At 37.3% G+C, this 57671-nt stretch carries 64 protein-coding genes and 3 pseudogenes (1 of these 67 running past the window's edge); 30 read left to right on the forward strand and 37 right to left on the reverse strand.

Annotation, left to right across the window (positions count from 1 at the left end):
- Positions 1-536: 536 nt before the first annotated feature.
- The 5 genes from A3Q33_RS20020 (at position 537) to A3Q33_RS20040 (ending at position 3442) form a co-directional block, all read left to right on the forward strand.
- Positions 537-917 (forward strand): ACT domain-containing protein, encoded by a 381-nt coding sequence (locus A3Q33_RS20020; RefSeq protein ID WP_081181900.1) that lies wholly within the window; start codon positions 537-539, stop codon positions 915-917.
- 13 nt (positions 918-930) lie between these two features.
- A complete protein-coding gene (locus tag A3Q33_RS20025; protein WP_081181902.1) occupies positions 931-1275 on the forward strand; it encodes an ArsC family reductase in 345 nt (114 codons plus the stop codon).
- A 15-nt stretch (positions 1276-1290) separates the two neighbouring features.
- Complete coding sequence (dapE, locus tag A3Q33_RS20030; RefSeq protein ID WP_081181905.1) at positions 1291-2439, forward strand: succinyl-diaminopimelate desuccinylase; 1149 nt, start codon at positions 1291-1293, stop codon at positions 2437-2439.
- A 1-nt stretch (position 2440) separates the two neighbouring features.
- A complete protein-coding gene (locus A3Q33_RS20035) occupies positions 2441-3118 on the forward strand; it encodes a M15 family metallopeptidase (protein WP_231295736.1) in 678 nt (225 codons plus the stop codon).
- A 93-nt stretch (positions 3119-3211) separates the two neighbouring features.
- Positions 3212-3442, forward strand: coding sequence for a hypothetical protein (locus A3Q33_RS20040; protein WP_081181907.1), 231 nt, complete (start codon positions 3212-3214; stop codon positions 3440-3442).
- A gap of 51 nt (positions 3443-3493) precedes the next feature.
- Here A3Q33_RS20040 and bamC read toward each other — a convergent pair whose 3' ends face one another.
- From bamC to A3Q33_RS20070, 4 genes are all read right to left on the reverse strand, one after another.
- Entirely contained in the window at positions 3494-4579 is a 1086-nt protein-coding gene (bamC, locus tag A3Q33_RS20045) for an NlpB/DapX family lipoprotein (RefSeq protein WP_081181910.1), read from the reverse strand.
- Positions 4580-5545: 966 nt separating this feature from the next.
- Positions 5546-5785, reverse strand: coding sequence for a CDGSH iron-sulfur domain-containing protein (locus A3Q33_RS20055; RefSeq protein WP_081181915.1), 240 nt, complete (start codon positions 5783-5785; stop codon positions 5546-5548).
- 875 nt (positions 5786-6660) lie between these two features.
- Positions 6661-7485, reverse strand: coding sequence for a methyltransferase domain-containing protein (locus A3Q33_RS20065; protein ID WP_081181920.1), 825 nt, complete (start codon positions 7483-7485; stop codon positions 6661-6663).
- Positions 7486-7557: 72 nt separating this feature from the next.
- Positions 7558-7965: a MerR family transcriptional regulator gene (locus A3Q33_RS20070; RefSeq protein ID WP_081181923.1), complete on the reverse strand. Its 408-nt coding sequence runs from the start codon at positions 7963-7965 to the stop codon at positions 7558-7560.
- A 242-nt stretch (positions 7966-8207) separates the two neighbouring features.
- Between A3Q33_RS20070 and A3Q33_RS20075 the strand changes: the two genes are divergently transcribed.
- Both A3Q33_RS20075 and bcp read left to right on the forward strand, forming a co-directional pair.
- Entirely contained in the window at positions 8208-8738 is a 531-nt protein-coding gene (locus A3Q33_RS20075) for a glycine cleavage system transcriptional repressor (protein WP_081181925.1), read from the forward strand.
- A gap of 167 nt (positions 8739-8905) precedes the next feature.
- Positions 8906-9376 (forward strand): thioredoxin-dependent thiol peroxidase, encoded by a 471-nt coding sequence (gene bcp / locus A3Q33_RS20080; RefSeq protein ID WP_081181929.1) that lies wholly within the window; start codon positions 8906-8908, stop codon positions 9374-9376.
- A gap of 160 nt (positions 9377-9536) precedes the next feature.
- On the opposite strand, the gene cobA is transcribed toward bcp, so the two are convergent.
- The 3 genes from cobA to A3Q33_RS20095 form a co-directional block, all read right to left on the reverse strand.
- The gene (cobA, locus tag A3Q33_RS20085; RefSeq protein ID WP_196798014.1) at positions 9537-10367 is read right to left on the reverse strand and encodes a uroporphyrinogen-III C-methyltransferase; all 831 of its coding nucleotides are present in this window, start codon (positions 10365-10367) and stop codon (positions 9537-9539) included.
- A gap of 511 nt (positions 10368-10878) precedes the next feature.
- Positions 10879-11952 carry an AI-2E family transporter gene (locus A3Q33_RS20090; RefSeq protein ID WP_081181936.1) on the reverse strand — a complete coding sequence of 358 codons (1074 nt, stop codon included), beginning with the start codon at positions 11950-11952 and terminating at the stop codon, positions 10879-10881.
- Between the two features lie 5 nt (positions 11953-11957).
- A complete protein-coding gene (locus tag A3Q33_RS20095) occupies positions 11958-12182 on the reverse strand; it encodes a sulfurtransferase TusA family protein (RefSeq protein ID WP_081181939.1) in 225 nt (74 codons plus the stop codon).
- Between the two features lie 117 nt (positions 12183-12299).
- On the opposite strand from A3Q33_RS20095, the gene A3Q33_RS20100 reads away from it, so the two are divergent.
- From A3Q33_RS20100 to A3Q33_RS20120, 5 genes are all read left to right on the forward strand, one after another.
- The gene (locus A3Q33_RS20100; RefSeq protein WP_081181942.1) at positions 12300-12890 is read left to right on the forward strand and encodes a hypothetical protein; all 591 of its coding nucleotides are present in this window, start codon (positions 12300-12302) and stop codon (positions 12888-12890) included.
- A gap of 44 nt (positions 12891-12934) precedes the next feature.
- Positions 12935-14392: a beta-barrel assembly-enhancing protease gene (bepA, locus tag A3Q33_RS20105; RefSeq protein ID WP_081181945.1), complete on the forward strand. Its 1458-nt coding sequence runs from the start codon at positions 12935-12937 to the stop codon at positions 14390-14392.
- Between the two features lie 55 nt (positions 14393-14447).
- Positions 14448-14798 carry an arsenate reductase (glutaredoxin) gene (gene arsC / locus A3Q33_RS20110; RefSeq protein ID WP_081181947.1) on the forward strand — a complete coding sequence of 117 codons (351 nt, stop codon included), beginning with the start codon at positions 14448-14450 and terminating at the stop codon, positions 14796-14798.
- A gap of 2 nt (positions 14799-14800) precedes the next feature.
- Entirely contained in the window at positions 14801-15193 is a 393-nt protein-coding gene (locus tag A3Q33_RS20115; RefSeq protein ID WP_081181950.1) for a DUF2069 domain-containing protein, read from the forward strand.
- A 462-nt stretch (positions 15194-15655) separates the two neighbouring features.
- Positions 15656-17626, forward strand: a complete 1971-nt coding sequence (locus A3Q33_RS20120; RefSeq protein ID WP_081181952.1) for a hypothetical protein — start codon at positions 15656-15658, stop codon at positions 17624-17626.
- A 196-nt stretch (positions 17627-17822) separates the two neighbouring features.
- On the opposite strand, the gene hda is transcribed toward A3Q33_RS20120, so the two are convergent.
- Together hda and A3Q33_RS20130 are read right to left on the reverse strand one after the other, a co-directional pair.
- The gene (gene hda, locus A3Q33_RS20125; protein WP_081154077.1) at positions 17823-18533 is read right to left on the reverse strand and encodes a DnaA regulatory inactivator Hda; all 711 of its coding nucleotides are present in this window, start codon (positions 18531-18533) and stop codon (positions 17823-17825) included.
- Positions 18530-19552, reverse strand: coding sequence for a DUF2066 domain-containing protein (locus tag A3Q33_RS20130; protein ID WP_196798015.1), 1023 nt, complete (start codon positions 19550-19552; stop codon positions 18530-18532). Before A3Q33_RS20130 ends, hda begins: the two co-directional genes overlap by 4 nt.
- 240 nt (positions 19553-19792) lie before the next feature.
- Between A3Q33_RS20130 and purM the strand changes: the two are divergent.
- From purM to A3Q33_RS20145, 3 genes and pseudogenes are all read left to right on the forward strand, one after another.
- Positions 19793-20838, forward strand: a pseudogene (purM, locus tag A3Q33_RS20135) (phosphoribosylformylglycinamidine cyclo-ligase).
- 6 nt (positions 20839-20844) lie between these two features.
- Positions 20845-21489 (forward strand): phosphoribosylglycinamide formyltransferase, encoded by a 645-nt coding sequence (gene purN, locus A3Q33_RS20140; RefSeq protein ID WP_081181958.1) that lies wholly within the window; start codon positions 20845-20847, stop codon positions 21487-21489.
- A 21-nt stretch (positions 21490-21510) separates the two neighbouring features.
- Positions 21511-22263: a DUF3108 domain-containing protein gene (locus A3Q33_RS20145; protein ID WP_081181961.1), complete on the forward strand. Its 753-nt coding sequence runs from the start codon at positions 21511-21513 to the stop codon at positions 22261-22263.
- Between the two features lie 187 nt (positions 22264-22450).
- Here the strand turns inward: A3Q33_RS20145 and A3Q33_RS20150 are convergent, their stop codons facing one another.
- Positions 22451-23230: a class II glutamine amidotransferase gene (locus tag A3Q33_RS20150; RefSeq protein WP_081181963.1), complete on the reverse strand. Its 780-nt coding sequence runs from the start codon at positions 23228-23230 to the stop codon at positions 22451-22453.
- A gap of 353 nt (positions 23231-23583) precedes the next feature.
- Here A3Q33_RS20150 and fadE point away from each other — a divergent pair, with 353 nt between their 5' ends.
- Positions 23584-26001 carry an acyl-CoA dehydrogenase FadE gene (gene fadE / locus A3Q33_RS20155; protein WP_081181966.1) on the forward strand — a complete coding sequence of 806 codons (2418 nt, stop codon included), beginning with the start codon at positions 23584-23586 and terminating at the stop codon, positions 25999-26001.
- Positions 26002-26455: 454 nt separating this feature from the next.
- Entirely contained in the window at positions 26456-27508 is a 1053-nt protein-coding gene (locus A3Q33_RS20160) for an aldo/keto reductase (RefSeq protein WP_081181968.1), read from the forward strand.
- A 68-nt stretch (positions 27509-27576) separates the two neighbouring features.
- Here the strand turns inward: A3Q33_RS20160 and A3Q33_RS20165 are convergent, their stop codons facing one another.
- From A3Q33_RS20165 to A3Q33_RS20200, 9 genes and pseudogenes are all read right to left on the reverse strand, one after another.
- A complete protein-coding gene (locus A3Q33_RS20165) occupies positions 27577-27975 on the reverse strand; it encodes a DUF1801 domain-containing protein (RefSeq protein WP_081181971.1) in 399 nt (132 codons plus the stop codon).
- A gap of 151 nt (positions 27976-28126) precedes the next feature.
- Positions 28127-29947 carry an acyl-CoA dehydrogenase C-terminal domain-containing protein gene (locus tag A3Q33_RS20170; protein ID WP_081181973.1) on the reverse strand — a complete coding sequence of 607 codons (1821 nt, stop codon included), beginning with the start codon at positions 29945-29947 and terminating at the stop codon, positions 28127-28129.
- 345 nt (positions 29948-30292) lie between these two features.
- Positions 30293-30574 (reverse strand): hypothetical protein, encoded by a 282-nt coding sequence (locus A3Q33_RS20175; RefSeq protein ID WP_353615512.1) that lies wholly within the window; start codon positions 30572-30574, stop codon positions 30293-30295.
- A gap of 6 nt (positions 30575-30580) precedes the next feature.
- Positions 30581-30715, reverse strand: a complete 135-nt coding sequence (locus A3Q33_RS21130; protein WP_353615513.1) for a hypothetical protein — start codon at positions 30713-30715, stop codon at positions 30581-30583.
- 74 nt (positions 30716-30789) lie between these two features.
- Positions 30790-31272, reverse strand: a complete 483-nt coding sequence (locus A3Q33_RS20180; protein WP_081181976.1) for an AraC family transcriptional regulator — start codon at positions 31270-31272, stop codon at positions 30790-30792.
- A gap of 80 nt (positions 31273-31352) precedes the next feature.
- Complete coding sequence (locus tag A3Q33_RS20185) at positions 31353-31880, reverse strand: hypothetical protein (RefSeq protein ID WP_081181978.1); 528 nt, start codon at positions 31878-31880, stop codon at positions 31353-31355.
- A gap of 355 nt (positions 31881-32235) precedes the next feature.
- Positions 32236-33506: pseudogene (locus A3Q33_RS20190) on the reverse strand (O-acetylhomoserine aminocarboxypropyltransferase/cysteine synthase family protein).
- 295 nt (positions 33507-33801) lie between these two features.
- Complete coding sequence (locus A3Q33_RS20195) at positions 33802-33999, reverse strand: CPXCG motif-containing cysteine-rich protein (protein ID WP_081182830.1); 198 nt, start codon at positions 33997-33999, stop codon at positions 33802-33804.
- A 317-nt stretch (positions 34000-34316) separates the two neighbouring features.
- On the reverse strand, positions 34317-35291 hold the full coding sequence (locus A3Q33_RS20200; protein ID WP_081181981.1) for a transposase: 975 nt from the start codon (positions 35289-35291) through the stop codon (positions 34317-34319).
- 203 nt (positions 35292-35494) lie between these two features.
- Here A3Q33_RS20200 and A3Q33_RS20205 point away from each other — a divergent pair, with 203 nt between their 5' ends.
- Together A3Q33_RS20205 and msrA are read left to right on the forward strand one after the other, a co-directional pair.
- Positions 35495-36883, forward strand: a complete 1389-nt coding sequence (locus A3Q33_RS20205) for an L-cystine transporter (RefSeq protein ID WP_081181983.1) — start codon at positions 35495-35497, stop codon at positions 36881-36883.
- 301 nt (positions 36884-37184) lie between these two features.
- On the forward strand, positions 37185-37784 hold the full coding sequence (gene msrA / locus A3Q33_RS20210) for a peptide-methionine (S)-S-oxide reductase MsrA (protein ID WP_081181986.1): 600 nt from the start codon (positions 37185-37187) through the stop codon (positions 37782-37784).
- An 86-nt stretch (positions 37785-37870) separates the two neighbouring features.
- On the opposite strand, the gene A3Q33_RS20215 is transcribed toward msrA, so the two are convergent.
- From A3Q33_RS20215 to A3Q33_RS20240, 5 genes are all read right to left on the reverse strand, one after another.
- Positions 37871-38173, reverse strand: a complete 303-nt coding sequence (locus A3Q33_RS20215; RefSeq protein ID WP_081181989.1) for a hypothetical protein — start codon at positions 38171-38173, stop codon at positions 37871-37873.
- A gap of 59 nt (positions 38174-38232) precedes the next feature.
- Entirely contained in the window at positions 38233-38748 is a 516-nt protein-coding gene (locus tag A3Q33_RS20220) for a CPBP family glutamic-type intramembrane protease (RefSeq protein ID WP_081181991.1), read from the reverse strand.
- A gap of 218 nt (positions 38749-38966) precedes the next feature.
- The gene (locus tag A3Q33_RS20225) at positions 38967-39260 is read right to left on the reverse strand and encodes a hypothetical protein (protein WP_081181994.1); all 294 of its coding nucleotides are present in this window, start codon (positions 39258-39260) and stop codon (positions 38967-38969) included.
- Positions 39261-39718: 458 nt separating this feature from the next.
- A complete protein-coding gene (locus A3Q33_RS20235; protein WP_081181999.1) occupies positions 39719-40039 on the reverse strand; it encodes a hypothetical protein in 321 nt (106 codons plus the stop codon).
- Between the two features lie 125 nt (positions 40040-40164).
- A complete protein-coding gene (locus A3Q33_RS20240) occupies positions 40165-40344 on the reverse strand; it encodes a hypothetical protein (RefSeq protein WP_081182001.1) in 180 nt (59 codons plus the stop codon).
- Between the two features lie 377 nt (positions 40345-40721).
- On the opposite strand from A3Q33_RS20240, the gene A3Q33_RS20245 reads away from it, so the two are divergent.
- Positions 40722-41450: a PEP-CTERM sorting domain-containing protein gene (locus A3Q33_RS20245; protein WP_081182003.1), complete on the forward strand. Its 729-nt coding sequence runs from the start codon at positions 40722-40724 to the stop codon at positions 41448-41450.
- Between the two features lie 134 nt (positions 41451-41584).
- Here A3Q33_RS20245 and A3Q33_RS20250 read toward each other — a convergent pair whose 3' ends face one another.
- The 4 genes from A3Q33_RS20250 to A3Q33_RS20265 all read right to left on the reverse strand — a co-directional run bounded on the left by A3Q33_RS20250 (position 41585) and on the right by A3Q33_RS20265 (position 44659).
- The gene (locus A3Q33_RS20250) at positions 41585-42376 is read right to left on the reverse strand and encodes a PhzF family phenazine biosynthesis protein (RefSeq protein WP_081182005.1); all 792 of its coding nucleotides are present in this window, start codon (positions 42374-42376) and stop codon (positions 41585-41587) included.
- 175 nt (positions 42377-42551) lie between these two features.
- Positions 42552-42944, reverse strand: coding sequence for a hypothetical protein (locus A3Q33_RS20255; protein ID WP_081182008.1), 393 nt, complete (start codon positions 42942-42944; stop codon positions 42552-42554).
- A 132-nt stretch (positions 42945-43076) separates the two neighbouring features.
- Entirely contained in the window at positions 43077-43478 is a 402-nt protein-coding gene (locus A3Q33_RS20260) for a DUF1801 domain-containing protein (protein WP_081182010.1), read from the reverse strand.
- Positions 43479-43651: 173 nt separating this feature from the next.
- On the reverse strand, positions 43652-44659 hold the full coding sequence (locus tag A3Q33_RS20265; protein WP_081182013.1) for an MBL fold metallo-hydrolase: 1008 nt from the start codon (positions 44657-44659) through the stop codon (positions 43652-43654).
- 91 nt (positions 44660-44750) lie between these two features.
- Between A3Q33_RS20265 and A3Q33_RS20685 the strand changes: the two are divergent.
- Both A3Q33_RS20685 and A3Q33_RS20270 read left to right on the forward strand, forming a co-directional pair.
- Positions 44751-44852: pseudogene (locus tag A3Q33_RS20685) on the forward strand (DUF6435 family protein); the annotation flags it as partial.
- A 272-nt stretch (positions 44853-45124) separates the two neighbouring features.
- Positions 45125-46293, forward strand: a protein-coding gene (locus A3Q33_RS20270; protein ID WP_155866728.1) for an IS3 family transposase whose coding sequence is annotated in 2 segments (ribosomal slippage) — positions 45125-45371 and positions 45371-46293 — 1170 coding nt in all. Because the reading frame shifts where the segments join, the coding sequence is not laid out codon by codon here.
- Between the two features lie 5 nt (positions 46294-46298).
- Here the strand turns inward: A3Q33_RS20270 and A3Q33_RS20275 are convergent.
- From A3Q33_RS20275 to A3Q33_RS20300, 6 genes are all read right to left on the reverse strand, one after another.
- Positions 46299-46622, reverse strand: a complete 324-nt coding sequence (locus A3Q33_RS20275; protein WP_081182015.1) for a hypothetical protein — start codon at positions 46620-46622, stop codon at positions 46299-46301.
- A 110-nt stretch (positions 46623-46732) separates the two neighbouring features.
- Positions 46733-47092 (reverse strand): VOC family protein, encoded by a 360-nt coding sequence (locus A3Q33_RS20280; protein WP_081182018.1) that lies wholly within the window; start codon positions 47090-47092, stop codon positions 46733-46735.
- Positions 47093-47207: 115 nt separating this feature from the next.
- Positions 47208-47639 carry a DUF5329 family protein gene (locus A3Q33_RS20285; protein WP_231295737.1) on the reverse strand — a complete coding sequence of 144 codons (432 nt, stop codon included), beginning with the start codon at positions 47637-47639 and terminating at the stop codon, positions 47208-47210.
- A gap of 43 nt (positions 47640-47682) precedes the next feature.
- Positions 47683-47931: a hypothetical protein gene (locus A3Q33_RS20290; RefSeq protein ID WP_155866819.1), complete on the reverse strand. Its 249-nt coding sequence runs from the start codon at positions 47929-47931 to the stop codon at positions 47683-47685.
- A 124-nt stretch (positions 47932-48055) separates the two neighbouring features.
- Positions 48056-48337: a hypothetical protein gene (locus A3Q33_RS20295; protein ID WP_081182025.1), complete on the reverse strand. Its 282-nt coding sequence runs from the start codon at positions 48335-48337 to the stop codon at positions 48056-48058.
- 70 nt (positions 48338-48407) lie between these two features.
- Positions 48408-48791, reverse strand: coding sequence for a hypothetical protein (locus tag A3Q33_RS20300; protein ID WP_081182028.1), 384 nt, complete (start codon positions 48789-48791; stop codon positions 48408-48410).
- 163 nt (positions 48792-48954) lie between these two features.
- On the opposite strand from A3Q33_RS20300, the gene A3Q33_RS20305 reads away from it, so the two are divergent.
- Positions 48955-49194 (forward strand): type II toxin-antitoxin system ParD family antitoxin, encoded by a 240-nt coding sequence (locus tag A3Q33_RS20305; protein WP_081182030.1) that lies wholly within the window; start codon positions 48955-48957, stop codon positions 49192-49194.
- Positions 49194-49487: a type II toxin-antitoxin system RelE/ParE family toxin gene (locus A3Q33_RS20310; RefSeq protein ID WP_081182033.1), complete on the forward strand. Its 294-nt coding sequence runs from the start codon at positions 49194-49196 to the stop codon at positions 49485-49487. The genes A3Q33_RS20305 and A3Q33_RS20310 overlap by 1 nt, the downstream gene beginning before the upstream one ends.
- Before the next feature lie 95 nt (positions 49488-49582).
- Here A3Q33_RS20310 and A3Q33_RS20315 read toward each other — a convergent pair whose 3' ends face one another.
- Positions 49583-49987: a hypothetical protein gene (locus A3Q33_RS20315; RefSeq protein ID WP_081182035.1), complete on the reverse strand. Its 405-nt coding sequence runs from the start codon at positions 49985-49987 to the stop codon at positions 49583-49585.
- Between the two features lie 167 nt (positions 49988-50154).
- Here A3Q33_RS20315 and A3Q33_RS20320 point away from each other — a divergent pair, with 167 nt between their 5' ends.
- The 4 genes from A3Q33_RS20320 to A3Q33_RS20335 all read left to right on the forward strand — a co-directional run bounded on the left by A3Q33_RS20320 (position 50155) and on the right by A3Q33_RS20335 (position 52821).
- On the forward strand, positions 50155-50403 hold the full coding sequence (locus A3Q33_RS20320; protein WP_081182038.1) for a type II toxin-antitoxin system Phd/YefM family antitoxin: 249 nt from the start codon (positions 50155-50157) through the stop codon (positions 50401-50403).
- Complete coding sequence (locus A3Q33_RS20325; protein WP_081182040.1) at positions 50393-50680, forward strand: type II toxin-antitoxin system RelE family toxin; 288 nt, start codon at positions 50393-50395, stop codon at positions 50678-50680. The genes A3Q33_RS20320 and A3Q33_RS20325 overlap by 11 nt, the downstream gene beginning before the upstream one ends.
- A gap of 198 nt (positions 50681-50878) precedes the next feature.
- Entirely contained in the window at positions 50879-51766 is an 888-nt protein-coding gene (locus A3Q33_RS20330) for a tyrosine-type recombinase/integrase (RefSeq protein ID WP_081178441.1), read from the forward strand.
- Positions 51763-52821 carry an IS91 family transposase gene (locus A3Q33_RS20335; RefSeq protein WP_081178443.1) on the forward strand — a complete coding sequence of 353 codons (1059 nt, stop codon included), beginning with the start codon at positions 51763-51765 and terminating at the stop codon, positions 52819-52821. Before A3Q33_RS20330 ends, A3Q33_RS20335 begins: the two co-directional genes overlap by 4 nt.
- Before the next feature lie 248 nt (positions 52822-53069).
- Here A3Q33_RS20335 and A3Q33_RS20340 read toward each other — a convergent pair whose 3' ends face one another.
- Together A3Q33_RS20340 and A3Q33_RS20345 are read right to left on the reverse strand one after the other, a co-directional pair.
- Complete coding sequence (locus A3Q33_RS20340) at positions 53070-53744, reverse strand: DJ-1/PfpI family protein (RefSeq protein WP_231295738.1); 675 nt, start codon at positions 53742-53744, stop codon at positions 53070-53072.
- A 453-nt stretch (positions 53745-54197) separates the two neighbouring features.
- Positions 54198-55169, reverse strand: a complete 972-nt coding sequence (locus A3Q33_RS20345; RefSeq protein WP_081182835.1) for an integron integrase — start codon at positions 55167-55169, stop codon at positions 54198-54200.
- A gap of 246 nt (positions 55170-55415) precedes the next feature.
- Between A3Q33_RS20345 and A3Q33_RS20350 the strand changes: the two genes are divergently transcribed.
- Together A3Q33_RS20350 and A3Q33_RS20355 are read left to right on the forward strand one after the other, a co-directional pair.
- Positions 55416-56408, forward strand: coding sequence for a hypothetical protein (locus A3Q33_RS20350; protein ID WP_081182045.1), 993 nt, complete (start codon positions 55416-55418; stop codon positions 56406-56408).
- Between the two features lie 750 nt (positions 56409-57158).
- Positions 57159-57671: the 5' portion of a hypothetical protein gene (locus A3Q33_RS20355; protein ID WP_081182048.1), read on the forward strand. It continues 330 nt past the right edge of the window; 513 of the gene's 843 nt are visible here — the first part of the coding sequence; its start codon is at positions 57159-57161; the stop codon falls past the right edge of the window.

The following is a 57671-nucleotide window of genomic DNA, read 5'->3' on the forward strand; positions in this document are numbered from 1 at the left end:
ATCCTACTCACTCGATTTTTATTCAGCTGTATACTGGAGCTATACATTGGGTGCAATTCGAACACATTAGTAGTCATCCAACAAAAATATCAATATATAGGCAGATATGCCCTATAAATAAGTCTGTCTTTATCTGCTTTACTCATTAGCACTACATTTTCCTAACTTATCTATTACCCTTTGTATATATTTTTATGCTGTTATTTTTTAACCACCTATTTAAATCAATAATAAACATGTAGTTACACACTTAAACAATAGTTGCACACAATGATATCCACAGGTTATGTGGATATCATTAAATGAACAATATAAAAACTAGTACAATTAATCCACGCTATAAGCCCTTATAGACATAGAAATACGCTTGCTTGATAGCAATAATCAAATTAGTGCGCATTAAACACAGGTTAACCAGTTAAAAACCATAGCCTTCAAGCTCTAGATTACCATATGGTAATAGTTTAACCGCTAGAGTTAATGGTCATAAAAAGCTATAGTAGCGACATTAACATCTAAATAAACTAAGTTGATTTATGAGTATTTTGACCCTGCGCCGTTTATCGGAAACATTTTCTATCCATAGTTTACGACGTGAAAGTTCAATACCGGATGCCGTATTTAATGCACCAATATTCTTCTTGGCAAAAACCTATGACGAAATTTCAATTGTGCTACCAGAGCACATTGAAATTGATAGTGAAGAAGCTGAACATGGCTGGCAAGCATTTGAAGTCGTTGGGCCACTCGACTTTACCTTAACCGGCATAATGTCGAACATATCAACGGTGTTAGCGAATGAAAATATCAGTATTTTTGCTATTTCGACCTTTGATACTGACTACGTTTTAGTAAAATCAGATAAATTTGAAGCTGCAAAAACTGCACTTATAAACCATAACTATCAAGTGATATAACTCAGGAAATATAATGACAATACTTTATGGCATTAAAAACTGCGATAGCGTAAAAAAAGCAAAAAAATGGTTAGAGCAAGAAAATATCCCTTATCAGTTTCACGACTTTCGAACGGATGGTTTCAGCGCTGCATTATTAGCAGAATTTACAAACTCTGTCGATTTAATCGCGTTGTTAAATAAGCGCAGCACTACTTTTCGAAATTTATCTGAAGACATTAAAAATAACCTGACCGATGAAGTGATGACAGAGGCTATTTTAGCACAACCCACATTAATAAAACGCCCGCTACTTAAGCATAACCAAGCATTTTTGGTTGGCTTTAAAGATAGTCAATATCAAGAAACTTTGCTTTAGGTACACGTTATCATTATGAAAAAACATAGTAATTGCACTATTTCATTAGCCCAAGCGTTGATTGAACGCCCTTCTGTTACCCCTGAAGACTTCGGCTGTCAGCAACTCATGTCTGAGCGTTTAGCCAAGTTAGGTTTTAATAATGAAAGTATGGTATTTGAAGATACCACCAATTTATGGTCTCGAAGAGGCAACTCAGGTCCAGTATTTTGTTTTGCTGGCCACACAGACGTTGTGCCTGCGGGAAATTTAGAAAGCTGGAAAAACCCACCTTTTGATCCCGTTATTGCTGACGGTATGCTTTATGGTCGTGGTGCTGCAGATATGAAAGGAAGTTTAGCGGCAATGATAGTAGCAACAGAGCGATTTGTTGCTGATCACCCTAACCATTCAGGCTCAATTGCATTTTTGATCACGAGTGATGAAGAAGGCCCATTTATAAATGGTACTACCCGTGTTATTGACACACTTGAAGCACGAAATGAAAAAATTGATTACTGTATCGTTGGCGAGCCTTCGAGTACAAGTAAACTCGGTGACGTTGTAAAAAATGGCCGTCGTGGTTCAATATCTGGCGAATTAACCATTCATGGCAAACAAGGTCATGTTGCGTATCCAGATCACGTCATTAATCCTATTCATAAAGCCATGCCTGCTTTAGGCGAGTTAAGTGAATTGCATTGGGATAATGGTAATGAATATTTTCCCCCAACCAGCTTTCAACTATCTAATATTCAATCAGGCACTGGCGCTACTAATGTGGTTCCAGGGCACTTAACAGCACTATTTAACTTACGTTATAGTACAGAACTAACTGCAGAAATGATCGTTGATAAAGTTGAAGCATTATTAACTCGGCATCAATTAGACTTTGATATTAACTGGGTATTTAACGGCCAACCATTCATTACTGAGCCAAGCACGTTAGTTGACTCTGTCGTTCAAGCAATTAAAACTTGCTGTAATATAACACCAGAGCTTTCTACCAGTGGTGGCACGTCAGACGGAAGGTTTATTGCACCAACAGGCGCTCAAGTTGTTGAGCTTGGTCCGTGTAATGCTACTATTCATCAAGTTAATGAATGTGTTGCTGTACAAGACTTGATTTTATTGACCGATGTGTACTATCAAACCTTGGTTAATGCTTTAATCAATGATGCGTAAAATGACTGAACTTGAACTAATATTAACAGGTAAAACTGACAGTCATATTCATTGGTTAACTGATAACGTTGGTATTCATCAAGAAATGTTGTCGGCATTTACGCAACTACAACTCGCTGCACAAAGCGCAGGTATTGCACTAACAATAGCCAGTGGCTTTCGCAGCTTCGAACGACAATTAACTATTTGGCAAAATAAGTTTTCGGGCACTACAGCCATCAAAGATGCCTCGAATCAAAGAGTAGCGATTGATCAAATCAGTGAAGAAGAAAAAATACACGCTATTATGTTATTCTCTGCGCTGCCGGGTGCCAGTCGCCATCATTGGGGCTGCGATATTGACGTTTACGCAAAAAACTTATTGCCGGCAGAACAATCTTTAGCATTAGAACCATGGGAATACCAAGCTTCAGGACACTTCTATCCGTTAACTGTTTGGCTTGCTGAACATGCAAAAGCATTTGGTTTCTTTTTGCCTTACGATAAATTTCGCGGTGGTGTTGCTCAAGAGCCTTGGCACCTTTCATACATGCCTTTATCTCAACACTATCAACAGGCATATACTGAAGCACTTTTGGCTGAAACAATACTCAACAGCGAAATTAAAGGAAAAGACTTACTTCTCGCGTTATTACCAGCGCTTTATCAACGTTATATTGCCAATATAGCCGATAATTAATCGCGTGCTAGTTAAAGGTAATTAGCCTTGCTGCAGAAAGCTTTATTGGGTGATGAGTAGAAGATTTTTATAAATTTATTCAGAGGTTAATTTATGACCAGTATATTAAATGAAGATTGGGTCGCCCCAGCTATCGTTATAGTTGCATTAGTTATTTTAATAGGTAATTTAAGTACTTTTCAAAAAAGTGCTAAAACACCATTACGTAAGAAAAGCTTGAACGACTTGAAAGAAACCATACCAAGAACCCAAAAGTCGCCTCATAAAATGCCAACAGTAACCAAAGATACTGTGCATAGCCATAAAACAAAAAACTCCGATTAACGGAGTTTTTTTATGCAACAATACCAGTTAAAGCAATGGCTATTTTAAAGATTAAAAAGCATCTTTAAATGACAAGCCGGCTTCCATTACGTCAAATATTTTCTCTAAAGTCGCTTCAGGTAAAGCACTACCTTCTTCATCATATAGAGTAACCGAAGATTTTTCGGCCACTTTCTCTACTTGAAATTGGTACTTACCATTTGGTAATTCGACTACCGGTAGGCTGTCTCCCCAAATGCTATTCCAAAAACTCGCTTGAGGTTTAACATAATCAACATAATAAATTTTAGTTGTTTCATTTAAATCTGTAATACTAAAACCATGATCTTCAAAAAATAATGGTAAGTTAGACCATAATAAATCTACATCAATTTCTACAATATAAGCAGCTTCACCAGAAACGTTCTCACTTAAACTAACAAAAGTTTGATTAGCACGTAATAAGCGATTTTCTTGCTGTTTTAAACGATATTGAAAATCAACTTGCGCTATTATTTCATTAAGCATATTCATTTCAGCGCGTTGCTGATCAATAATGTCGATACGCTTACTGCCGCCTGCCTGATCTGTTTTGAGGTAGTCAAGCAACTCAACCACTAATGAAACACTGCGGCCATGAGATTTACTTTCAAGTATATAGCGATACCGAATACTTTCAGAAATTTCTATTGATTTAAAAGGCCATGTGCCTGTTTCTACTTCTTTGTTATACCAATCTGATTCAAAAACCAAACCAGCTTCGTCTATTTGTTTTAATTCAACATTATCTGTCGCTAACTCGCTTTCTAATGCTTTGGTAATAAAACCTTTAAGGTCTTCTTTCTCGAGCACTTGATCAAACCACACTTTAGAAATCGACGTGGTGTTTTCTGTACGCGTTGACGCCGCGATCGGCAAAACAAGTGATGGTGCACGCACATCAACATCTGCACCAACGGGGCCTTCATGGTTTATTTCATCAGTTACAAAATAGGTGTTAACTTGTTTAGGCTTAGCTATACCTGCAGGTATTTTTAACGCTGTTGCTTCTTTTTGTTCCGCGTATTCAAAATCGCCTACCGCTTGCTTATTATTTACAGTACCGCAGCTAGCCACTGCGACACTTAATAATGAAAAATAAAATATCTTGCGATTCATTAACACTCCCGAGGATACAAACCTGAATCTTTCTAAATTTAATTTTGCTTGTTTAGTATTTATAAGTAACATTTTTAGTCATTACGACACACAATAATTCTGATATCGTAAAGTTCAAGCAATACATCTATAACGCCGTTTTGATTACTGAATCAGGGGTAAGTTCCCCAAACTCATCTCTTTTATTTAAAAGCCGCTAAATTAAAGGAAATAGCGCTAAATTGAGCAGCGCACCATGGTACTTGCCTGAAAATACAAACACAAGATATTGAGGCATATTTATCTTAAAAAGAGCGAAAAATGCTATATTTTCATCGTAACTTTAGCGCATAGTTACGCTTATAAGTATTTTTTAGGGGAGTTTTACTTGCGGTTAGAATTATCCCTTAAATTTCTATGTTTACTTATACCCATTTGATTCATTCAGTGATCTAGTTTTTCATGAGGATAAATCGATAGTTACAAGGCATAAATTTAGTCAGTAGTTATCTACTTATAAATTTTATAACGCCGTAATTTACTTTTTAACCATTAAAAATGAGCAGCTAATTAATCAAATTGGTATAACTCTCAACTTGGTATAACTATCAACAATAGTTAAAAGTATGACCTGTTTAAAGAGGAAAAAACCGAGTTATTTTAATTTTACTTTGATTCTAAGTGAGGTTTTTCTTGGTTACATGAGATTTTAAAAGCTTTATCGACTGCCGATAACATGGTGGTAAACATTACCGCGAAAATAATAGCTTCATTTGAAAAAAACCGAATCCCGGGATATTTATCGAATAATACCGTTATTGAAATTGAGACGACAAATCCGATCAACGAATATAAAAGCCAAACCTTTACCGATGAATTCATATTTTATTCTTCCTTGTTATAAAACCTTTATGTAAAGGTAGTTGATTAAAAAGCAGAGTGTGAATAATCAACTATCCAAGGTGCCGCTTGTTGTTAATGTTAATGTTAAGCTTTTTTATGACTGCCATCACACAATGGCTGATTATTGGTTGATTTACAGCCACAAAAATAAACTTTTGTTGACTCTTTGGCGGTATATTTCACAGGAGTAAATTCTGAACCTTTATGTGAACCATCACAAAATGGCTGGTTTTCACTTTGCCCACACGCACACCAAAAATAACTTTTTTCTGCTTCTACCTCAATGCCAAATGGAGTGTCTGAAGCTCGTACTGGTTTACCCATAAGATATTCTCTGTCGTTTAATGTCTAAATTTAACAGCATTTTGTTAGCGTCTTTAATCAGTTTAGCAATAATTCCCCAAGAGCCAAGTTTCTATTTTCGCGTTTTGGTGTTTTAGTTAAATACTTTGCCGCAGAGTAAAGTCATACAGATAAACATGGGATAGTTTTCAGCGTTTGGGTTTCGTTCAACTTAGCTATCAAAACATATTCTTGTATTGACGAAAATAAGCTTCTATAACGCTTAAGTCGTCAGTCCTATGGTAACTTTAACTACACTGGCGAAAACAAAGTACATAAGTAGGCCTATTGACCTTTTTCGCCTTCTATATAGCAATTCTTTAACAATAATTTCGTTGTTAACGCTTAAGTTAGAACTCCAAATCAAGAACCAACGTATTCTTAACGTAAATATTGTTTCATCGAACGTAAGGGTCGCATTGTGAATAGGTAAAAATAAAAGTAATTTGTTAAAAACAATGTCGCCGTTAGACTTAACGATAAACCTAGTCGATAGTCTATCGTAACTTACCAAAATAGTACTATTTGCAATTACGTGCTGAGAAGTTTGCATCCTTTCAAACATTTATTTAACACCTCATGAGACTGGAGAATTTAATACAAGGAGAACACAGTCGTTAAAATTATTGAAAATAAGTCTAGCAACAAAGTTCGTGTAAAATAATGACGCTTTATATCGCTACATATTATTCAACTCAAACTAAAGCATAAACGCTGCTACTGCATTTCGCTTTACTTAACTTTACTCAAAAACCTGCACGCTCGCTTTACATCAGATGACTTTTTCTTTGCTTTATATTTTGTATATAAAGGGCCATTTTTAATATCGATTTAAGGCACTATTTATTAAGGCACTATTATAAATTTGAGGCTTTAGCGCTGATTTTTGCACTCCAAATATTTTTTGATATAGGCGCTGCAAGCTTTGTTAACATAAAGTGTAATACGTGATTACCACAACACCTAAGCTTTTTTAGTAACGCTGGCGCTGTATCTGAAACAATAAAGGCTAGCTGGCTGGGGTCATAATAGTGTCGAGCAACAACGGTTCCACACTCTAACCCTGCATTCGCCAAACCTTCTAAATATTGCTTTTCGGATATTACTCCGCCGCCACATGCTGCTCTCAATGCGCCGCTGTGTCGAATCCACCAAGGCAGGTTTTCTGCGACTATGTCTGAAACCAACATTTTTCCATTTTTCTTTAAAACCCGCGCTATTTCGTTGAAAGCGCTTTGTTTGTCATTTGATAGATTTATAACACAATTCGATATAACCCAATCAATAGAGTCTGATTCAATTGGCAAAGCCTCAATTCTCCCCATCCTAAGGTCAATATTGTGATATTTCTGAATTCTATTTCTCGCTAACGTCAACATATCAGTATTACTATCAACACCAATCACACGACCACTTTCACCCACTTTTTCGGCGGCAAGTAGTAAATCTAAACCCGCTCCGCAGCCTAAATCTAGTACAGTTTCCCCAGGTTTTACTTCACAAAATGCCAGTGGGTCACCACAACCAAATGAGTGTTCAATGATGTTTTCAGGTAAATCAGACAGCGTTTCAACACTATAGTCGGCAAATTTACCGCCAGCAGTTTTAGAGACCAGGGTATTTAAGTCTGCATCGATTGCATTCGAATATGCTTTTGATATTTTATCGTTTTCAAATTTCATAATTTATCCCCTAGTTATGTTTACTCTTAGATATTCAGGTGCGAGTGCAATAACAATAAATAGCAGGGTAAACTATCCTCTAGGGGGAGAGTCAAAAATTTGATTTACGAGGGGCTTGGAGCAATCTGGATCTTCTGAAAGGCAATCGATAATTAACGTAGAATATTGCTTAAGCCTAAACTGTTTTTCTTTTAGGATAGTCATTTCTTTCTTGAGCTGTAATTCTTTTATACAAATTAATTTTTCTATTTGAGTCCATGACGACTGTTCACCGGATGCAAAGGCTGCTTTAAATTCTGCTAAGGAGAAACCTAATTTTTGAGCTTCTTTAATCAGCTTTATAGTAACGATATCAGATTTTTCAAAGGTTCTGTATGATCCCGATCTTGCCACCGAAGGTAATAAACCCATGTTTTCATAATGACGAATTGCTTTTACTGAGGCCCCGCTCAATTTAGATGCCTCACCAATATAAATCATATTTAGTACCTTGTGATAAATCAATTAAGTATAACCAATTTGTATAACACCCATTGAAAATTTCCTCGTTTGAACTATTTCTACTTAACTATTCATATTTAACTATTCCTATTTATCTAGACCTGCTGTCACGTCATATTTAGCTTATCACTCAATTTAATTAAACCTTTAGCACTCACGTTAGCTTTAATCCCATAAGTTAAGTTACAATAGCGTTTTTAATATCTCAGCTAGGTTTATTGATGAGCGAATATTTAGTTTTAACGGCCATGGGTCCAGATCGCAAAGGCAGTGTCAGTGACTTAACCAAACTAGCAAGCGAATGTGGCTGCAATATTTTAGACAGTAGAATGGCAATATTTGGCTTAGAGTTTACGCTAATCATGCTACTTATGGGGACGAATAAAGCTATCCATCAATTAGAAAGTAAACTGCCCGCGGTGGCGCATAAACTTGAACTAATTACCATGATGAAAAGAACTTCAGGTTATCGCGATCAAGAGTTTATCCATCATTACCAAGTTGATTATGCCGGTATAGACCAACCGGGTGTTTTGAAAGCCGTGACAGCATTCTTTGCGACACGAAATATTGATATATCGTCATTAAAATCTGAAATTAATCAGAAGAGTAATCACATGAGTGCCTCAATTTTAATTGCGCTGATGGAAGAAACCAGTATTGAACAACTTGAAAGCGACTTTTTAGAGTTGTGTGAACAATTTGACGTTCAAGGCTGTATTAAAAAAGTTCAATCAAACCAGCTAGATTAACTTATTGAACAACATTCGATGAAGATAAATATTAGCATTCAAGGTATGAAAGAAACTAATCGATAGCTACCAAGCTTACGCGAGATGAAGACATTTATTATTTAGAAAAATAGCAGTTATAACGTTAATTAATCTTATTTTTATTATATTTATTTTAGAGGGATACAATGAACACATTAGTTGTAGGCGATAACGCGCCACTTTTCACATTAAAAGATGAAAATGACCAAGACATTAAACTTGCAGATTTTATCGGAAAAAAACAAGTATTGGTCTATTTCTATCCTAAAGCAATGACGCCAGGTTGTACTGTGCAAGCACAAGGGCTACGTGACAGTAAATCAGCTTTAGATACCTTAAATACTCAAGTATTTGGTATTAGTCCAGATGAGCCTAAAAAATTAGCTAAATTCTGCGTACGCGACGAACTTAACTTTAGCCTATTGTCAGACCCTGATCATAGTGTTGCTGATGCATTTGGAGTATGGGGTTTAAAGAAATTTATGGGACGTGAATACGATGGCATTCACCGTTTGAGCTTTCTAATTGGTCTTGATGGTAAAATTAGCCATGTTTTTAACAAGTTTAAAACTAAAGATCATCACGAAGTTGTTTTAGATGTACTTAACAAGCTTTAATTACAGCACTATTACTTTTAAAAAAGTAATTAAATAATAAAAAGGCTTAACAATTAATTTGTTAAGCCTTTTTATTATCAAGATGCACATGACGCCGCTGTCACTTGCACATGAAAGAGTGGCGATTTACCAGTAACAAATACTGATAAATCAGAATATATTAACCAGCTTTTGCTGCCAGCTGAATTGGCTGCTGATAATTTTTTGCATCTAAAAATCCAGGCTTTGCTAAAGCAGTATCTGTTAACTGATTCACAACATCACCTATTACAATTAAAGTAGGCGGTGTTATTTTATGCTCTGCCACCAAGTCAGCAAGTGTAGATATTTTACCGCGAAAAATTTGTTGCTCAGGCTGTGTGCCTTTGCGAATAAGTGCGGCAGGCGTATTAGCGTCGCGACCATGTTTGATTAACTGCTCTGTAATACTTGGCAAGGTATTAATACCCATATAAAACACAACCGTTTGGCTACTAGCACTTAAACTTTGCCATGGTAAATTAAGTTGCCCGTCGTTTTGCATATGGCCAGTAATAAACGTGCACCCCTGTGCCACACCTCGGTGTGTTAAAGGAATACCGGCATAGGTGGTGCAACCTGATGCGGCCGTAATACCCGGACAAAGATGACAGCTAACACCATTTTTTAATAAATATTCAGCTTCTTCACCACCACGACCAAATATAAACGGGTCACCGCCTTTAAGTCGCAATACTCTTCTACCTTGTTGTGCATATTGTAGTAACAATTCATTAATTTTATCTTGCGGAACACAGTGCTTGGCTTGTTCTTTACCGACATACAAACGTTCACAGTCGTCAGGTAAAAGCGCCATAATTTCATCGCTAACTAAACGGTCATAAATGGCAACATCTGCCTGTTCAATAAAGCGCAAAGCTCGTATAGTCAATAATTCTGCGTCACCGGGACCTGAGCCAACTAATGCGACTTCACCAGGTTGTAGAATAGATTTTCTATTTACATTATTCAAAAGCTTTATACTCTATTGATTTTTATCAAAAAAAGGCATCGTACTATACGACATCCCCTACCACAGTTATTCTATTATAGAATAAAAAAACCTAACCTTATAAAATTTTATTCGATAACTTAGTGCTAATTAACCTAAGTTGTTTTATTTATACCCAGTTGATTAATTAAGTGTTCTACTTTTTCATGAGGAAAAAAGCATAGTTACAAGGCATTTATTTTAATAACGAGTTATTAGGACAAGATGCTCCGGCATTACCTATTAAGCGGTATCCATGCTGCGATAATTATTAAATAAATAACGCTGTAGTTGGTCGTTTTAATCAGTATAAATGATCATATATTAAAAGAGATGGATATATTAGCGGCTAGAAGCTAAAAATGTAAACTTGATAATGGCCCAAATTAATCATTCAACTTTCAAACAAGGTATTATTAAAGCAGTGAAATAAAATAAAAATATAAGCCCATAAAACCAGGCTTATATTCATTGCTAGAATGTAAAAAGCTCACTAAATTTCAGTGATGCCCTCACTTTGCGTTGTTGTTGACCAAGCATTAAGTACAGCCTTAACAAGCGTTGCTAACGGAATAGCAAAAAATACGCCCCAAAAGCCCCATAGTCCGCCAAACAATATTACCGCTATAATAATAGTTACCGGATGTAAATTTACCGCTTCAGAAAACAGTAAAGGCACTAATAAGTTACCATCTAGTGCTTGGATAATGCCGTACGCTATCATCACGTAGCCAAATTCAGCACTCGTCCCAAATTGGAACAAGGCCACAAGCAACACAGGCAAGGTGACAATCGTCGCACCAACATAAGGTACTAGTACCGATAATCCCACTAACACCCCAAGTAATACTGGGTAATTAAGCCCTAAGACAATAAATGCGATGGTTGATGCTGTACCAATAATAATAATTTCAATTAATTTACCACGAATATAATTCATAATTTGTTGGTTCATTTCAGTGCCAACTTGTTTTGCCATTCGGCGATCCTTCGGTAGAAATTTGCGTAAACTATCAAAAAGTACACTTTTATCTTTTAGAAAGAAAAACACCATTAACGGCACTAAAATTAGATATATCAGCAGTGCAACAACATTAGAGATTGAGTTAAGAGACGCTTTTAGGGCTACTTGCCCCCATTCAATAAGTTTATCGTTGACTAACGTAATAACATGACCAATTTGTTGGGCACTAACTAATTCAGGGTATTGCTCTGGCAAGGCTAATAAATAGGTATGCCCTTTTCCAACCATTTGGGGCACTTCTTGCAGTAAATTACTACTTTGTTGCCATATAACCGGCATAAGGCCTAAAATGCCGATCAAGCTTAACCCCACAAAAGCAGAGACTACGATCACGACGGACAAACCGCGAGAAAGCCCCACCTGCGAAAGCTTATTCACCGGTAAATCTAATAAAAAAGCAATCGCCACAGCAACAAATACTGGCATTAATAAACTACTAAAAAAATACACGAACAAAAAAGTACAAATTAAAATAACCATTAAGGTTACCGCACTCGGATCTGAAAAATTTCTTCTATACCAATCGCTAAACAGTGAAACCATAATATTTACTTTTCCATTCTTATCTTTAATTCAACAATATATTTATCAACATTACGCTGTTCAAAATAAAATCCTTTTTTGATTAACAACTTAGGAATATCTTTTTTAGAACCATTATCGCAAATGCGTATTAAACAACTATCAATCGGTGTTAACTTTCGGAGTAACAAGCGTAAATTTACCAAAGGTACAGGGCATTTATCTTGTGTGGCATCGTATTCGTAAATCATAAATAAACTATGCGTAGAGCTTTAGTTTGATTATCTAATTTGCGACAATTGATTACAATGACATTTGTAAATTCTTTTAATGTATTTTTAATAATTTAAAGGGGTTAAAGAGATTAAATGAGCGAGCTTTCTGATAATCCGAGTCTCAAAGAGATAAACATCTACAAAAACAAGATAAACTGGGGTGATGTACCCGCTATTTATCAATTAGCGTCAAATTCAATTAGTGAAATTGACGGTATTTTATCGCACGGTTTTAATAATGCATTTACACAGTTGCTAGACCAAAGTAATTGGAATGTAAATTTTATAACGCCAGAAAGCGATATTGTTGGCAAGGTAACAACACGTAAGCCGAAGATTTCGCTGTATCATAATATTAATGAACAACATTATGAGTTACATTGTTATCCAGTAATCAATAATGAGCCAGTGCTTGAAGCACAGTTTAATAACCCACGGTGTTCATTTATAGAATGGACACCACAAACAATGCAAATATTGTTTAGATTGAACTCATTGATACCTTTTATTGTCTACACCCTTCAAAAGGGAGATATAGCAGATTATGCCCTTATTCGTTATGCCAACCAGCGTGTTGATGAGTTGATTACATTACTAAGCCAATCCTTTGACATTACCGATATCAAAGGATTTTCAATTGCTGATTTTTGTAAAGAAGTTTATCGTAAACACTCACAATCTTAATCATCTGGTAGCGATAATACACTTGAAAATATGGAAAAATAAATTTGTTTAAATTAAAGCCGCTTATTGTTGCACTTGCCATTACCACATCAATCACAAGCAGTGTATTTGCCGCGAATACAGAAACCAACAAAAATAAATTACCCGAAATAGGCTCGGCGGGTGTCAGTGTGTTGTCTATCGAAAAAGAACGCCAAATTGGTGGCGAAATGATGCGTCAAATTCGCGCGACTCAACCGATATTAAATGACCCAGTGTTAACCGAATACATCAACGATCTGGGCAACCGCATGGTACGCAACGCCAAAGACGTTAACTATAGTTTTGAATTCTTTGTCATACGTAATCAAGAATTAAATGCTTTTGCTTTTTTTGGTGGCCACATTGCCATACACAGTGGCTTGATGACTACCGCAAGCACTGAAAGTGAATTGGCTTCGGTTGTCGCACACGAAATATCTCATGTCACCCAACGCCATTTGGCCAGAAGACTAGAATCACAAAACAGATCACAACCGTTAACTATGGCCGCTATGGTGTCTAGCGTTTTGCTGACGTTAATAAACCCGACCGTTGGCATGGCAGCCCTCAGTACAACAATGGCAGCATCACAACAAGCTAGCATAAACTACACCCGAGGAAATGAACAAGAAGCTGATAGAGTTGGTATTATGTTATTGGTTAATAGTGGTTTTAACCCACAAGGTGCGCCTGACTTTTTCAACAAAATGGCAGAGAAATACCGTTATACATCAAAACCACCCGCCATGTTATTAACGCATCCTTTACCTGAATCTAGAATTTCAGATGCCAGAATAAGAGCACATAATTTTTCACCTAGGCCACTAGCACCAAGCTTGCAATTCGAGTTAGCTAAAGCCCGCATAATGGCAAGATATGAAGGCAATGCTAAAGATAACATTATTAACTTTAAGCAAAGTTTAGAGAAACAGAACTATGCGATTGAAGAAGCGGCAAAATACGGTCTTGCGCTCTCAAATTATGAAGATAAAAACTATCAAACGGCTATCAATCAACTTGAAGCCTTATTACACGACGACAACCGGAATCTTTTTTATGTTGATGCCCTAACCGATGCCTATATTGCGGTAAAAGCCTTCGACAAAGCTATTGCTATGCTTGACGAGTTAAACTTGTTAATGCCGAATAACCAAGTGGTCACGTTAAACTACGCCAACGTATTAAATGAAGCAGAGCAATATAGTAAAGCAGAGATACTCTTACAAAATTTCTTGGTGCTCAGCCCCAAAAACTTTATTGCCAATGATTTATTAACCGAAGTATATAGAAAACAAGATAAGAAGGCCCTTATGCATGCCAGCAAAGCCGAAGTGTTTGCGTTATTTGGCGCTTACCCGAAAGCCGTTGATGAATTGCAAACCGCTTATAACTTTGTTGAAGAAAACCCTTTATTACAAAAACGCATGAAAGGCCGGATATTACAATTACAAGAACAGCAAGAAAAGCTTAAGCGTCTTTAAAAAATCAGTTAAAATAGCGCTAATTGAATTAATTAAAACAATCTAAGAGAAAAACATGTTAACTATTTATCACAATCCTCGTTGCTCTAAAAGCCGACAAACACTAGCACTTATCGAAGAACAAAAGCATGAGGTCACTATTGTTGAATATTTAAAAACACCGCTTAGCATTGCAGAAATTGAAACGTTGATGTCGTTACTGAAAGTATCGCCAAAAGAGATGATGCGAACAAAAGAAGCTGAATTTAAAGCGCAAAACTTAGCTAACGCTGATGATGCGACGTTAATAGCTGCGATGGCAGCAACACCAAAACTCATAGAACGCCCTATTGTTACTGATAACACCCGAGCGATTATTGGTCGTCCGCCTGAAAACGTACTTTCGCTCATGCAGGCTAATAAATAAAAATGACAACTAAACCACGTTTTTCAACAACTACGCTTAAGAAAATAACATTATTTGGCTACTTTTCTTTGTTGTTTTATATGCCTTTATGGCTTGTTTTTATCAGCGATGACTCTGCACTTTCAGTGCCACTAACATTAGTGTTTTTTACTTTACCTTTGTTATTTCCATTAAAAGGTCTAGTTCAGGGCAACCCTTATACTTACGCTTGGTCGAATTTTATTGTGATGATTTATTTTTTGCACAGTTTAACCACTTTATGGGTTTCAGCCGATGAAAAGCTATGGGCAGTGGGCGAATTATTTTTTGCCACTGTTATGTTTATTGCTGGCAGTTATTATGCAAAATATCGCGGCCAAGAACTTGGTTTAAGTATTCGTAAAAAGAAAGAATAGTGTCACTGACTTTATTTTCAAAAATGAATAACGAGCCAGTTTATAAAGAGTAATCTACGGCTGATTTCCCGCTGTAAAAACGTATTACGCTCTCTATTCTGCTCCGCATTACGCTCTTAAAACCTAGCACTGAAAAAGGTCATATACCTTCGTTAGTGCTAGGTTTATTTATTAACGGTCCTATTTTATTCGCAGAGAAAGCGACTAAAGGTCAAACCTTTAAATTAACAATAAATAGCTCAGGACAATATGCGCTGTCATAGTCTACTAGTCTGCATCTATCTAGCGATAATAATTAACTAAAATAAGCAGATAATAATAAATACCCTCCCCTTTACTATCAGAACAAAATTGTTTAAAAATAGGTCTGCAAATTAATGCTGTAATCTATCGGCGTTATTTTTGAAGTTAATTTACCTTTAATGGGTCTTTATTATATCCAAGTAATAAACAGAGGCACGAATGAACAGTACTCACTTGAAACGAAAAGGTTCTTTTAACGTAGTTAATATACTTACGTTAGCTGTAGTTGCTTTTATTGTGCAAGGATGCGGCGGCAGTGGCTCTGACAGTAAAAATAATCAGCCAGTTGAAAACTTTACACCGGTTGTTACACAAACAGGCATTATCACCTTTGACGAAGCGAGTAAAACCGCGCAACCGATAGAGTTATTCCTTTATTATCCCAACGACACACTGAACAATATTAGTTGGCAACAAACTGCAGGTAACAACCTTGTTTTTCATGCGGGTAACACGAAGGGAATTGCTTTTACGCCTTCAATGGCAGGTGATTATAGTTTTCAAGTAAACTTTACCAGAAATGGCCAAAACGAGACCTTGTCACATACCTTTACGGTGTCAAATGATAATAGCCAAATAGCGGCAAGGTTAGGTCATGCGGTGTTAGAAGGAAATGACGTTTCATTAAGAGTCAGTATTGAAAATTCAGCGCTAAACAAAGACAGCATTATTTGGCAACAACTCTCTGGGCCAAGTGTTACATTTAGTGAAAGCACTGAGGGGGAAAACGCCTTTTATTTTAAGGCACCCGCAGTAAGTATCGATAGTTTACTTACCTTTAGCGTTAGTGCTTCAGATGGCGTAACACAACACCAAGATACCGTTGCCATTTTAGTAGAAAATGCTCCAACAATTAGTACCAATGAAAATATTGCTTATGACACGAGATTAGCCACTGTATTTCCTTTCAATGCTAACTCTCCCTATGCCGATGTTTTAGTCGATTGTGTATACAGTAACGCCATTGATTTTCGAACCAGTTGCCGCTTAAATAAATTACCATTGATTGCTCAAGATACTACAACCCCAACGATTGAAGATATTATGGATCGCGTTGTGGTTTCTCATCAGTGGATGGGGCAAAGATTTAAAGAGTTTTTACAAAACTCAGATCAACAAGGTGATTTTAAAAACTTACTGCGTGCTACCACAGCCATTGTTATTTCGTATGACGTCCGCCCTTCTTATTATTGGGTCGTTACCGGTGCTATTCATCTTGATCCTAACAACCTTTGGTTAACCCCGGATGAAAGAGATACCATAAATGAAGCGCCTGACTATCGTGCCTCATTTGGTGATAGCTTAAATTTTGTGATGCCATGGCGCTATGTTAAAAATAACAACTACGCTAGTTATTCTTATCCTGAAAACTTGAGAGTAACACGTGATGCAAGCGATGGTATTTATAATCTAGCTTCCTTGATGTATCACGAACTTGCGCATGCAAATGACTTTTTCGCACAAAGCACATGGTCAAACATAGACCGAAACGACCGCATACTAGATGCTGCAGATAAAATAATACAAACAACAGGCATACAATCAGACTCATTAAGTACTACATTACCGCTTAATGGCGTTGAGATGTATCGTTTAGCGCAAGTTCGCTATAAAGGGGAAACAGCTACCTCGAGCGAGAAAAACTATAGCCCAAGTGACGTAACAAGTTTTTTTAGTCCTGAACACGCACCACAATTTTACAATTACAGCAGTAAGCGCGAAGACTACGCCATGCTATTCGATGGCTTTATGATGAAAGCTCGTTACGATATTGACCGAGATATTGCGATAACAAATCAGCCACAAAGTGCCAGCGAACAATACATAGTTACCTGGGGACAACGTGGCCGTATTGGAGACGAAAATATTAAGCAAAGAGTGGATTACGTAACTCGCAGAATATTGCCAGAGTTTACTTCAGCTTCAGGTATTATTAGTAACTTGCCTGCACCAATTGCGATGGAATCAGGCAAAACATGGACAGAAAATTTAACCATTAGCCCTAGCGTTAATCAAACGGAGAAAGTAGCAATTGACGGGCTGCCATTCAATAACTCAAAAGGTTATAGAATGAATGCTAATGGCCCGATGTTTTATGAAAAGCCTATGCCGATACGCAAAAACAATTAATCCTCTATAAGAGCGTTTTATGCTTAGGATGAAGTAGACAGCAGCTAAATGACATAAGTCCAAGGGTAGGTCGGCATTTATACCGTCGAATTTATGCCCTCGAAATTTATGCCTTAGACCCTAGAACTGTGCCTTTAGCTCGATAAAGAAAGTCAGTTTACCGACAGAGTTGACTGACTACTTTCAAATGAAAAATTTAAAACAATACATCTTTAATAAAGGGAATAGTGATACGACGTTTTTCTCTTATTGATGCTTGGTCAAGTTGCTCTAATGCGGCAATTAAACTTGTCATATCACGTGATAAACGATTGATTAAAAAGCTCGCCACTTCATCACTCATATATAAACCTCGCTGCTGAGCACGGTATTGTAAAGCAAATGACTTTTCTTTATCAGACAGCGGTTTTAATTGCTCCGTTAATCCCCAGCTGAGCCTCGATACCAAGTCAGGTAAGCTAATATTTAACTTCGCAACACTTTGATCGCCAGTAATAATTAAGCATTTGTTTTGCTCGACCATACGGTTATATAAATCAAACACACCTTGTTGCCACTTTTTATTACCTGCGATTAATTGAATATCATCCAAACACACTAAATCGATATTCTCTAAGCCGTCTAGGACATCAACCGAAAGCTGTGTGAGCTCGGAAAATGACAAACACAACGACGTAATGCCTAACGTATCGGCGTATGCACAACTGGCATGTAACAAATGACTTTTGCCAACACCGGTTAAACCAAACAAAAATAAACTGTGTACCTGTTTGTTAACATCGCCCATATGATCAAGAAAATGCGTTAATTGTTGGACAACCATTTGGTTGCTTTCACTTTGAAAACTTGCAAACGTTTCATCATCAGGTAATTGCACAGACAGAGTTAATTGCGAAACTTTCTTCACTTTTTGCCCCAATAAAATACCGGTACTTGTTCTGTGCCTTCGGGTGCAGCCAAAGGGTCGACATAACGATTCAGCTGTTCACTTAACTTTAATGAGGCAATCAAAGCTTGTTGTGAGCCAATTAACGACAATTTAAAACGACGGTTTGTACCTTTTACGCTGACCAGTTGCACTGATTGCACGGCTGACAGTTCTTCAAGAAAATCTGTCACTGCGATTAAATCAATTAATGAAGCGATATTAGCAACATCGATTTCAAACTCATTACTATTCGTGGTAGATAATGCATATTGCTGATAAATAATGTCGGTAATATCAGCAAAGGCCGCTATTAATAATTCATCAACATTATCGCCTAAGTATTGCTCGCTAAATATTTGTGCATGCTCACTTTGCACATCAGTCATTAAGCTCCAGTCCACAGCTAAACTATCGCTTTTACAAAGTGGACAGTCTTCTTTATTGGCTTCAGTCGCCACTAAACTTGAATTTGACACCCTTACCACCACTACGGCTTCTGCCATATAACGGGCAGAGGCTTGTGCAACAGGTTGAGAAAATCGCCCCCAAACATCAGTTAATGACAAAGCGGTTACGTCAGTTAAATCCATTATTGGCATAACTATAGGCAAACCACGTAACTGAGAAAAATCATTTATAACAGTGGGTAACAATGAGTTAGAGCTTGAAGAAATTATTGTCCGGTCAAAACCATCTTCTTCAACCAACCACACCATAACCTGCGGTCTTAATCGACCCCAAATTGCTAAATCGCTTTCTTTAAATAATTGATTAATTTTATCTTCGTCAAAGGAAACATTCAGTAAAACTTTATGACCACTGCGGATATATTGATATTGCGTGACATACTTGTTGTAGTTATTTATAGCTTGAGAAATAAGCGGGTGCTCAATTTCCTTACCGCCAACCTTCACTAAAATAGCGCGTAAAGCATTTTTAAGGGCGAGATTACGATCGTCATTTGATTGTGACGCTACAGCAACTTTCGCGCTGTACAAGTTTGCAACCTCGATAGCGCTAATATTAAGCGGCAATACAAAGCAAAAGAATATCAAAAAATTTCTGAACATATATAGCATTAGCGTGTGTTTCATAATGAAGATCTTATCATAATGTTGCTGATTTTTATCACTTATAAAAAATAATTTATTTTAAAGATTTTCAGCGCGTCTTTGCGCTGATAGAATGTGCGCCTTTATCGTAGAAGCAAACTAACACAACATAATCGAGGTTTCCCCGTGAGCGAAGAAAAACAGTCTTTAAGTTATAAAGATGCTGGCGTTGATATAGATGCAGGTAATGCCCTAGTTGAAAATATTAAAGGTGCTGTAAAACGCACTACACGTCCAGAAGTTATGGGGGTCTAGGTGGTTTTGGATCTGTCTGTCAACTTCCTACCGGATATAAAGAGCCCGTACTTGTTGCTGGGACCGATGGCGTAGGTACAAAATTACGTTTAGCCATCGATTTAAAGCGTCATGACACTGTCGGTATCGACTTAGTCGCCATGTGTGTGAATGACTTAATCGTACAAGGTGCTGAACCATTATTCTTCTTAGATTACTATGCTACAGCAAAACTCGATGTTGCCGTTGCCTCTGCCGTAGTTGAAGGTATTGCTGAAGGTTGTGTGCAAGCAGGTTGTGCATTAGTCGGTGGCGAAACCGCTGAAATGCCAGGTATGTACCATAAAGGCGACTACGATATCGCAGGTTTTTGTGTTGGTGTAGCTGAAAAGTCACGCTTGCTAGACGGCACTAAAGTTGCCGCGGGTGATCAGCTTATTGCGCTTGGTTCTTCGGGTGCACACTCAAACGGTTATTCTTTAGTACGTAAAGTATTAGAAGTAAATAACACTGACACTAACGATTTACTTGACGGTAAACCATTAGCCGAACATTTATTAGCGCCAACAAAAATTTATGTTAAGTCAGTTTTAGAGCTACTTAAGCATGTTGACGTGCACGCATTGTCGCATATTACAGGTGGCGGCTTTTGGGAAAACATTCCTCGTGTATTACCAGAAAGTGCACAAGCGATTGTTGACGGCAACAGCTGGCAGTGGCCGGCAATCTTTAATTGGTTGCAAGAAAATGGCAATATCAGCGAACACGAAATGTACCGTACATTCAACTGTGGCGTTGGTATGATCATCGTTGTTCCAGCTGACCAATTATCGAAAAGTATCGATATTTTGAATGCTCAAGGTGAAAACGCTTGGCACATTGGTGAAATTGCAGATCTGCAAGCGGGCCAAGAACAAGTTATTATAAACAAAGGTTAATCATTGATGCGAAGCCGAATAGTAGTACTTATTTCCGGCGGCGGCACAAACTTACAGGCGATTATTGATGCCAGTAAGCAAGACAACTACGGCGGCGACATCGTCGCTGTAGTGTCTAACAAAGCTGACGTTTATGGACTCACACGAGCACAAGATGCTGAAATACCAACCTCTGTGCTTTCACATAAAGACTTTGACAGCCGAGAAGAGTACGACAGTGCATTAATCACTGAGATTAATAATTATCAGCCTGATTTAATTGTGCTAGCGGGTTTTATGCGTATTTTAACCGCTAAATTCGTCCAAAAATTTCAAGGTCGTTTAATTAACATCCACCCTTCTCTGTTACCTAAATATCAAGGTTTACATACTCATCAACGTGCAATTGACGCCGGTGATACTGAACATGGTGTCAGTGTACATTTTGTCACAGAAGAGCTTGATGGCGGTCCGGTGATTTTACAAGCTAAGGTCCCTGTTTTCCCAGAAGACACCGCCGATGAACTTGCTCAGCGCGTACATCAACAAGAACATCGCATTTATCCCATGGTCGTTAATTGGTGCTGTACTAAGCGCGTAACTATGGTAAAAGAAAGTGCATTATTTGATGGTGTAATCCTACCAGTTTCAGGGTATGCTAGCGAAGAATAGCCTTAATCTAGAGAGTTTACCATGTTGAAATCATTACCTTATACCGCTTTACTTTTTTCTAGCTTGGCATTTAATGTCGTGGCAACTGAGAAAAACGATAGTGTAGTGATCCCGGCATTTAATGCTAAATATACTATTTTACATAAATCTAAAACGGTTGGTGAAGCAACACGTGAATTAACGTATTTAGATAATGGCTTAGCGCAATACAGTTATCATACCGATATCGAATGGCTAATTTTCTCAGATATTCGTGAAGAAACTTCAATTGTAAAACTTGAAGGCTATAAAGTAACGCCGAAAAGCTTTGAATATCTTCGCGAAGGCACCGGCTCTGATAAGCATTATAAATGGCGCTATGATACCGAAAAAAATACTGCCGTTGATGAAATAAAAGAGCGAACCAAAAGCATAAAGTTTCCTGAAAACATTCAAGACTCGCTCAGTTATCATTTACAGCATCGACTGAATATGATCGCTAACCCTGAGCAAGAGCACTTTGTCTATCCGGTGATTAAAACATCAGGTTCTATCAAAAATTATGTTTATCAATATGACGGTGAAGAAGAACTCATGTTGCCGTATGGTTTGGTAAAAACCATTAAACTTAAACGTGAAGTTATTGAGAAAAAACGGGTAACTTATGCCTGGTTTGCACCAGAACTAGATTACTTGTTAGTTAAACTACATCAAATTAAAGGCGATGTAGATCAATTTGAAGCACAGTTAAAGTCTGTTACCGCCATTGAACCGGCGACACCGGCAAAAAAATAGCTAAATATCAATTCACTTACGGTATATTTTATAAATAAGTGGTTGTTAATTAGCTAAGTTAACCTTGGTATAGTTAGCATTGCTTAAGTTAAAAATGGCCTAGTTAAAAGTGGCTTAGTTAAAAGTTACTTTTCTTAGCCATTTTGCTGATGTCACATTGTTAGCCATAGGGTTCGTCATCACTAACTTAGCTGCTTTGGTAAATTAATTGCCCTTTACAAAATAACAAACCTTCACCTTTTTTCATTTTTTGCCATGTTTCGTCATCGGTTAATGGCTGAGTTGCCACGACCGTAACGATATCATTTTCAGTGGTTTCTTGATCAAAGTTCACTACCATTTCTGCATCAATTAAACTCGCTTTACCAAACGGTGCCCGTCGAGTCAGCCAATGCAAGTTATTGGTACAATAAACTAATAGAAAATCACCATCGGTTAATAATAAATTAAACACACCGAGCTCATTAATTTGTTTACATAGCCCAATAACATACTGAAATAACACTTCTGAATTAGGCTCATCGCCGTCAAACTTCTGTAAAAGCTGATCTAATATCCAACAAAAGGCATGCTCACTATCCGTTTCTCCAATCGGCAAATGATACTTTGTTGCTAACGTAGCTTGAAAGTCAGCTAATTGGCCGTTGTGTGCATAAGTCCAATTTTTACCCCACATAGGGCGAACAAACGGGTGGGTGTTAACCAAAGATACATTGCCAGAATTTGCTTGTCGTATATGACAGATCACTGTTTCACTCTTAATAGGGTAATCAGTCACTAATTGAGCAATAGGCGAATGGGCGCTAGGTAACGGATCTTTAAAGCTGCGACAGCCCTTACCTTCATAAAAAGTAATACCCCAACCATCTTTATGCGGACCCGTATTACCACCGCGCTGCATTAAACCACTAAAACTAAAACAAATATCCGTAGGTACATTGGCACTCATGGCCATTAATTCACACATATAATAGAACCAACAAAACAATAAATTGATAGGATGAATACTTGAAAAGTACAGTGTTGTAATTCAGGTATCAGTCAGGAAAAAATAAAATTGTACATTACTTAAAATCAAAACTTAAAATCAGAGCTTAAAATAAAAAACTAACATCAGATTAATCAAGGCTACCTCTCCATTTTAGGTTAATATGATCATTAATTAATACTGTTTTAACACACAACAACAAATAACCGCAGAATAGACTGCTAAGTATCGATAAATAATTTGAAATTATACAGCAGACGAATTAAGCTTAAATACAAATCTGGTCTGACCTTAACCAACGTCGGCCAACATATCAACATTAAGGATCAAATGTGGACTACTTAACTTGGATACTCATTGCTATAGCGTTAAGCGGGTATATGGCTTATTCACGCGCCTCACTATCAACATTTACCATCGCATTTGCCTTGCTAATGATTGTGGGTACTTTCTTCGATGTCATCGGTTTTTTCGCTTGGCTAATTTTTGCCATTATAGCCCTCCCACTCAATATTGCTGATATTCGAAAGCAGTACATTTCGAACCCTTTACTGGCTATGTTTCGGGGAATTATGCCTGAAATGTCAGATACTGAACAAGAAGCTATTGATGCAGGTACCACTTGGTTTGAAGCAGAATTATTTCGTGGCACACCTGATTGGAAAAAGCTGCATAACTACCCTAAACCAAGATTAAGCGCAGAAGAGCAAGCGTTTTTAGACGGTCCGGTAGAAGAAGTTTGTCGCATGACTGACGATTGGCAAACAACCCATGAGCTTGCTGATTTAACACCTGAAGTGTGGCAATACCTAAAAGATAATAAATTCTTCGCGATGATTATTAAAAAGCAATATGGTGGCCTTGAATTTTGTGCTTATGCTCAATCTCGTGTTTTGCAAAAGCTTTCAAGTGTGAGTACCGTTTTATCGTCAACTGTTGGTGTGCCAAATTCACTCGGCCCTGGTGAGCTATTGCAGCACTACGGGACAAAAGAACAACAAGATTATTATTTGCCACGCTTAGTAAAAGGCGATGAAATCCCTTGTTTCGCCTTAACTAGCCCTGAAGCGGGTTCAGATGCTGGCGCTATACCTGACTACGGCATTGTTTGTCATGGTGAGTTTAACGGCGAAGAAGTCTTAGGCATGCGCTTAACATGGAACAAACGTTACATAACCTTAGCACCTGTTGCGACAGTATTAGGCTTAGCATTTAAATTACAAGACCCTGATCATTTGTTAGGTGAAGAAGAAGACTTAGGTATTACCTGTGCATTAATACCAACAGATATTGAAGGGGTTATTACCGGTCGACGTCATTTCCCACTTAACGTACCATTTCAAAATGGCCCAACCCAAGGTGATGACGTATTCGTTCCTTTAAGCTACATTATTGGTGGCCCTGAAATGGCAGGACAAGGCTGGCGTATGCTGGTTGAATGTTTGTCAGTTGGTCGTGCGATTACCTTACCTTCAAATAGCACTGGCGGAATAAAGTCGCTAGCGCTAGCAACGGGTGCTTATAGCCGTATTCGTCGCCAATTCAAAATATCTATTGGTAAAATGGAAGGTGTTGAAGAAGCTTTAGCCCGTATTGGTGGAAATGCTTACTTAATGGATGCAGTAACCACCATGTCGACAGGCGCCATTGATATGGGCGAAAAGCCCAGTGTTGTTTCGGCAATTGCTAAATATCATTTAACCGAAAAAATGCGCTCGTGTGTGGCCGATGCTATGGACATTCACGGTGGTAAAGGTATTTGTATGGGCCCAGGTAACTACTTGGCTCGCTCTTATCAAGGTGCTCCAGTGGCCATTACCGTCGAAGGTGCAAACATATTAACGCGCAGCATGATTATTTATGGTCAAGGCGCAATTCGCTGTCATCCTTATGTGCTTGCAGAATTATCAGCAGCAAATAATCAAGATAAAGACCAAGCATTAAATGACTTTGATCATGCTTTGTTTGGCCATATTGGCTTTGCTATTAGTAATATTTGCCGCAGTGTTTGGTTTTCATTTACCGGCAGTTATGCCTTAAGTGCACCTTATAATGATGATACTAGACGTTATTACCAGTTAATGACGCGTTTTAGCTCAAACTTAGCCATGCTTTCAGATATTGCTATGTTGACCCTTGGTGGTGATTTAAAACGCCGAGAACGCATTTCAGCGCGACTTGGTGATATTTTAAGTTACCTATACTTATCCTCTGCAACGCTTAAACGTTATAACGATGAAGGTCGTCAAAGTGCTGACTTTCCTCTTGTTCAGTGGGCCTTAGAAGACAGCCTATTTAAAATTCAACAAGCCATTGATGAACTTATTAGCAACTTCCCAAATCGGGTAGTGGCGAAAGTATTAAGACTAATCATTTTACCGCTTGGTTGTTGGTTGAAAAAGCCTTCTGATATTACGGATCATAAAGTTGCTGCGTTACTACAGTACCCTAATGAAACGCGCACACGCTTAGGACAAGGCCAATACCTGACTCGCGAGCCTGGAAATGTTTTAGGTCAGTTAGAACAAACGCTTGAAGATATTATTGCTTGTGAACCTATTTTTGACAAAATTTGTCGTGAACTAGGTCAACGCCTGCCATTTTATCAACTTGACCTTGTGGCTGAAAAAGGCCTAGCGGCAAACATTATCACTGAAGAAGAAGCCGCACTGCTAACGGCGACTGAGGTTTCTCGTAAAGCGACCATTGATGTTGATGACTTTGACTCAGATGACTTAAAAGCCGGTTAATCACTGTTATTCATTAAAAATGACTGCCACAAAGCCCATTACTGCGAATAGCAATAATGGGCTTTTTTTTAGCTATAATTAAATGCGTACATTGCGCAAATAACAATTTTTATAAAAATCAGTTATACCCATCAGTTATACCCATTTGATCACTTAATTAATCAACTTGGTATTACAACTCACCTTCAACACAAAACCTGTATAGCAAGTCAGTTAAAGCTTTGTTCAGCTTAATAAAATCAGTTAAATTAACACATAGCAATCTAGCATTTAATTACCGAAAGTCATTTTAACAGCTCTTAATAGGGACTAAACACAATGGCAATACAGCATTATTTCGGGCATACACACTAGATTTTTTCCGTATAATAAACTGAGTTTAAATATTCTTATTTAAAACCCTAACACAGCAACAAGCATTCTTTATTTAAAAGAATTATAAAAGGTTAATCATATGAAATATGTTCGATTAGGCAGTAGCTCATTAGATGTGTCGACTGTTTGTTTAGGCAGCATGACCTGGGGCTTTCAAAACAATCAAAATGATGCCAATGCCCAACTCGACTATGCTCAATCAGCAGGTATAAATTTTATTGATACTGCAGAAATGTACGCGGTACCTCCGACAGAAAAAACCTACGGCAAAACCGAAGAAATTATTGGCCATTGGCTTAATGCTAACCCTTCACGTCGAAAAAACATTGTCTTAACGTCAAAAATTGCTGGGCCAGGTTTTTCGTATATTCGTGACGGCAGTAACATATCAGGAGCCAATGTTATCACCGCAGTTGAAAGCTCATTAAAACGCTTACAAACCGATTATATCGATCTTTACCAGTTGCATTGGCCTAACCGTCAATCACCACACTTTGGTAATCACTGGCCGAATAACATCAACTATACGCAAGTTAATGCTGAACAACAAAATGAAGAAATGTTAGATATTCTACAAGGATTAGATAGCTGTGTTAAAGCAGGGAAAATTCGCTATTGTGGCCTATCGGACGATACACCGTGGGGTATTAATCAGTACCTTAAACTCAGCTCAGAGCATAATTTACCGCGCATGGTATCAATACAAAATGAATTCAGTTTGTTACATACCAAAGACTGGCCGTATTTAATTGAAAATTGTGTACATGAAGATATCGCCTACTTACCTTGGTCACCACTTGCTACTGGAGCACTTACCGGTAAGTACCTTAATGGACAACGTCCAAAAGGTAGCCGCTGGACGTTTGAACAACGCCATGGTCTTTATAGAGATAATGCTAATACTGACGCAGCCGTACGAGCATACTTAGACATAGCTAAACGGCATAACATTACGCCAGCACACTTGGCTTTAGCTTGGTGTGAACAAGTCAATGGTGTTACTTCAACCATTATTGGTGCTACCAATATGCAACAGCTAGAAGAAAATATAGCCGCATTCAAACAACCACTAACAACTGAAGTACTCGACGAGATTAAGCAAACATTAAGACAGTTTCCGTCACCGTTTTAGCTATAAAGAGCCTTTAACAAGGCATAGATTAACGTTAACTAATCAGAATAAAGCCGATAGCTGTTGCGCTATTTATCGCTGCAGCTATATTTACTTTGCATTTCCTTAACCGACAAAGTCGCTATAACTTTTAAAACATCAAGACTGATATCCTCAAGCTTATTGATGTATAAGCAAGACTGCCCCAGTTTATGTTTGCCCAGTATTTTTAATTGTGATTGAAATGTTGAAAACCCGGGCATAATATAAATAGCAATATTTTGCTTACGCGGTGAAAAGCCAATAACCATGCTATCGCCCTCTCGTCCACTTTCATATGTATAATGATATTGTCCAAAACCGATAATATTGCCATGTAAACTAGGTTTATAGCCGGATGCATCAGCTAATAAATTGACCAGCTTTTGGCTATCATCTTGTTTAGTTTTATTGTCAATAGCGGCAATAAATTTCGTAATTTCATCCATAAAACCTCCACTTTGGGTTAACAACAAGAGTATAAACTAAAATATTCACTTGAGCTGATAGATCGAAAAAGGCTGTATTTCAAATGAAATACAGCCTTTAAATTTTTATTGTCTAAATAGAACTATCTAATGCTTAAATAACCCTTAATGATTACAAGAAAGATAATAACTCTTCATCTAACTGCATTAAGGTTTTAGGATCTGCCATCATAGTTACAGCTAAAGACTTAGTCCGTGGTAATAAACGTTCAAAGTAGAACTCTGCCGTTTTAATTTTTGCACGGTAGAAGTCTCTATTTTCAACATCAGTCGCTAATTTTTCATACGCGGCTTGTGCCATTTGCGCCCAAAAATAAGCCATAACGATGTAACCTGAATACATTAAAAAGTCGACTGAAGCTGAGCCAATAACGTCACGATCTTTTTTCGCTTTAAGGCCTAAACGAATCGTGTATTGTTGCCATTTCGCTACGGTAGTACTTAAAGGCCAGATAAACTTGTTCATTTGGCGTCTGTGAGGATTGCTCGAAATCATACTCTTGTCTTTACAGAAAATAAGTACTTCTTTGGCAAATGCATTTAAAGACTTACCACGTGTCATAAGTACTTTACGCCCTAATAAATCAAGAGCTTGAATACCAGTAGTACCTTCATAAAGCGTTGAAATACGGGTATCGCGAACAATTTGTTCCATGCCCCATTCTTTAATAAAACCATGTCCACCAAAGATTTGTAAACCATGATTAGCACTTTCTTGTCCAAGTTCAGTTAAAAATGCTTTTAAGATGGGCGTAATAAAACCTAAACGATTATCGGCTTTTTTACGTTCTTCTTCAGATTTAGCATTTTCAATTTCATCAACCAATTTTGCGGTGTAATAAATCATCGCACGGCCGCCTTCACTAATAGCTTTTTGGGTCATTAGCATTTTGCGAACATCAGGATGAACAATAATAGGATCAGCCACTTTTTCAGGATTTTTAGTGCCCGATAAAGAGCGCATAGACAAACGCTCTTTCGCGTAAATCAATGAGTTTTGATAAGCCAATTCAGCCGCACAAACACCTTGTAGTGCTGTACCAACACGTGCGGTATTCATAAAGGTGAACATACATTCTAAACCTTTATTTTCTGGGCCAATTAACACACCTTTGGCATTATCAAAATTAAGTACTGCCGTTACTGAAGCTTTAATACCCATTTTGTGCTCAATAGAGCCACAAGAAACATTATTGAATTCGCCAACGTTACCTTGGTCATCTGTTTGCATTTTAGGCACAATAAAGAGTGAAATACCCTTAGTGCCTTCTGGCGCACCGGGTAATCTTGCTAATACAATATGAATAATGTTTTCAGTTAAGTCATGCTCACCAGCAGAGATAAAGATTTTCGTCCCTGTTAGGTTGTATGTACCATCACCGTTTGGCTCAGCTTTAGTTTTAACTTGGCCTAAATCTGTACCACATTGTGGTTCAGTTAAACACATAGTGCCGGTCCACGAGCCTTCAATCAGGCGCGTTAGGTATAATTCTTTTTGTTCATGGGTACCGTGAGTATGAATAGTATTCATGGCGCCGTGACTTAACCCCGGGTACATAGCCCAAGACCAGTTTGCCGTGCCCATCATTTCAGACATGACCATACCAAGTGATGCCGGTAAGCCCTGACCGCCGTGCTCAACAGCATGCGGTAAGCTCGGCCAACCACCTTCAACAAATTTTTGATACGCTTCTTTAAAGCCCTTTGGCGTTGTTACAACACCATTGTCAAAGGTACAACCTTCTTCATCACCGCTTTGGTTAAGAGGAAGGAGTTCATTTTCACTAAATTTTGCACACTCTTCCATAATAGCATCAACCAAATCTGGTGTTGCTTCTTCAAATTCAGGATGCTTTTGGTAATGGTCGTAATAATTAAATACATCTTCAAATAAAAATTTGATGTCTGCTATCGGCGCTTTATAACTTAGCATGGCTAACTCCTAACACTTTAAATAATAATTTTTTTGCATTTCTGCATAAGTGCCACCGAGTATACACAGTTCCAACCACTGGTCCAACCACTAATTTAATTTTTGCTTAAATTAACATTAGCAGAGCAAGGTAAAATAGTTAAATCAGAGGGTTATGACTTAAACACTAAATAAAACATAGCTATATATAGCCAATAAAGCTGGTTTTTAGTGGAAATTTACAGGGAATAACGTTAAAAAACAGCTGTTAAGGACTAAATATTGAAGAACAGACAGGCATCATCGACTTTTGGTCAAAGGGTAATGAAAAGGTTTCAACCGCGTTTATTTGAGCGACTATTGTTTTTAAGCAAATGTAGACCACACCTGCTTTAAGCCTAAAATATGTACTAAAGCAATAACCAAACAAATGCTTGAGCTCCAAATCCAGAATTCAGGTGTTCGCCCAAGTGGGTTATTCATAAAATAAAAGCCCGCGACACCTCGCAGCAGATATATACCAGCAATGACCACAACGATAGTGCGAACAAAAGGCAGTTGAGTTATCACGCCAGCGGCAGAAAAAGCATAAAATGACCAAAGCACCAAGATAAAGGTTATAACCGACGTTATTATTGTCGGCTTCATGCTGCCTTACTCTGCCATTATTGCCATGTGCTCGCCGGCACCAAAAAATCGATACCATGAAGCACCAAAGAATATACAGCCTAAATGTATAGCGGCAGCTAACGCGCTCAGAAAACCTGCGATAACTAGCATTACATTCATAGTTTCAAGTACCTTTTGTATTATTTATTGAGCAATTTTTATAGCCATCTTTTACAGCCGTTTTTTATAGTCATTTATTGAATAGGTAAATAAATATCGATAATAGCATCTTCCTGAGCAACGCTAGGATAAAAGGACACTCGCTCTAAAAAGAGTGGATAGTCTCTTAATGTAAAGCTTGACCGGCTTAACCACTGACCATAGAGAAAGTTGATCACAGCCGCTAACTTTTCATCACTGCCAGTAAGGCGAACCTTTGCACATTGCCCTGCAGGAATAGTTTTACTTATAACGCCCTGCTGATTTTCGCCAACCGGCGCTATAATCGCACATGCAATATCAAAGCGATAATCTGTGTCTGCAGTTATATTCGGGTCATCGTAGATAATATTAAACGTTTTACTTTTACTCGGCGGCAAAGCGTTTTCTTTTCGCCAGTTGATAAACTGAGCGATGCTATTAGCTAACAAATTTGGTGCAGCTCTGTGCTCATAAACTGCAATTTTTGTATCAGGAAAGCTCACTAGCTCAACTTGAAAGTTATCTGCGTTATTCATCTAATATTGCCTTAAAATTAATAGTTTCGATGTATTTCAAGTAAAAATGCTAGCTATGAACTTAGCATTTTATGAAATGCCTAATCTTCAGTCAGCCAATCTCGATAACACTGCATAAATAGCTGCCAAAAATGCTGACAGCTAGAAGCTTCAAACAATTGCTGCTCCAATATTTTTAAAATACTTTCATCTGTGACAGTACTTTCGTCTGGGAAAAACTGCGCCTGGTTTTGCTGACCATGACTGAACAACAAATTAATACATGCAACATAACCGACTAAACTTAGGGCAACTTGCTCTACTTCCCAGCCCTTATCTCCTAAAAATCCGGTGTAAACAGGCAAGCTAAGCTGATTGGTATCAACAAAATAAGGATCACCCAATTCGGTATCACGAGCAAAAACGTGCCATGATGCTTGCCAACTACCTTGTTCTGTAGTCGCTGAGTCTTCATTAGTACTTGCTTGACCTAACTCACTGACACCAAAACCAAGTTGTGCTTTGTTAAGCTCTGCGACAGATGCCACATTTTTAAAACCCTGTGGACCAAAAAACACTTCATGATTATCTAAAGTATTTAAAATATTAATTAGTTTATTGTCTGTCATATCTACCTGATGAAAATATAAAATAATGAAAAAACATACACGTTTACGACTTTATTAAGGCCGTAGTGCACTTCAAAACAAGATTATGCCACAACCTTGAACATTATAAAAAGTTGGCTAAATTTGAAGTTGATAAATGACGAATAATGGAATTATAAAAAACCGAAAATGAATCGGTCAATAATGATATTTAAACGGTGACTTTTGATGACTATATCGAAGGCTTTATTGAGGACTTTTTTGTAGATCTAGTTAATAGCGGATAGGTATTTATTTATTACCTTGAACTAACATGGTAATTAGCAACAATTTCGAAACAAAAAAATGCCCTCTTCCAAGGGCAAATATAGTGGATTTAAGCTTTGTCTAAAGCTTGGGTAACATCAGCAATAATATCGTCGATATGCTCGATACCAACCGAAATTCGGATCAAATCTGCACTAACACCTGCAGAAGCTAATTCTTGTTCATTCAACTGTCTATGTGTTGTAGAAGCAGGGTGACAAGCAAGTGATTTAGCATCACCAATATTTACCAGTCGTAGGATCATTTCAAGTGCATCAATAAAACGCGCACAAGCTTCAATGCCACCTTCAACACCAAAACTTAAAATGCCAGAGGCTTTACCATTGGTAATTTTTTTACAAGCATCAAAATAAGGACTATCAGGCAAAGCAGCATAATTTACCCATTTAACTTTTTTGTGTTGTTGAAGAAATGCGGCAAGTTTCTCAGCATTCTCACAATGTCTGTCCATACGTAAACCGAGAGTTTCCAAACCTTGTAAAATTTGAAACGCATTCATTGGCGATAATGCCGCGCCGGTATTTCTTAACGGTACAACACGACAACGGCCAATATAAGCAGCAGGTCCCATGGCTTCTGTGTAAACAACATTATGATAAGAAGGATCGGGCTCATTCATAACAGGGAAACGAGCCTTATTTGCCACCCAGTCAAACTTTCCTGAATCGACAATCACACCACCAATCGACGTACCATGACCGGCAATATATTTGGTCAGAGAATGTACAACAATATCTGCACCTAACTCGAACGGTCGGCATAAGTAAGGCGTAGCTACGGTGTTATCAACAATTAAAGGCACACCATGTTTGTGTGCTATTTCGGCTAATCGTGCAATATCAACAATATTGCCCGCGGGTTGCCGATAGACTCACAAAATACTGCTTTAGTTTTGTCGTCAATCGCATTGTCGAATGCTGCAAAGTCATCATGGGAAATCATTCGAGCTTCAACACCTTGTCTTGGCAGAGAATGCGCAAAAAAATTATAAGTACCGCCATACAACTCGCTAGTGCTGACGATATTATCCCCCACTTCACAAAGACATTGAATAGCATAAGTAATAGCAGCCATTCCAGAGGCAACACAGAGTGCGCCAATCCCTCCCTCCATCGCAGCAATACGTTTTTCCAACACATCTGTAGTCGGGTTCATAATGCGGGTATAAATATTGCCAGGCACTTTAAGGTCAAATAAATCAGCCCCGTGCTGGGTATTATCAAAAGTATAAGAGGTGGTTTGATAAATCGGAACAGCGGCAGCTTTAGTGGTTTCTTCCGACTTGTAACCTTCATGTAAGGCAATTGACTCTAGTTTCATGCTCGTTCTCTCCTTCGTGACGATATGTACATTGAAAATGAAGTAATGTATTTTCGAAAATATACAATCAATTAATGACTGTTAATAACTTAATATATAGCTACGTGTTTAGCTATATATGTTATTAGTTTTTGACAAATAAACGAAGGTAGAACAAGGAAGAATAGAGAAAATATAGAGCAACAATTAGAAGCAACAGCACTAAAACTAGCGCTAAAAAGGTGTAACTTTTAATGCATAAGTTACTTAAATTAATCAGATTTCCTGGCCATCATATTTTGCTGATATTGGTTATTCAGAACGTATCATCTTCGCTATAAACATTCACGGTTAGCTCGCCATCAGCACTTTCAGAGACCACGAAATTTATGGGTTTACAACAGACTTGGCAATCTTCAATATACTGTTGCTCTATGTCCGATGAGTCAATAAGAACATTAATCGTCTCAGCACAATATGGACATTCTATAAGTTTTTCTGTTAATTGGTTCAATTTCGACGTTCTCCTAAACAACTCGTAAAAAACAACTCGGACATCCATCTAAACAACTAGGACATCCATCCTAACTAAATTTACTGTTTAATAAAACAACTCGGACACCCATTTAAAATTCAGGTCAATAAGTAGCATAAAAATCAGTATTAGTTAATCAAAATGGATAACGTGGCTAATTGTAGATTGGTAAAAATCATTCAACCATTAAATTAAATGTCAATTTAAGCGTTTTACTGTTTTTTGGCCATAGAGATGAGACCCAACTCGGGACGATTGAGGGATTGTAGTTATCAACTTTCGTTAAATTAAATAGTTTAAGCTAATAGTTTCTCACAGCACTTGAGGTTTTGTCTTCGTTTAACTCCATGGTGCTGATAATAAACGGTCAAGGCAGTTGTATGACCTACCGCCCCATGAAATAACTTTCTAAAGCCTTTTGTTAGCGTTAACCAATTTTCTGAGCAGATGTTTAAACGTTGCAGTAGCTCGGGTTGGTTATCGGTTATATATCCTAGTTTATCTTCTCGCATACAGCGACCTGTCAATTCGACTAATTTGAGGTAGTCTATTAACTCAAACGGTAAACCTTTAGGCATGTTGCTTTTAGGGTTACCCACAAAGGGCAATAGATGTGTCGGCTGCTTACCCACTTTAGCTTGAATAACGCGCGCTTTCACACTGGTATAGGCTGAGCTTTCTGGCGTATTGGCAACACCTGCCCTAACAGGGTTTAAATCAACATAAGCCATACAGGCCGCAAGCGCTGGTTCATCAAGCAAGGCTTGTGATTTAAAACGCCCTTCCCAAAACCGTCCGGTACAATTATCTTCTTGATTCGCTTTTCTGGCGATACGCTCGTTGAGTAAACGCATAAACCAACTAATGTCCATTAACCGACTGCGATAACATTCAACAGTATCGTTTAACGTTGACTTTAAGGCGTCAGAAATGGGATCACCACGGCAAAATTGTTGTGTTAACAATGTACCTTTAAAGAGTTGGTGCCAACGTTTTAATACTTCTTCACTTGACCACGCTTTAGCATTAGCCTCATCAATAAAAAGTACTAAGTGAGTGTGATTACTCATAATGGCGTATGCACAAATATCAATGGCAAACACCTGGCTTAATGCAAGCAGTTTATCTTCAACCCAACCACGGCGGTGTTCAAAACTTTTGCCAGTGAGTTTATCTTCACCACAAAGGTAGGCACGGCGAACACAGCGTGAAATACAGTGATAATATGCTGTATCAACTAAACTAATAAGTTGTTTTCTGGCAGTAGTCATTAATAAAATCCTTTTACTTTGACTCGTTAATCAATCCTAGTAGAGAGATTGATACTTTTCAATTAAGTTGCTATAGATACCTAAGTAATTAAACGTAATAAGAGCATATCAATTTCGTCTAACTCATAGCACAAGCATTCTTTATTAATTTAGAACTATGCGTTAAAGTGCCGCGCTAAATCACAGCTCCTAAAGAAGGTACTATGTCGTTCACTGTATTATTGATGCTAGCCTTATTTTCTGGCTTACTTTTCTCTATCTATCTTTTTTCAAAAAAAAGTAAAACCTTATCACGCACTGTTCTATTTGGTCTAATAGTTGGTAGTGTATTCGGTTTAGCATTACAGTTTTTATTCGCAGAACAACCACAAACCACCCAAGACGTTTTAAGCTGGGTTTCCGTAGTGGGTAAAGGCTATGTTGGGCTGTTGAAAATGGTTATTATGCCCTTAGTACTGGTGTTTATGATTGCTGCAGTAGTCAAACTTGAAGACCAAGGTTCGTTGGGTAAAATTTCCTTTGTCAGTATTTCTATTTTGCTGTTCACTACCGCCATATCAGCACTGGTTGGTATTGCTGTAACCTATGGTTTTGATTTGAACATAGCCAGCCTAGTGGCCGGTACGCGCGAAACGGCAGAAATGACCACCATACAAAACAAAGCTGCTACTGTTGCCGATTGGACAGTACCACAAATGTTGCTAAGTTTTATTCCTGAAAATCCATTTGCCGACTTAAGTAATGAACGCTCAACTTCCATTATTGCGGTGGTTATTTTTGGTGTATTAGTCGGCATAGCTGCACGTAAGGTAATGCTTGATCGCAGCGAACTTGCATCCCCTATTCGTACGGGTGTAAATGCCTTACAAGCCACGGTAATGAATTTGGTCAAAATGGTAATAGCCCTAACTCCTTATGGTGTAGCAGGACTAATGGCGAATGTGGTCGCAAACTCAAGTGGTAACGATATTCTTAATTTACTATCGTTTATTGTCGCCTCTTACGTTGCAATATTAATAATGTTTATTGTGCACGGCTTATTATTGAGCTTAGTGGGGGTTAATCCAAAAGAATACTTTACCAAAATTTGGCCGGTCATGACTTTTGCATTTACTTCACGCAGCTCAGCCGCTTCAATCCCAATGAATATTGACGTACAAGTTAATCAACTTAAAGTACCGCCAGCCATAGCTAATTTATCAGCATCTTTTGGTGCTACTATCGGTCAAAATGGCTGTGCCGGAATTTATCCCGCCATGCTTGCAATGATGGTTGCTCCAAGTGTTGGTATTGATCCAATGACAATCGAGTTCATAATACCTTTGGTGGGTATTATTGTGATCAGCTCTTTTGGTATTGCAGGTGTGGGTGGCGGTGCTACTTTTGCTGCACTCGTCGTACTACCTACTATGGGACTGCCTATAGAAATAGTCGCCCTGCTAATTTCAATAGAGCCTTTAATTGATATGGCACGCACGACTTTAAATGTCTCAGGTGCAATGGTCTCAGGTGTTATTACGAGTAAAATAATGAAAGTACCCCTACCTGTCACACCAGTTTTAGATGATATAAAGTCAACAAGTAATAACTAAATTTCTTACAATGCAACCCAAGTTAATTTTGAGCCTGCTTTTATTATAAATTGTGAAGAATTAGCCACTCTGTATGCTAATTCTTCATACTTCAATAAAAAACCATACACTTCTGCATGGGTGTCCTAATTATTTTGCTAATTATTTTGATGTGGATGTCCTCATTATTTTTATTATTTCTTTTATCAAAAAAACCAAAATCCCCCCTTAAACAAAAAATGAAATACCTTTCTCTTATAGCGGGTCTATTAGGTATGCCTACATAAATTTTTATACAACATCATTTAGATACGAGATTCTTATGAAAAAAACATTAAGATTAGTTTTAACAACATCTGCACTATTTTATGCATCGCTTGGCTATGCAGAAGTCACTGAAAAAGCCATCTTAGCTGGCGGTTGTTTTTGGTGTATGGAATCTGACTTTGAAAAGCTTCCAGGCGTCACTGCTGTTGTATCAGGTTTTACTGGTGGAAAAATTGAAAACCCAACCTATAACGGTGATCATCGCGGCCATTATGAGGCGGTTGAAATAACTTACGACCCGAAAATCGTGAGCTACCAAGGCATACTCGATCATTACTGGGTGAACATTGACCCTTTTGATGCCAAAGGCCAATTTTGCGATAAAGGTCCAAGCTACCTAAGTGCCATTTTTGTTGCAAACGATCAAGAACGTAAACTGGCTGAAAAAACAAAAGCAGCTGTCATAGCTGAGTTTCCCAATCAAACAGTTGTTACGCCTATATTAAACACCAGTACGTTTTATCCTATAAAGGGTGATGAGAGCTACCATCAAGACTATTATAAAAATAATCCAATACGCTACAACACCTATCGTTGGCGCTGCGGACGAGATAGCCGTTTAGAAGATATTTGGGGTGATAGAGCAACTCATTAAAAGTAATAAAATACAGAAGTAACAGTGCGTGTCCTAGTCAGCTCCTAGTCAAGTAGCTGTCTGTCCCATTTGATTTATTTACTATTTTAACTCTCTTTGTAACTTATTTTACAGGCTTGATTAACCAAAAAAGCGATACCGCAAGAATAGATATAAAAAAATAGAACCAATCCTCTAATTAAACCTATTTGAGCTGCCAAATTTGTTTTTAATGACATTTCATAAATTAAATAAATGGCAATTGGTACAACAACGATATAATTTTTATTTTTACTTATTGTTTTGCAATATGATTTTATTAACACATCTACAGCAAGCGAAGAAAAATTTAAAATTAACGGAATCAATGCCAGCCCGAAAAAGAAAATGTCGATGACAAGTGAATCCATGCTATCAAACTCCTTAGTGATTTATGAGGCTTCGATGACGAAGCTTTTTAAGTAACCATTTAGCTTTCAAGTAATCCTAATAGAAAAAAAGTAGCATTATTTAGCGCATGAATTATGGTAACGACAAACAGCGCATGCCCTCTTGAATGAGCATCCCAATATTGGTATGCCATAGACATCATGAAAAAAAGAGTAAAAACACCTACTCCCCACAAGGGAACTTGCATGGAATGCACTCCTCCCCAAATCAGAGCACTAAGTATTGAAACCACCACTATATTAGTGGTGGTTTTCCTGAGTAAGTAAATAACGGGGATCATTAAAATAGTTTCTAATATTGGCGATATAAGTACGGCACCTACAAATACTTCCGTTCCTAGTTCAAAATCAGGTACCGCAGCATTTGGGAATAAGAATCCCAGAAAAATAGCAAGAGGAAGCCCTATACAGATCACTAATAAATAGATTTTAAATATATAATATTTAAGAGGTTGGTTGGTATTCTCTAGTAGTTTAAACAAATCTTCATCCTTGAGATTTAAAGCTATCGAACTCCAGAGCAGCTCATTTATCATACTATTTCATTAACGCTAGCTGGCTAATTTTCAATTAATAATGGGTGTCCTAGTTGTTTTATTACTTTTATTACAAAGAGAATGAAAAAATTAATCTACACTAGAATAAGATGAAAGCTACCCCCTGCCAAGAAGAGGTTTATCGATGGCTATAATGTTGAATGGAATGAAAACAGCCAACAGTAAATCGTCCCTCTTAATCGCCTAATCAGTTTTATTTACACCTTAACCTTTTGCTTTTTAAAGTACCAAACCATGATAGGTATTTCTATTAATCCATAAATAATAAGCGTAAACCAAAACCAATTTGTGTTAAAAATCAACAAATTAAATTCATACCCACTCCCCCAATAATTCAGACCTACAACCAACAAAGCAAAGCCTGAAGCAAATATGTCATAAAATGAAATCTTATTAAAATTATTCCCCGCTAACTTGGGATATATAGAAAGGTACGCGACTAAAACTATAATTAGATTTAGTAATATAATGGCTAACTCTGGTGAATCCATTTACGTCTATACTCCTAATAATACTTTCCGCCTCACTAAGGGGTAAGTAATTGTTAGTTAAAGTTGTGAACAGAGTGAAACAGTCACTATTTTTTCCTTTCAATGCTTTGTTATATGCACGAAAGCAGATTAATACTATTTATTTACTTTTTGATTAAAGAACTTAAATATTTTAAAACGATTAAATTCATTATTGCCGCCATAAGCGTAAATAGCAAAGAGTATAAACCCTATTAATTGAAGATATTGTATCTGCTGATTTTCGACTAACAAAGTCCATATAAAAACTACTAACATACTGATTGATAAAAGTGCTGATAGGATTCTTAATATCATATTAGCCTCCATGCTAAGTTTTTAGGATGCTTATAACGTCCGCTTGAGATGCAAAATATAGCTGAAAATAATGTTTAGGAACGTAAACAGCCAGATAAATTTTGTCCTGTTATAACGGTTTTTTAAGACCCGCGTTGAATTAATGCAAATTTACCCTTAACCCTTTGACCTCGCATTTTATCGCACCAGAACTTGTATACTGGGTAGATTAATGCAGCGCCAATTAAAGAAAATATAAACCCCAAAAACCCATACATTAATGATGAAAACCAGAACATTGTGTTCGCAGTTTCTTCATCTATAGCCGTAGTAGTTATCATAAAATTAAAAGCTATTGAAAAGGCGATACCAACCCCAAAACAAATCCAAATAGCAATAACCATAAAAGAAAAAAAGTTAAGCTGTATTCTAGCTTCATCACTATATTTTTCATGCATATCCATTTTAAAGTAAACTCCAAAGGGTTATAACGCCTCAATAAGTTTAAAATAAAAGTAGGCGATAATCGATAACCAACTGTTATTTTTTCGTTTGATTAACACCTTAGCAGTATTTTGCAGCCGATAGATTAATTAATTGTTTTACTCGAACGTTGCGTTTTACCAAAAATTTTAAGCCAAAATGCTAGCTCAAAAATAATACCCAAAGCAACAAATGCAAATACACCGTTTGAAAACCCATAACTGTATGATGCAAGAGCTAAAAACAATAGTGCTGCCAGAATTATCCATTTGTGGAATACTTTCATAAGTCCCTCTTAGTAAAAAAGATAATATATTGTATTAAATTTATGCTTAGTTGTATTTATAAGCAAATATGAACTTGTAAGAAGTTGTAAGTGCAAAACTTTTTATACAGCTACCGCCTTGCTACCATAGATTAGAAAACTATTAAAAGCATAGGCGAACAAAGTGGCTTTGTTTGTTTTTATGTAAGCGTCATGTGAACTGCGTCTCAGTTAATCTGGATGTCCAATTAATCCTCCAGTTAATCCTTAAAAAATTGGTGTTAACATCACCCTTGAGATTTTCTACGCGAACCCATTCAATCGCTGCTATAATTTTTAGCAAGCTCTGGACTAATAAAATATCTAATTTCAAAATGCAACCATTTAAGGAAGCAAAAATGTTTAACAAAAAAATGGTAAGTGCTGTTGCTGTTGCTGTTGCTGTTTTAAGTTTCAGTGTGCAAGCAGAATTAATCACGCAAGATGTTTCATTCGGTACGCAAGGAAGTTCAACTGATATCGCTGAATTATCTCCTTTAACCCAAATTTTAACCATAAACACATTCGATATCAGTTTAGGTACTTTGACTGGCGTATCATTAATGGTGTACAGCCAAATTACTAGCCAAGGCTCTTCTACCAATAATAGTGTGGCGGATGGCCGCACAGACGTAGGTATATTTTTGACTGATGACTGGATGGTGCAAAGTAGCGTTGCTGATGATTTTACTTTTGCTTCAGCAAACAGTTTTTATGCCTTAATTGAGGCACAAAGTGCTGCTTCAGGTTTATTTACTATGCAAACTGGCGACACATTTGAATACGATATCACAACGGGTGAAATTAGCTCAATGTTGACTAACACCGACATTAGCGCGTTTTTAGGCAGTAACCCTATCGACTTTATGTTTTCTACATTTGCTAGAACTGAACTGAGGAACCAAATTAATCCTCAGCAAGGAGGTTTAGGCTCGTTCTCAAACAGCTTCTCAAACGCGGCTTGGGGGAGAGTAGTCGCTGAATTTGAATATACTCCTTCTTCTGTAACTGTGGCAGAACCGTCTACAATTGGAATTTTTGGTTTAAGTTTAGCTGGTATGGCACTTATGATGCGTAGAAGAATTTAGTATTGCTTTGAGGGGGAGGATATAACCCAGAGAGCCTAGAGCACCTGTTGCCTTGGAATATTAAGCAAGGCTAGACGCTTTCCCCCATACACTTACTTTAGACCTTTTGCTTATATTCTTATAAAGCAAAAGGTCTAAACTGTAATTTTACCTTCTAGATATTGAACAGCTTTACCTGAGATATAAACTTTATTCCCTTTAATACTACATATTAATTTACCGCCGCGTTTAGAAGCTTGATATGCAATGAGTTCGGATTTATTTAATTTACTAGCCCAATATGGAGCTAAGCCGCTATGAATAGATCCCGTGACAGGATCTTCGTATCCACCATTAGCAGGCCAAAAATAACGAGAAATAAAGTCATACTCACTCGACTTAGCAGTTACCACAATATCAAAAGGTGCAAGCTGTTTTAGTAATTCAATATCAGGCATTACATTTTTTACATCGGCTTCTTGTTCATAGACAACAAAATACGCTTGGTCATTTAACAATACTTCCACAGGTTTAATTGATAATCCGTTTAATAAAGCTAATGGGATATCGTCAACGACTTTAGGTTGCCTATTAGGAAAACTCATTTGAATATAACCATTATCCATTTCTGTAACTGATAAATTTCCAACGGCTTTAGCGAAAAAATCAATTGATTTTAAATGATTACTTTTAGCAAAAATAACGAATGATGCAGCTAATGTTGCATGCCCGCAAAACTCAATTTCGGTTATTGGTGAAAACCAGCGTATTTCATAATGTTGACTATCTATTTTTTTAACAAATGCAGTTTCTGAAAGGTTATTTTCAACAGCAATTGATTGCATAAGCTCAACTGAGAGCCAATTTTCAGTTATAATTACAGCGGCAGGGTTGCCTTTAAAAGTAGCATCAGTAAAAGCATCGATAACATTTATTTTTAATTCCATCTGGGATAATACTCCTGAGTAAATATTTTCTTTATCACGCCCAATTTACAGGCTAAGTAATGGTTGGCTAAAATAGTGTAGCAAAGCGAAACGTAGCCAACTTATGTGGACGCATGTATTAACTTTTTAGTATAAAAATGCTCAATAGACACGTCCAACCGAATATACCACGACCTTAATTAGCTTTTAGGTCTAAAATAAACGGCTTACCACCAAAACCATGTTTATTACATTTGGCACGTACTATTACCTTAGATATTTCTGCTGGAATTTTGATATCACACTGACTACGTGTAAATGGTTGCTCATTATCGTGAGGGTGAGCAAGTTGACGGTATCCAAGTTGATTACCCTCTAAATCTATAACTTCCCAGCCATCTGCGTAATGCTCCCAGCCTTGGTCATTGTGTCGAACTGAAGTACCAAAACACCAACTACCGCTTGATTTTTCAGTAGCTATAACGTTTGTAACCTGAGCATATTCTAAAGAAATTGAATAAGTATCTATATCAACTTTTGATGCGAATACTGATGATGCAAACATCGATAATATTAATAGTAACCTCATGTAAACCTCGTTTCACTGTAAGATATCGCCTATTTAAGCGGAAAATGTAATTGGCTATAATGTGGGCACTGTGAAATAGCCAACTCTATTTTTACGTTTGAATTTTTTGTTAAATGTTTTATGTTTTATGTTTTAAGCACCAAGTAAAACTAAGTGCTTAATATGTTTGTAGCGTAAAGACATAGAAATACAATGCGCTAACTCTTTGGGAATTTCTTGCTCAATATTTAAAATGATTGCACGATTACCGTCATATTTAAAGATATCACCATAAACTTCTTTAAAAGTCTCAACTAGAGATGTTTTACAATTAAAGTAAATGCAGTGTTGCTCTGGGTATTTCGCTTTCCAATCAAATCTAACTGTACTACCACTCTTTGAAACATAACTAGGCTCACCCCATTTTAAGGTTTCCGTTAAATCAGATATGCCATCTTGTTTAGCCACACTCAGAATTAGGTCACGTATATTGCTGAGTAAAACAGCAACATTTTCTGGATAGGTTTCAAATTTTTGTTTAACACTTAAATTCATTAGATAACTCACAATATCAAAAACATACAACGCCTCGTTAGGGGCTAAAAATTGTTAGCTAAAATGAGTGACAAAGGAGCAAAAGCCAACTGTCATTTTTCAGTTTAAATGCCTTACCTTTTTAGCCTCAAAACTTATAAGCACTATCAATAGTGGCCTGACTATAATAAAACCTAGATTAAATAAGGCTTTCCAAAAGTAGGAATAATGACTTTTAGAGGATCCATGTTTAATTTCTTAATTTCTTCTTGAAGCGTCTCAATTGGATCATTATATCCCTCATCAGTTAACTTAAAAGTCCCAAAGTGAATCCCGATCATCTTTTTACTCTCTAGGTCTTTAAATGCTTGTAGAGAATCCTTTGGATTAAGATGGGCATCTTTCATGAACCATCTAGGCTCATAAGCACCAATTGGAATCAAAGAAAGATCCGGTGCCCCTAGCTTCTCTTTAATGCTTTTAAAGAACTTCCCGTATCCTGTGTCTCCGGCAAAGTAGATCTTATAAGCATTTTCAATATAAAACCCACCCCAAAGCATTTCTCTTTTATCGAATAGGCCTCTTGCCGACCAGTGCTGTGAGGGAACAAAAGTAATCTTAGTTTTATTAGTTGTAATACTTTGCCACCAATCCAGATCGACAGCGGCATTAATTCCGTTATCTTCTAAAAATGACTTCGTTTTCAACCCTGCAAAGACTTTGGGAGCATCCCTGTCATTTAAGCGCTTGAGCGTATCAAGATCTAGGTGGTCATAATGATTATGAGAAATAAGAACAATATCAATTGGAGGCAGATCATCAAAGGCAATACCAGGTTTAACGACTCTCTTGGGTCCAGCAAATTGAACAGGTGAAGCTCTGAGAGAATATTGAGGATCTGTTAATATGTTTAAATTATCAACCTGAATAAGAACTGATGCATGGTTGATGACAGTAATAATTGGCTTTACAGATCTTTGGCTAGCAGGTTTAAACTGCTTAGAGTCAATTTCATCTGGCCAAGGAGTAGATTCACTCATACTACCCATTTTCCACTTGAGCAAATCAACTATACTTTTATCTTCAAAGGGTTCAATGTTATCAAATTTAATACCATCAAAAGGGGCATTAGTCTTTGCATGAGGTTGAGATGTGCAGGAGGAGAGTAAAACGGTAAATATTAACCATGATAATTTTTTCATTTAGCTTGCTCATTTTTTCTTAGTATTTATTTAAAATCAAAACACATTACGTAACGTATAAACTTAGGCGTTAAATTATAGGTTAATGAATATATTTTCAATACTTAAGAAAAAACCAATTAAAAAATTGGACAAACTTTATGAAAGTAAACTTGAAAAATCTATGCATGCCCAGCGTAAAGGCGATATAAAATTATAGGTAATAACAACAACTTTAGCTGAAGCTTTAAAATACAAATTTTAGAACTACAAGTCTTTGTTAAAAAACATAACACGTTGCTAAGCGTAAATAATGGTTGGTTAAAATAAGCGACGAATGAGTAAAAACCAACTTTTATTTTCCTTGTTCAAACGCTTGTTAGCATCTCAACTCAAGGATACTATCAACTCTATCTTGTGTTTTGACGTGGTCTAATTGATTCGACTACCTCAGTTAAGACATAATTGACTTAACTGGAGATATAAATGAAAAACCGTAAAACTTATTCAAAAGAATTCAAACTAGATGCAATCACCCTCGTTAGGGATCAAAACTATCCTGTAGCTGAAGCTGCTAGAAATCTAGACGTCAGTGCGCAAGTGCTTGGCCGATGGATCAAAGAAGCTGAAAATGATGATGGTCATGCTTTTAGAGGAAATGGAAAGCTTACGCCAGAGCAAGATGAAATCCGTAAACTTAAAGCCCAAGTCAAGCGCCTAGAAATGGAGCGTGAAATATTAAAAAAAGCGACGGTCTTCTTTGCAAAGGAAACGAAGTAATATATTCGTTTGTTGCCCAACATAAGAAGATCTGGCCCGTGATACTGATGTGTCGCGTATTGGGTGTAAGAAGTAACAACTATTATAGTTATCAAAAAAGAAAGGCTCAAAAGCCCATTGATACAACGCATCAAGAGATGTTGGAATGGGTAAAAGACATCGCTAAGTTTAGCGACAATACTTATGGCGCAAGACGTATTCAAAAATCCTTAAATGCACTTAGTTACCCTGTTAGCCGCAGAAAAACAGCGCAGTTAATGAAAGAGGCGAATGTTTGGGTGCGTTATAAGAAAAAATATAAAGCAACGACAAATAGCGAACACAACAAGCCCATTTATGCGAACGAACTTGAGCAAAACTTTGATGTTCAACAACCTGATCAAGCGTGGGTGCAAGATATTACCTACATCTGGACTTCAGAAGGCTGGCTATATTTGGCGATAGTAATCGACCTATACTCGCGTAAAGTTGTTGGTTGGAGCATGGGCACACGGATGAAAGCTCAACTTGTTTGTGATGCGCTCACGATGGCAATGTGGCAACGAAAACCTAAGGCAGGATTGATAGTACATTCAGATCAAGGCGTTCAATATGCGAGTCATCAATATAGGCGAATACTCAGGTTACATGGCTTTGTGGGCAGCATGAGTAAGAAAGGTTGCTGCTGGGATAATGCGGTAGCAGAGAGCTTCTTTGGTAGCTTAAAACAAGAGCGCGTACATTGGCGTAACTATCAAACCCGTTATGACGCTCAACAAGATGTGATGAACTACATAACGATGTGGTACAACAGCAACCGATTGCACTCATATCTGGGCTACCAAAGTCCAAATGTGTATGAAGGCAAAGAAAGAGAATTGAAAAAGGTAGCTTAACGAACTTAACTGGGGTGTCTGAATTTAGTTGACCAGGTCATTTCTTGGCTGAACATTTGAAATTGCTCTACAGTAAAAACACCATAACTTTTTAATGCAACTAATTTCAACAATGCATTATTACGAGTTGGATTATTGAACATCTCAGCAATTTTTGCATCTTCGTCTTGAATTAAGCCATATAGATCTAAGTAAGACTTATGCTCAGCCCCTTTTCTATTTTTAGCTAGCTCATCAACTTTAACAAATATTAATTCACAAGCTTTGGCCGTTAAATCACTTAGTAGCTTTCGGAATAGTTTCCAATCTTTTTCAGGTACAGATGACATACTAGGCTCTCATTGAGTGCAAACGCCCCTTTAAGGGACTGATAATAGTTTGCTAATATTGTGAAGCGAAGCTAAACCGAACAAACTGTTAGCAGACCCGCTTTAAATTCTTATGTGCCAGATAAACACCAAACTGCAAATTCATTACCACTAGGCTCGATAAAGTGAAATCGACTCCCTCCAGGAAATGAGAAAATTGGAGTCGAAATTTTACCACCAAATGATTCTACAGTAGCTTGAGCTTGCTCCAAGTCCTCAGTTAATAATACAAGCAAGGCAGAGCCATTTGAAACTAGCGAAGACAAATCCGATTTGTAGAAACCACCATCTAATCCTTCATCAGTAAAAGCAGTATAATCGGGACCGAAGTCAGTAAAGCTCCAACCAAATGCGTCCTCGAAGAACTTTTTTGTTTCGGGAATATTTTTGGCGGGTAATTCTACATAGTTTAACTTTAAATTTGTCGGCATAACGTAAATCCTTTTGGCACTTAACGAGCATCATAATGAGATAAAAACTATTGGTTAAAATAAGCGACGCAGGAGCAAAACCAACTGTTTTTTGTCCCGTTTGAACAGCTTAACACTACTTTTGTGCTTGCCTGTAAACCCTTAATTCGTTTAACAACCAATCCTGACTTTTCAATGGAGCGTTACTGCTGCAATGAATTTTATAATATTTACCCGACATTTTACTCTTAGTCGCAGAATACTTTATAAAGTCTTCTGTTGATTCGATATCTTCGGCGTAATATGCATACTTCTTGTTTATATGCTCTACAGCTTCTTTACCATTATGCATAGTGCCATTGCGCTCATACTTACATTCAGTAGATGCTACAAAGCTTAAAAGATGTTTAATTTCTTCTTGAGTCGAAGCGATAACATTTAAAGAAAATGCTGACAATAAAATTATGAATACTTTACTCAGATTCAAGTGACGATCTCCAGTAGTGCTAACACTTACATAAGCGGGACATACGTTGGCTAAAATATTGAACAGAGTGAAAACAGCCAACTGTATTTTTCCGTTTGAAGTTGTTAGGTAAATTTACACCATATTATGATGTTGTCATATCCAAAACAAAAAACAATAGCGCTTCAAGAGAATTTTCCCAAAAGCCTTTTTTAGCATCGTTTTTTTGATACTGCTTATCCAAACATTCCTTAAATAAATCATCACCCGATTTAGCGCCATTATTTTCAGTTTTATTGGCGACTTCGATGCAGTTATTAGTGTTAACGGAATGACCAGATGTACAGCCAGATAAAGAGTTAGCGACCAACAGAACGAGTATTAATTTTTTCAAAAACATCCTATTTGACTCAAAACTTGAAATTTACCTAACGATTTTTATAAATGGCGCACGTTTTTTTCGCGGCCAGTTAAGGCCCATTTTTGGCCGTAACGGTAATTAATAAACTTAGATACATTTAATTTGAATACTTATTGTATAGCTTTTCACCAAAACACCACGAAAGTTTGCCATATAAAAAACCGGCTATTAGCCAAATACTAATTGAAAACACTATGTGACCGATAGTTTTTTCTGCTTCATACGGAACCCCAAAAATCATTGGAAATATACCGTTGACAACAAACATAAACAACGTCCAAAAAAGCACATGTGTTTTCCAAAAAGCTAACTCTCCGCCTTCTCTTTGCTTAAACCACAAATCATGTTGAAATTTTGACCAATACCAAGGGTGTTTCATTGTGTACCAACTCCATAATAAAAAGCTAAGTATTGTTGACTAAAATTGTGTAGCGAAGCGTTGCCAGCAGTTAGGTGTTTTGCTCGGCAGGCATGTTTTCCATTAACTTAGATAACCAATTACCTACTAACAGATTTGTTTTATAAATAGGAGTGAAGCTTGAGCTGGTTGGGGTGAGAAAAATTGTATTTTCGATTGAATTAACCACATAAGTAATTTTAATAAAATTCAATTTAAAAGGTTTTGCAACACGAGAGTATTGAGATAGTTCGATATTCCTTATTGAGCTACGAGTAATACGATAATTTGATTTTTCACCAACGTATTCTAAGCCATCACTTGTAAGTGACAACTGCCCCTTATCTGCATATATATAAATATACTTTCCAAAAAATGTACCTTGGTGTTCCGGTGTAGATACATAACAAAATTGATTCTGAAATTCTTGTCCCACAAAATACTCCTTTATTAGTGAAAATATCTTACGCCCAAATAACAAGTGGTCTAAAATAAGCGACGCAGGAGCAAAAACCAACTGTTATTTGCCCTTTTGAGTGACTTCTTACACTCTTAATACCATAATATATTATATATGGGTACTAACAAGATTTTAAATTATGGCTAAAAATACAAGTGTTACACTAGGTGATCATTTTGATCAGTTTATAAACCAACAACTTAAAACTGGTCGTTATGGCTCAGCCAGTGAAATTGTTAGAGCTGGATTAAGAGCTTTAGAAGATCAAGAAGCTAAGCGTTTGAATTTACGCAATATGCTAATTCAAGGCGAACAGAGCGGTGTTGCAGAATACAACTATGAAAGCTTATTGGTCGAACTAGATAAAGATAACCATTAATGAAGAAGTTTGTATTATCCTCAAAAGCTATAACAGACTTAATTAAAATAGCCAAATATACTCAAATAACATGGGGACTTTCTCAGCGGAATGATTATCTAAAAATTTTAGACAATACGTTTCATTTATTAGCTGATGAAGCCGAGCTAGGTATTAACTGTGATTATATTAGAGAAGGTTACAGCAAATACCCACAAGCTAGCCATGTGATTTATTACAAAGAATATAAAAACAACCAGATCTTTATAGTGCGAATATTGCATAAAAGTATGGATATTAACTCCGCACTCTAAGAAAAATATAACGCTTTGCTAAGCGGCTAAAAATAGCTAGCTATAATAGCGAGGAACGAGCACAGCCAGCTATTTTTTTTGTCCGTTTAAGCAACTTATGCTGTAATTGCGACACTGTATTCTTTAGTTTTCAATTTAACTATTTGGGGTTTACTTACACTAATTAATCCAAGTAAGTTAGTGGCTTTAACAAATATTAACATGGTACGTTTATCTTTGGTGTTCCAGCCGAAAACAACAAAATCCTTTCCAGCAAGAAAATTTTGGTTATGGTCTTTATAGTTTGCAATAGGTATTGTTGCATTTGGGTCTATTGACTCAGTTGCGGTTACATGAATAATTCCAAGACTACTCTTTATGACAACCTGATCCTTATGTCCCTCTGAATTAGTTTCATTTTCAACGACCTCAGCAACTTCCCCTAAGCCTATTAAGTGCTCAACCACTAAGTGAGCTAAACACTTTTTTCGTTGTTGAACCGAATTACCCGTTATTCTCATATTTCTTCCTTGCGGCATATCGCCTCACTAAGAGGCAAATAATAATTGGTTAAAATAAGCGACGAAGGAGCAAAAACCAACTGTTATTTGCCCTTTTGAGTGACTTGTTATGTTTATGAGACTACAATAGACCTAATTAAAGACCACTTTACAGTACTGAGTAATGTATGACAACTAGAATACTAACCGAAGCAGCAGCAAGTATTAGTGAATTAAAAGCTAACCCAATGAAAGTAGCACTAAGTGCAAATGGAGAGCCTATTGCTGTATTAAATAGAAATGAACCTGCTTTTTATTGCGTACCAGCAAAGACTTATGAATTTTTAATGGATCATGTTGAAGATTTAGAGTTATTGGCAATCGCCGAAAGCAGAAGAAATGAAACAACAATCAAGGTTAGTTTAAATGACCTATGAGCTTGAATTTAAAAAGTCAGCTCTAAAGGAATGGAAAAAGCTTGGAGCAACTGTCCAAACACAATTTAAAAAGAAATTAGCTGAAGTTATAGAAAACCCACACATTCAAAGTGCGAAGTTATCTGGGGCTAATGAATTATACAAAATTAAGTTAAAACAAGCAGGTTATCGTTTAGTCTACGAAGTAAACGATGAGATAATTACTGTTACCGTAATATCAGTTGGGAAAAGAGATAAAGGAAATGTTTACAAGGTTGCAATGCGCCGAGCCGATTAATAAACATAAAACGCCCTGTTAAGGGGCTAAAAAATTGTTTGCTAAAATGTGTAGCGAAGCGAAACCGAGCAACTGTAATTGTCCCGCTTTAACAGCTTGTTGAACGAAGCCGCTCTGCGGCAGAGTAGCTTTGAAACTACCTTCCATACTCAATAATAACATCGTCATTGTGACGGTGTGTTATTGGAGTATAACCTCATGAATACATCACAAGAGCAACACTATAATTTTCTTTATGAACAACATCTTATCAACTTAAGACTGCAAGGTAAACGTCCTTCAACTATTGATGCTTATGCCCGTGCTGTACGCCGTATAACAGCCTTTTTTGATAAGTCACCTGATACGTTAACAACGGCTGACTTAAAGCTGTATTTCAACAACCTCATTCAAACCCATTCTTGGAGTACCATTAAACTTGACCGTAACGGTTTGCAATTCTTTTACCGCTATACGCTCAATAAACAATGGGAGTGGCTTTCTATCGTCAAGCCTCCTCAAGTAAAACGCATCCCCGATATTTTAACACCCAAGCAAGTGGATGATGTGATTAATCAAACCAAGCAACTTCGCTACCAAGTGTTTTTTATGACCCTTTACAGTATGGGGTTACGCTTAAGCGAAGGCCTTAATTTAACCATACACGATATTGATAAATCGACCATGTTGGTACATGTTCGTGATGGCAAAGGAGGAAAAGACCGCATGGTACCTCTGCCTGAGCTCACCCTCTTAGCGCTAAGGGATTATTGGAAAACTCACCGCCACGAGCGTTTGATTTTTCCTGGAACTCATACAAAAACGAATACGCCTATGGATAAAGGCAGTGTTCAAAAAGCGTTAAAACGTGTGCTTCAAGACTGCCACATTAAAAAACTCATTAGCCCACATTCGCTGCGTCATTGTTATGCTACGCACCTGCTTGAACAGGGGCTTGATTTACGCTCTTTACAGCATCTATTGGGACACGCAAGTCTCAACACCACGGCACGCTACACACAACTCACGAAAGTTAAACAACGTGATATGTCACGCGCGGTAAATCAATTAACAGATAAATTGACCATTACATGGTCGGTAAAATGAGCACCTTTATCGCGTTACTACGTCAACATCATCAAGCCCTTGAAACTCAGTATAGCCGTCAACTATCACATGATATGCGCCAAGCGATTTTTGCCATGCTGTCATGTAAAACGGGGCAACAAGGTCAATCATTATGGGCATGCTCAGCTTGTGAGCATCATGAGAGCCAAGCGCTTTCTTGTGGTCATAGAAACTGCCCACAATGTCAGCAAAGCACAACGTCAACGTGGCTTGAAAGACAAAAACAAAAACGCTTACCTGTGCAATATTACATGACAACCTTTACCTTGCCCTATGAGTTAAGAGCGTTAGCTCGCAAGCGACCTAAAGCCCTATATCAAATAATGTTTAGTGTCAGCGCGTCAATCTTAAAAGATTTTGCACGACGTAATAAGTTAGGGACAATAGGGTTTACGAGTGTTTTACATACCCACAGCAGAAGACGTGAGCTGCATCCTCATATACATATCATAGTGCCCAATGGCGGTTATGATGCAAAACGTAAGCAGTGGAAGCAAGGCAAGCCGGGTTATTTGTTTAATGCGAAGGCACTCGCTAAGGTATGGCGAGCTCGCATATTTGAGGCAATTAACCAACATCCTGAGTTATCGCTGAAAGACATTAACATCATGCCAAAGCAATGGGTCGTTCATTGTAAAAAGGTGGGCTATGGTCTGCCTGCGTTAAAATACCTTTCAAGATACCTTTATCGTGGTGTATTAGCGGACAAAGATATTATCAGCCATGACCATAAAAACGTCACCTTTCGTTATACAAATAGCACCACTAAAAAAACTGAAACACGTACGCTACCCACCTTAACGTTTCTGATGCTGATATTACAGCATGCATTACCTAAAGGGTTACAGCGTGTTCGAGACTATGGTCTCTTATCCTCGGGCGCTAGGAAAATACGATTATTGATACAGTTTTTATTAACCGAGTTTACTCACCTTTTACCGCCAAGCATCACACCATCCAAACCCAAAGCAAAACGGGCTTGTCCGTGCTGTCAGCATCAGATGCTATGTACTGGCGTCATTAGGGCTGGCTAATAAAGAAAGAAAGAAAAGGATGATGGTGTAAACAAACGCTCATGAGGAAATAAATATTCTATGCATAAATAACTGAATTAACAGCGGAAAAACACCCAGGTTTTTCGCTTTGGCTCAGTGCGCCTTGTATTTACATACAAGGCCAACCCACCTTGAAAATCAATCACGCTATTTACTATATAAAGCAGGCTCCGGGCTTGTCCAACACCCGAATAAGGTGTCGGCTACGCGACACCTATTCTTATTTGTTATGTACGTACTGAGGCTAGCGTCTCTGAGGCCAATTTCCCAAGTGCATCAGCGGCTAATGGGCTTGCTCCTGTAATTAGCAAGCGGTCTCGACACACTGTATTGTCAGCCTTACTATTCGCTAAGTTCACCCCTAGCTCTTTCAGCTTTTCACTTAGACCCCAAGGCATTTTACCTGGAAGATAGCCAATAAATGGAGATTGTGCGTCGACAGAATCAGGAAATACTGCCATTTTATACCCCTGATATAAGAAGTCATTGCCGTTGATAAGCGTAGATAAAAATGCAGCTGGACCATGACAAATTGAAATAGTAAATACTCCATTGTCATGTGCCCAATTCAAGACTGAGCCTACGACATCATCTTCGGGAAGTCCGAGCATTGCTCCATGACCACCGGGAATAAACACCGCCGCATAGTCTTCAATATTCAATCCGTCTACTACCAATTCATTCAGACTCATCGGCTTTTCAAAACGGTCTTTATATTCCGTATAAATAGCTTTAACGTGCACGTCTTGTCTAGGGAACGCCCACATTTCTATTACAGCAGGCTTTCCATTAGGTGTCGAAATATCAAACTCATAGCCCGCCTCTTTGAGGTGTAACATTGGGACTAAGGTTTCTACTGGGTGGTTGCCAGTAGAGAACAACTTCCCATTTTGCATTTTCATATTCTTTTGCTCAGTAGCTAAAACCAAAATCTTCAGCTTTGAGCCTTCAATAGGGCTATATGGGACTTTTTTGTAATCAGTTCTATCGGAAGTTGCAAGTTTCAAAGCAACCTTAGAAGGAGAGTATGAACCATCCGACTCTAACTTTGGAGCTAAGCCCAGTAGTTTTTTTAACATAAATCACTTCCTTTAAATATGTTGATAACAAGATATTTGACCAAAGTACATAACAGCTTATTATTATTTATTGTTTTAATTTCTATTTATAATCATATAATTATAGAAAATTCATCGTATCGTGTAGTCATTATGTAGTCATGTTAAACTCTAATTCTCATGTTTCTATCATAAAAATTATTTTTAAACAGTACGTTAAAAATTTAGCTTAATGTAAATCACGCATCTGGTTATTACAACCAGTCAGTAGCTTACTCTATGTTTTACTTTATTAAATCACAACAAATTACTTAAAGGGCTAGTAACCCCGTTTGCACCTTGTTGTAATACATGAGTATATATTTGAGTAGTTCTAATATCTGAATGACCCAATTGAGCTTGAACCGTTCTTATGTCAGCCCCGCTTTGTAATAAATGTGTAGCAAAAGAATGACGTAATGTATGCGGTGTAATTAGTTTTTTTAAGTTAGCGTCTTTAACTGCCATTTTCACTGCTTTTCTAATGCCCGTATGGTGAAAGTGGTGACGCCTTATTTCACCTGTTTCGGGGTCGGCACTCAATTTGTATGACGGGAATAAATACTGCCAAGCCAGTGTCTTATTTGCAGTTGGATATTTTTTCTCTAAAGCATTTGGCATCCACACCCCTGAATATTGCTTATTATTACTATCTAACTGTAAATATTCATTTACTTGGATAATTTGATTTCTAATCATAGGTATTAACTCAGGAGCCAAAGTGACTACTCGATGTTTTTTACCTTTACCATTCCAGACCCTAATACATTTATAATCAAAATCTATATCTTGAACACGTAATTGAACCGCTTCCATAACACGTAAGCCACTCCCATACATTAAGCCAGCAATTAAATAGTAACGCTTTCCAAGCTTTCCCAATAACATTGAAACTTCTTCTTTCGTCATAACAACAGGTAATTTAGGTTGCCTCTTTGAGCGTGCAAAATCTAAATTTAATGACAGCTCATTTTTAATTATATGTTTATACATAAAAGCCAAGGAGTTTAATGCTGTGGCTTGAGTCCTAGGTGATACGTTAGCATTAAGCGCCAAGTGCTCAAGGTACATTTCGACTTCGTTGTCTCCCATAGAAGCAGGATGGCGTTTATCATGAAAATTAATAAAAGACTTTATCCAAGTTAAATAAGTCTCGACAGTTCTCAGTGAGTATTGCCTTGTTAGCATGTAGTCAACAATGCCATTTAAAAAAGGTGATTTTGTTTTCATAATTAACCATAAATAATTACTGTGCATCCATACAGCTTAGTTTGTTTTCTCCCCTATTCAAGTAAATGCGCAAATGGGTCATTTTAATGCGACAAATGTTTATACTTAAATTAACAAAATCTTTAAGTGGCAAAGTCTTATGTTATTTGTTACAAATAACATAAATAGGAAAGTGAGCAACATTACCGCAGGAAAGTGCGCAAGTTGCGCACTATTAAATTGTTATGTGTATCTAAAGGTTAGGTTATGGAAGTCTTTAAGGAAGAAGAAATTAAGCAAGTTGAAATGCAAAAACCACATCTTGTTATCCTAGGTGCAGGTGCTAGCTATGCTGCTTTTCCTGACGGTGATAAGAATGGTAAAAAATTACCATTAATGAATAATTTCATTGAAACGTTAGGCATTGAAAAACTGATAAAAAGCACGGGGCTTTCATTCAAATCTAATAATTTTGAAGATATCTATTCAGCTATTTATGAGAAAGAAAAGCTTATACCTATTAGGGAAGAGTTAGAGAGTATTGTATATAATTACTTTTCATCGATGGAGCTACCAGATGAACCAACAATTTATGATCATTTAGTTTTATCATTACGCCAAAAAGATATTATTGCGACCTTTAACTGGGATCCTTTCTTAGCTCAAGCTATAGAAAGGAATATGGACTTTATTCGCCCACCGCAACCAATATTTTTACATGGTAATGTAAAAATGGGCTCGTGTATTGAAAACCACCATATGGCGCTCAATGGTTCTAGTTGTTCTGTTTGCTATAAAGAAATTATCCCATCAAAATTATTATATCCTATTGGTGAAAAGCATTATGACCAAGATCCCTTTATCGAAAAACAATGGGAAGCTATTAGGCATTATTTAAAAGCTTCGTTCATGGTAACCGTTTTCGGGTATGGTGCTCCTACATCCGACGCTAGTGCAATTGAATTGTTCAAAAGTGGCTGGGGAAGCATCGATGACCGAAATATGGAAGAGTTTGAGATAATAGATATTCGAAATGAAAATGAATTACAAACACTGTGGTCTGGATTTATTCATTCTCATCACTATCGTGTTGAAAGTGATTTTTATAACTCTTGGATTGCAAATCATCCCAGACGGACTGGGGAGGCATATATTAATCAATATTTAATGGCTAAATTTATTGAGAATAATCCTTTACCCAGAAGTATAAGTTTATCTGAGCTTAGAGAGTGGTATTTAAATATTCATCAGTATGAGTAAATACACATAACAAGTGTTTTCAAGTCGGACAAATTACAGTTGGCTTTTTGTTCGTGCCTCACTTATTTTAGCCAACTGCAATTTGCCGCTTAAAACGGCGTTGAGGCTGTAGAATTACTCCAAAGTAAATAATGGCGTACGATTTTTGTGTTCATACTGTCTTTAAAGTTCACTTTCTAGTGAAATATAGCCTCAGAATTCGCGTAGCAACGCAATTTGAGGCTTAATTTTTAATAAATTTTGAGACTGTTTTTTCTAAAAGAGAAATTCTACAGCCTCGTTATGTTTTTAAGGGGGCTAGTTGAATATTTTCCAAAAATTTATAATTTGTGAAAGCACTTTAGTAATATCCTCTTTTTTGTATACTAATAATTTTCTACATGCTGGTATTCATTTAGGTTTAACAATTTATTTATTTCGTCAGCTTAAAGATGTTAAAGATGACTTTAAAAAGGAGCGCTAATTGATAGAGTTACTAGGTTTGTTATTACTTGTTTTTGTAGTCATTGCACAATTCGTCGAGGGATTTGCTTTGGTTAATATGGTCCAATTTTTCAGGGGTAAAAAAACACCTTTAGAGAAGATCGCTGAGAAATACGAGGCATCAAAACATAACAAGAAATTCAACAAGGACTAAAAACAGTTGGCTAGGTTCGCTGCGCTCACTATTTTAGCCAACAATTTTTAGCCTGTTAATTAGGCGTTAGCAGTACCTATTGCATGGAGCATATAATAAATAAGGATATTGAAATGTTAAAGGTTAGAACAGTCCCTGTATTTTGTTTATTGATGCCTATTCTGTTGTTTATCTGTATCACAAACCTAAGTGGTTGCCGGCAGGCGCCGCCTGTCCCCAAAGAAGGCGATGTAGTGATATGGAAGCACAACTCAGAGCTCATTATTAAAGCCAAGCTGGGACAACGACGAGCACATACAATATCTGCCCCAAGAACAGACCATAGATTTTACGAACCTGAGTATGAGCGTTTTATCGGTCAATTTCCTATTGATTATGACCCAGAGCCTTTCCCTAAATTTACCGAACAAGAGCGCATTGCTTATGAGGCAGACCATGCCTCAAAAATACATGCAGTTAAATCAATACACTTTATTGAGTTTAATTTGATGTTGAATGGCGTTAAAGCAAAGGCGACAGATACGAGCCCTGTTGGTGGCAGCAAGGGGATGGATGATCCAAACCAAGTGAAAGTTTTTTTGAAGTATCCACGTGGCTCTGATAATACTCAGCAACTTTTTGAAGGT

It is taken from the genome of Colwellia sp. PAMC 21821, from assembly GCF_002077175.1.
In the GTDB taxonomy this organism is placed as follows: domain Bacteria; phylum Pseudomonadota; class Gammaproteobacteria; order Enterobacterales; family Alteromonadaceae; genus Cognaticolwellia.

Bases quoted from the DNA above. Each gene is read 5' to 3' on its own strand.
- A3Q33_RS20020 (WP_081181900.1), top strand. From the start codon at position 537: ATGAGTATTTTGACCCTGCGCCGTTTATCGGAAACATTTTCTATCCAT.
- A3Q33_RS20025 (WP_081181902.1), top strand. From the start codon at position 931: ATGACAATACTTTATGGCATTAAAAACTGCGATAGCGTAAAAAAAGCA.
- dapE (WP_081181905.1), top strand. From the start codon at position 1,291: ATGAAAAAACATAGTAATTGCACTATTTCATTAGCCCAAGCGTTGATT.
- A3Q33_RS20035 (WP_231295736.1), top strand. From the start codon at position 2,441: ATGACTGAACTTGAACTAATATTAACAGGTAAAACTGACAGTCATATT.
- A3Q33_RS20040 (WP_081181907.1), top strand. From the start codon at position 3,212: ATGACCAGTATATTAAATGAAGATTGGGTCGCCCCAGCTATCGTTATA.
- bamC (WP_081181910.1), bottom strand. From the start codon at position 4,579: ATGAATCGCAAGATATTTTATTTTTCATTATTAAGTGTCGCAGTGGCT.
- A3Q33_RS20055 (WP_081181915.1), bottom strand. From the start codon at position 5,785: ATGGGTAAACCAGTACGAGCTTCAGACACTCCATTTGGCATTGAGGTA.
- A3Q33_RS20065 (WP_081181920.1), bottom strand. From the start codon at position 7,485: ATGAAATTTGAAAACGATAAAATATCAAAAGCATATTCGAATGCAATC.
- A3Q33_RS20070 (WP_081181923.1), bottom strand. From the start codon at position 7,965: ATGATTTATATTGGTGAGGCATCTAAATTGAGCGGGGCCTCAGTAAAA.
- A3Q33_RS20075 (WP_081181925.1), top strand. From the start codon at position 8,208: ATGAGCGAATATTTAGTTTTAACGGCCATGGGTCCAGATCGCAAAGGC.
- bcp (WP_081181929.1), top strand. From the start codon at position 8,906: ATGAACACATTAGTTGTAGGCGATAACGCGCCACTTTTCACATTAAAA.
- A3Q33_RS20090 (WP_081181936.1), bottom strand. From the start codon at position 11,952: ATGGTTTCACTGTTTAGCGATTGGTATAGAAGAAATTTTTCAGATCCG.
- A3Q33_RS20095 (WP_081181939.1), bottom strand. From the start codon at position 12,182: ATGATTTACGAATACGATGCCACACAAGATAAATGCCCTGTACCTTTG.
- A3Q33_RS20100 (WP_081181942.1), top strand. From the start codon at position 12,300: ATGAGCGAGCTTTCTGATAATCCGAGTCTCAAAGAGATAAACATCTAC.
- arsC (WP_081181947.1), top strand. From the start codon at position 14,448: ATGTTAACTATTTATCACAATCCTCGTTGCTCTAAAAGCCGACAAACA.
- A3Q33_RS20115 (WP_081181950.1), top strand. From the start codon at position 14,801: ATGACAACTAAACCACGTTTTTCAACAACTACGCTTAAGAAAATAACA.
- A3Q33_RS20120 (WP_081181952.1), top strand. From the start codon at position 15,656: ATGAACAGTACTCACTTGAAACGAAAAGGTTCTTTTAACGTAGTTAAT.
- purN (WP_081181958.1), top strand. From the start codon at position 20,845: ATGCGAAGCCGAATAGTAGTACTTATTTCCGGCGGCGGCACAAACTTA.
- A3Q33_RS20145 (WP_081181961.1), top strand. From the start codon at position 21,511: ATGTTGAAATCATTACCTTATACCGCTTTACTTTTTTCTAGCTTGGCA.
- A3Q33_RS20150 (WP_081181963.1), bottom strand. From the start codon at position 23,230: ATGTGTGAATTAATGGCCATGAGTGCCAATGTACCTACGGATATTTGT.
- A3Q33_RS20160 (WP_081181968.1), top strand. From the start codon at position 26,456: ATGAAATATGTTCGATTAGGCAGTAGCTCATTAGATGTGTCGACTGTT.
- A3Q33_RS20165 (WP_081181971.1), bottom strand. From the start codon at position 27,975: ATGGATGAAATTACGAAATTTATTGCCGCTATTGACAATAAAACTAAA.
- A3Q33_RS20170 (WP_081181973.1), bottom strand. From the start codon at position 29,947: ATGCTAAGTTATAAAGCGCCGATAGCAGACATCAAATTTTTATTTGAA.
- A3Q33_RS20175 (WP_353615512.1), bottom strand. From the start codon at position 30,574: ATGAAGCCGACAATAATAACGTCGGTTATAACCTTTATCTTGGTGCTT.
- A3Q33_RS21130 (WP_353615513.1), bottom strand. From the start codon at position 30,715: ATGAATGTAATGCTAGTTATCGCAGGTTTTCTGAGCGCGTTAGCTGCC.
- A3Q33_RS20180 (WP_081181976.1), bottom strand. From the start codon at position 31,272: ATGAATAACGCAGATAACTTTCAAGTTGAGCTAGTGAGCTTTCCTGAT.
- A3Q33_RS20185 (WP_081181978.1), bottom strand. From the start codon at position 31,880: ATGACAGACAATAAACTAATTAATATTTTAAATACTTTAGATAATCAT.
- A3Q33_RS20200 (WP_081181981.1), bottom strand. From the start codon at position 35,291: ATGACTACTGCCAGAAAACAACTTATTAGTTTAGTTGATACAGCATAT.
- A3Q33_RS20205 (WP_081181983.1), top strand. From the start codon at position 35,495: ATGTCGTTCACTGTATTATTGATGCTAGCCTTATTTTCTGGCTTACTT.
- msrA (WP_081181986.1), top strand. From the start codon at position 37,185: ATGAAAAAAACATTAAGATTAGTTTTAACAACATCTGCACTATTTTAT.
- A3Q33_RS20215 (WP_081181989.1), bottom strand. From the start codon at position 38,173: ATGGATTCACTTGTCATCGACATTTTCTTTTTCGGGCTGGCATTGATT.
- A3Q33_RS20220 (WP_081181991.1), bottom strand. From the start codon at position 38,748: ATGATAAATGAGCTGCTCTGGAGTTCGATAGCTTTAAATCTCAAGGAT.
- A3Q33_RS20225 (WP_081181994.1), bottom strand. From the start codon at position 39,260: ATGGATTCACCAGAGTTAGCCATTATATTACTAAATCTAATTATAGTT.
- A3Q33_RS20235 (WP_081181999.1), bottom strand. From the start codon at position 40,039: ATGGATATGCATGAAAAATATAGTGATGAAGCTAGAATACAGCTTAAC.
- A3Q33_RS20240 (WP_081182001.1), bottom strand. From the start codon at position 40,344: ATGAAAGTATTCCACAAATGGATAATTCTGGCAGCACTATTGTTTTTA.
- A3Q33_RS20245 (WP_081182003.1), top strand. From the start codon at position 40,722: ATGTTTAACAAAAAAATGGTAAGTGCTGTTGCTGTTGCTGTTGCTGTT.
- A3Q33_RS20250 (WP_081182005.1), bottom strand. From the start codon at position 42,376: ATGGAATTAAAAATAAATGTTATCGATGCTTTTACTGATGCTACTTTT.
- A3Q33_RS20255 (WP_081182008.1), bottom strand. From the start codon at position 42,944: ATGAGGTTACTATTAATATTATCGATGTTTGCATCATCAGTATTCGCA.
- A3Q33_RS20260 (WP_081182010.1), bottom strand. From the start codon at position 43,478: ATGAATTTAAGTGTTAAACAAAAATTTGAAACCTATCCAGAAAATGTT.
- A3Q33_RS20265 (WP_081182013.1), bottom strand. From the start codon at position 44,659: ATGAAAAAATTATCATGGTTAATATTTACCGTTTTACTCTCCTCCTGC.
- A3Q33_RS20275 (WP_081182015.1), bottom strand. From the start codon at position 46,622: ATGTCATCTGTACCTGAAAAAGATTGGAAACTATTCCGAAAGCTACTA.
- A3Q33_RS20280 (WP_081182018.1), bottom strand. From the start codon at position 47,092: ATGCCGACAAATTTAAAGTTAAACTATGTAGAATTACCCGCCAAAAAT.
- A3Q33_RS20295 (WP_081182025.1), bottom strand. From the start codon at position 48,337: ATGAAACACCCTTGGTATTGGTCAAAATTTCAACATGATTTGTGGTTT.
- A3Q33_RS20305 (WP_081182030.1), top strand. From the start codon at position 48,955: ATGGCTAAAAATACAAGTGTTACACTAGGTGATCATTTTGATCAGTTT.
- A3Q33_RS20310 (WP_081182033.1), top strand. From the start codon at position 49,194: ATGAAGAAGTTTGTATTATCCTCAAAAGCTATAACAGACTTAATTAAA.
- A3Q33_RS20315 (WP_081182035.1), bottom strand. From the start codon at position 49,987: ATGAGAATAACGGGTAATTCGGTTCAACAACGAAAAAAGTGTTTAGCT.
- A3Q33_RS20320 (WP_081182038.1), top strand. From the start codon at position 50,155: ATGACAACTAGAATACTAACCGAAGCAGCAGCAAGTATTAGTGAATTA.
- A3Q33_RS20325 (WP_081182040.1), top strand. From the start codon at position 50,393: ATGACCTATGAGCTTGAATTTAAAAAGTCAGCTCTAAAGGAATGGAAA.
- A3Q33_RS20330 (WP_081178441.1), top strand. From the start codon at position 50,879: ATGAATACATCACAAGAGCAACACTATAATTTTCTTTATGAACAACAT.
- A3Q33_RS20335 (WP_081178443.1), top strand. From the start codon at position 51,763: ATGAGCACCTTTATCGCGTTACTACGTCAACATCATCAAGCCCTTGAA.
- A3Q33_RS20340 (WP_231295738.1), bottom strand. From the start codon at position 53,744: ATGAAAATGCAAAATGGGAAGTTGTTCTCTACTGGCAACCACCCAGTA.
- A3Q33_RS20345 (WP_081182835.1), bottom strand. From the start codon at position 55,169: ATGAAAACAAAATCACCTTTTTTAAATGGCATTGTTGACTACATGCTA.
- A3Q33_RS20350 (WP_081182045.1), top strand. From the start codon at position 55,416: ATGGAAGTCTTTAAGGAAGAAGAAATTAAGCAAGTTGAAATGCAAAAA.